Annotated in this window: 62 protein-coding genes (1 of these 62 cut by a window edge); 48 read left to right on the top strand and 14 right to left on the bottom strand. The window is 69.3% G+C overall.

All coding sequences use genetic code 11. The annotated features are described in order from the left end of the window. Window positions 1-16 precede the first annotated feature (16 nt). Complete coding sequence (locus ACIHIX_RS04205) at window positions 17-1030, bottom strand: hypothetical protein (protein ID WP_399949447.1); 1014 nt, start codon at window positions 1028-1030, stop codon at window positions 17-19. A gap of 274 nt (window positions 1031-1304) precedes the next feature. On the opposite strand from ACIHIX_RS04205, the gene ACIHIX_RS04200 reads away from it, so the two are divergent. From ACIHIX_RS04200 to truA, 33 genes are all read left to right on the top strand, one after another. Further along, complete coding sequence (locus ACIHIX_RS04200) at window positions 1305-5867, top strand: DUF6531 domain-containing protein (protein WP_399949445.1); 4563 nt, start codon at window positions 1305-1307, stop codon at window positions 5865-5867. Continuing rightward, on the top strand, window positions 5864-6481 hold the full coding sequence (locus tag ACIHIX_RS04195) for a hypothetical protein (protein WP_399949443.1): 618 nt from the start codon (window positions 5864-5866) through the stop codon (window positions 6479-6481). Before ACIHIX_RS04200 ends, ACIHIX_RS04195 begins: the two co-directional genes overlap by 4 nt. A gap of 416 nt (window positions 6482-6897) precedes the next feature. Further along, on the top strand, window positions 6898-7206 hold the full coding sequence (rpsJ, locus tag ACIHIX_RS04190; protein ID WP_003948644.1) for a 30S ribosomal protein S10: 309 nt from the start codon (window positions 6898-6900) through the stop codon (window positions 7204-7206). Window positions 7207-7223: 17 nt separating this feature from the next. Continuing rightward, entirely contained in the window at window positions 7224-7868 is a 645-nt protein-coding gene (rplC, locus tag ACIHIX_RS04185; protein WP_020135811.1) for a 50S ribosomal protein L3, read from the top strand. 7 nt (window positions 7869-7875) lie between these two features. After that, the gene (gene rplD, locus ACIHIX_RS04180) at window positions 7876-8532 is read left to right on the top strand and encodes a 50S ribosomal protein L4 (RefSeq protein ID WP_399949441.1); all 657 of its coding nucleotides are present in this window, start codon (window positions 7876-7878) and stop codon (window positions 8530-8532) included. After that, window positions 8532-8951 carry a 50S ribosomal protein L23 gene (rplW, locus tag ACIHIX_RS04175; protein ID WP_059192906.1) on the top strand — a complete coding sequence of 140 codons (420 nt, stop codon included), beginning with the start codon at window positions 8532-8534 and terminating at the stop codon, window positions 8949-8951. Before rplD ends, rplW begins: the two co-directional genes overlap by 1 nt. Window positions 8952-8989: 38 nt before the next feature. Next, on the top strand, window positions 8990-9826 hold the full coding sequence (rplB, locus tag ACIHIX_RS04170) for a 50S ribosomal protein L2 (RefSeq protein WP_007384068.1): 837 nt from the start codon (window positions 8990-8992) through the stop codon (window positions 9824-9826). A gap of 12 nt (window positions 9827-9838) precedes the next feature. Then, on the top strand, window positions 9839-10120 hold the full coding sequence (gene rpsS, locus ACIHIX_RS04165) for a 30S ribosomal protein S19 (RefSeq protein WP_003992359.1): 282 nt from the start codon (window positions 9839-9841) through the stop codon (window positions 10118-10120). A 44-nt stretch (window positions 10121-10164) separates the two neighbouring features. After that, on the top strand, window positions 10165-10512 hold the full coding sequence (gene rplV, locus ACIHIX_RS04160; RefSeq protein WP_003974262.1) for a 50S ribosomal protein L22: 348 nt from the start codon (window positions 10165-10167) through the stop codon (window positions 10510-10512). Continuing rightward, window positions 10512-11342, top strand: coding sequence for a 30S ribosomal protein S3 (rpsC, locus tag ACIHIX_RS04155; RefSeq protein WP_329335800.1), 831 nt, complete (start codon window positions 10512-10514; stop codon window positions 11340-11342). Before rplV ends, rpsC begins: the two co-directional genes overlap by 1 nt. A 5-nt stretch (window positions 11343-11347) precedes the next feature. Beyond that, the gene (gene rplP, locus ACIHIX_RS04150; protein WP_004927269.1) at window positions 11348-11767 is read left to right on the top strand and encodes a 50S ribosomal protein L16; all 420 of its coding nucleotides are present in this window, start codon (window positions 11348-11350) and stop codon (window positions 11765-11767) included. Further along, window positions 11767-11991: a 50S ribosomal protein L29 gene (gene rpmC / locus ACIHIX_RS04145; protein WP_005481220.1), complete on the top strand. Its 225-nt coding sequence runs from the start codon at window positions 11767-11769 to the stop codon at window positions 11989-11991. Before rplP ends, rpmC begins: the two co-directional genes overlap by 1 nt. Next, window positions 11991-12278, top strand: coding sequence for a 30S ribosomal protein S17 (gene rpsQ, locus ACIHIX_RS04140; protein ID WP_007384073.1), 288 nt, complete (start codon window positions 11991-11993; stop codon window positions 12276-12278). Before rpmC ends, rpsQ begins: the two co-directional genes overlap by 1 nt. 98 nt (window positions 12279-12376) lie before the next feature. Next, complete coding sequence (gene rplN / locus ACIHIX_RS04135) at window positions 12377-12745, top strand: 50S ribosomal protein L14 (protein ID WP_003992364.1); 369 nt, start codon at window positions 12377-12379, stop codon at window positions 12743-12745. A 2-nt stretch (window positions 12746-12747) separates the two neighbouring features. After that, on the top strand, window positions 12748-13071 hold the full coding sequence (rplX, locus tag ACIHIX_RS04130) for a 50S ribosomal protein L24 (RefSeq protein WP_107904101.1): 324 nt from the start codon (window positions 12748-12750) through the stop codon (window positions 13069-13071). Beyond that, window positions 13071-13628 (top strand): 50S ribosomal protein L5, encoded by a 558-nt coding sequence (gene rplE, locus ACIHIX_RS04125; protein ID WP_399949438.1) that lies wholly within the window; start codon window positions 13071-13073, stop codon window positions 13626-13628. Before rplX ends, rplE begins: the two co-directional genes overlap by 1 nt. A gap of 5 nt (window positions 13629-13633) precedes the next feature. Beyond that, complete coding sequence (locus tag ACIHIX_RS04120) at window positions 13634-13819, top strand: type Z 30S ribosomal protein S14 (protein ID WP_003948630.1); 186 nt, start codon at window positions 13634-13636, stop codon at window positions 13817-13819. A 214-nt stretch (window positions 13820-14033) separates the two neighbouring features. Next, window positions 14034-14432 carry a 30S ribosomal protein S8 gene (gene rpsH, locus ACIHIX_RS04115; protein WP_399949436.1) on the top strand — a complete coding sequence of 133 codons (399 nt, stop codon included), beginning with the start codon at window positions 14034-14036 and terminating at the stop codon, window positions 14430-14432. Window positions 14433-14457: 25 nt separating this feature from the next. Continuing rightward, a complete protein-coding gene (rplF, locus tag ACIHIX_RS04110; protein ID WP_399949434.1) occupies window positions 14458-14997 on the top strand; it encodes a 50S ribosomal protein L6 in 540 nt (179 codons plus the stop codon). Between the two features lie 3 nt (window positions 14998-15000). Beyond that, window positions 15001-15384 (top strand): 50S ribosomal protein L18, encoded by a 384-nt coding sequence (gene rplR, locus ACIHIX_RS04105; RefSeq protein WP_057607911.1) that lies wholly within the window; start codon window positions 15001-15003, stop codon window positions 15382-15384. Between the two features lie 36 nt (window positions 15385-15420). Then, window positions 15421-16026: a 30S ribosomal protein S5 gene (gene rpsE, locus ACIHIX_RS04100; protein ID WP_019753099.1), complete on the top strand. Its 606-nt coding sequence runs from the start codon at window positions 15421-15423 to the stop codon at window positions 16024-16026. 2 nt (window positions 16027-16028) lie between these two features. After that, window positions 16029-16208, top strand: a complete 180-nt coding sequence (gene rpmD / locus ACIHIX_RS04095; RefSeq protein ID WP_052580766.1) for a 50S ribosomal protein L30 — start codon at window positions 16029-16031, stop codon at window positions 16206-16208. Between the two features lie 2 nt (window positions 16209-16210). Then, entirely contained in the window at window positions 16211-16666 is a 456-nt protein-coding gene (gene rplO / locus ACIHIX_RS04090; RefSeq protein ID WP_266519687.1) for a 50S ribosomal protein L15, read from the top strand. A gap of 243 nt (window positions 16667-16909) precedes the next feature. Further along, window positions 16910-18223, top strand: coding sequence for a preprotein translocase subunit SecY (gene secY / locus ACIHIX_RS04085; RefSeq protein ID WP_399949430.1), 1314 nt, complete (start codon window positions 16910-16912; stop codon window positions 18221-18223). Beyond that, window positions 18223-18885, top strand: a complete 663-nt coding sequence (locus ACIHIX_RS04080; protein WP_329335791.1) for an adenylate kinase — start codon at window positions 18223-18225, stop codon at window positions 18883-18885. The genes secY and ACIHIX_RS04080 overlap by 1 nt, the downstream gene beginning before the upstream one ends. Window positions 18886-18988: 103 nt before the next feature. Beyond that, window positions 18989-19825: a type I methionyl aminopeptidase gene (gene map / locus ACIHIX_RS04075; protein WP_399949428.1), complete on the top strand. Its 837-nt coding sequence runs from the start codon at window positions 18989-18991 to the stop codon at window positions 19823-19825. A gap of 165 nt (window positions 19826-19990) precedes the next feature. Beyond that, a complete protein-coding gene (gene infA / locus ACIHIX_RS04070; RefSeq protein WP_003948620.1) occupies window positions 19991-20212 on the top strand; it encodes a translation initiation factor IF-1 in 222 nt (73 codons plus the stop codon). Window positions 20213-20241: 29 nt separating this feature from the next. Then, window positions 20242-20355, top strand: coding sequence for a 50S ribosomal protein L36 (rpmJ, locus tag ACIHIX_RS04065; protein WP_003998809.1), 114 nt, complete (start codon window positions 20242-20244; stop codon window positions 20353-20355). A 199-nt stretch (window positions 20356-20554) separates the two neighbouring features. Beyond that, a complete protein-coding gene (gene rpsM / locus ACIHIX_RS04060; RefSeq protein ID WP_093477045.1) occupies window positions 20555-20935 on the top strand; it encodes a 30S ribosomal protein S13 in 381 nt (126 codons plus the stop codon). A 70-nt stretch (window positions 20936-21005) separates the two neighbouring features. Then, a complete protein-coding gene (gene rpsK / locus ACIHIX_RS04055) occupies window positions 21006-21410 on the top strand; it encodes a 30S ribosomal protein S11 (RefSeq protein WP_003956432.1) in 405 nt (134 codons plus the stop codon). 113 nt (window positions 21411-21523) lie between these two features. Further along, window positions 21524-22546 (top strand): DNA-directed RNA polymerase subunit alpha, encoded by a 1023-nt coding sequence (locus ACIHIX_RS04050; protein ID WP_003966937.1) that lies wholly within the window; start codon window positions 21524-21526, stop codon window positions 22544-22546. Between the two features lie 104 nt (window positions 22547-22650). After that, complete coding sequence (rplQ, locus tag ACIHIX_RS04045; RefSeq protein WP_399949426.1) at window positions 22651-23163, top strand: 50S ribosomal protein L17; 513 nt, start codon at window positions 22651-22653, stop codon at window positions 23161-23163. Window positions 23164-23233: 70 nt separating this feature from the next. Beyond that, window positions 23234-24079: a tRNA pseudouridine(38-40) synthase TruA gene (gene truA, locus ACIHIX_RS04040; protein WP_399949424.1), complete on the top strand. Its 846-nt coding sequence runs from the start codon at window positions 23234-23236 to the stop codon at window positions 24077-24079. Window positions 24080-24158: 79 nt separating this feature from the next. Here the strand turns inward: truA and ACIHIX_RS04035 are convergent, their stop codons facing one another. The 6 genes from ACIHIX_RS04035 to ACIHIX_RS04010 all read right to left on the bottom strand — a co-directional run bounded on the left by ACIHIX_RS04035 (window position 24159) and on the right by ACIHIX_RS04010 (window position 32695). Further along, on the bottom strand, window positions 24159-26186 hold the full coding sequence (locus tag ACIHIX_RS04035; protein ID WP_399949422.1) for an acyltransferase family protein: 2028 nt from the start codon (window positions 26184-26186) through the stop codon (window positions 24159-24161). A gap of 35 nt (window positions 26187-26221) precedes the next feature. After that, a complete protein-coding gene (locus ACIHIX_RS04030; RefSeq protein WP_399949420.1) occupies window positions 26222-27322 on the bottom strand; it encodes a sugar phosphate nucleotidyltransferase in 1101 nt (366 codons plus the stop codon). A 15-nt stretch (window positions 27323-27337) separates the two neighbouring features. Then, on the bottom strand, window positions 27338-28522 hold the full coding sequence (locus tag ACIHIX_RS04025; protein WP_399949418.1) for a glycoside hydrolase family 113: 1185 nt from the start codon (window positions 28520-28522) through the stop codon (window positions 27338-27340). Between the two features lie 54 nt (window positions 28523-28576). Beyond that, on the bottom strand, window positions 28577-30031 hold the full coding sequence (locus ACIHIX_RS04020) for a glycosyltransferase family 2 protein (protein WP_399949416.1): 1455 nt from the start codon (window positions 30029-30031) through the stop codon (window positions 28577-28579). Between the two features lie 290 nt (window positions 30032-30321). Beyond that, complete coding sequence (locus ACIHIX_RS04015; RefSeq protein ID WP_399949414.1) at window positions 30322-31692, bottom strand: glycoside hydrolase family 26 protein; 1371 nt, start codon at window positions 31690-31692, stop codon at window positions 30322-30324. Between the two features lie 118 nt (window positions 31693-31810). Next, the gene (locus tag ACIHIX_RS04010) at window positions 31811-32695 is read right to left on the bottom strand and encodes a hypothetical protein (protein WP_399949412.1); all 885 of its coding nucleotides are present in this window, start codon (window positions 32693-32695) and stop codon (window positions 31811-31813) included. A 261-nt stretch (window positions 32696-32956) separates the two neighbouring features. Between ACIHIX_RS04010 and rplM the strand changes: the two genes are divergently transcribed. The 3 genes from rplM to glmM all read left to right on the top strand — a co-directional run bounded on the left by rplM (window position 32957) and on the right by glmM (window position 35528). Beyond that, window positions 32957-33400, top strand: a complete 444-nt coding sequence (rplM, locus tag ACIHIX_RS04005; RefSeq protein WP_109497901.1) for a 50S ribosomal protein L13 — start codon at window positions 32957-32959, stop codon at window positions 33398-33400. A gap of 41 nt (window positions 33401-33441) precedes the next feature. Continuing rightward, entirely contained in the window at window positions 33442-33969 is a 528-nt protein-coding gene (gene rpsI / locus ACIHIX_RS04000; protein WP_399949410.1) for a 30S ribosomal protein S9, read from the top strand. Between the two features lie 200 nt (window positions 33970-34169). Continuing rightward, a complete protein-coding gene (gene glmM, locus ACIHIX_RS03995; RefSeq protein WP_399949408.1) occupies window positions 34170-35528 on the top strand; it encodes a phosphoglucosamine mutase in 1359 nt (452 codons plus the stop codon). Between the two features lie 106 nt (window positions 35529-35634). Here glmM and ACIHIX_RS03990 read toward each other — a convergent pair whose 3' ends face one another. After that, complete coding sequence (locus ACIHIX_RS03990; protein WP_399949406.1) at window positions 35635-36552, bottom strand: DUF389 domain-containing protein; 918 nt, start codon at window positions 36550-36552, stop codon at window positions 35635-35637. A 32-nt stretch (window positions 36553-36584) separates the two neighbouring features. Next, window positions 36585-37574 (bottom strand): type I pantothenate kinase, encoded by a 990-nt coding sequence (coaA, locus tag ACIHIX_RS03985; RefSeq protein WP_399949404.1) that lies wholly within the window; start codon window positions 37572-37574, stop codon window positions 36585-36587. 169 nt (window positions 37575-37743) lie between these two features. Between coaA and glmS the strand changes: the two genes are divergently transcribed. Beyond that, window positions 37744-39591, top strand: coding sequence for a glutamine--fructose-6-phosphate transaminase (isomerizing) (glmS, locus tag ACIHIX_RS03980; protein ID WP_399949402.1), 1848 nt, complete (start codon window positions 37744-37746; stop codon window positions 39589-39591). A 19-nt stretch (window positions 39592-39610) separates the two neighbouring features. On the opposite strand, the gene ACIHIX_RS03975 is transcribed toward glmS, so the two are convergent. Then, window positions 39611-40402, bottom strand: coding sequence for a DUF4239 domain-containing protein (locus ACIHIX_RS03975; RefSeq protein ID WP_399949400.1), 792 nt, complete (start codon window positions 40400-40402; stop codon window positions 39611-39613). A gap of 168 nt (window positions 40403-40570) precedes the next feature. On the opposite strand from ACIHIX_RS03975, the gene ACIHIX_RS03970 reads away from it, so the two are divergent. From ACIHIX_RS03970 to ACIHIX_RS03945, 6 genes are all read left to right on the top strand, one after another. Then, window positions 40571-40942: a holo-ACP synthase gene (locus tag ACIHIX_RS03970; RefSeq protein WP_399949398.1), complete on the top strand. Its 372-nt coding sequence runs from the start codon at window positions 40571-40573 to the stop codon at window positions 40940-40942. Between the two features lie 20 nt (window positions 40943-40962). Further along, the gene (locus ACIHIX_RS03965) at window positions 40963-42396 is read left to right on the top strand and encodes an NAD(P)H-hydrate dehydratase (protein WP_399949396.1); all 1434 of its coding nucleotides are present in this window, start codon (window positions 40963-40965) and stop codon (window positions 42394-42396) included. A 96-nt stretch (window positions 42397-42492) separates the two neighbouring features. Then, window positions 42493-43653: an alanine racemase gene (alr, locus tag ACIHIX_RS03960; protein ID WP_399949394.1), complete on the top strand. Its 1161-nt coding sequence runs from the start codon at window positions 42493-42495 to the stop codon at window positions 43651-43653. 84 nt (window positions 43654-43737) lie between these two features. Further along, on the top strand, window positions 43738-44970 hold the full coding sequence (locus ACIHIX_RS03955; RefSeq protein WP_399949392.1) for an alpha/beta fold hydrolase: 1233 nt from the start codon (window positions 43738-43740) through the stop codon (window positions 44968-44970). Further along, complete coding sequence (gene tsaE / locus ACIHIX_RS03950; RefSeq protein ID WP_329335759.1) at window positions 44942-45448, top strand: tRNA (adenosine(37)-N6)-threonylcarbamoyltransferase complex ATPase subunit type 1 TsaE; 507 nt, start codon at window positions 44942-44944, stop codon at window positions 45446-45448. The genes ACIHIX_RS03955 and tsaE overlap by 29 nt, the downstream gene beginning before the upstream one ends. 147 nt (window positions 45449-45595) lie before the next feature. After that, on the top strand, window positions 45596-45757 hold the full coding sequence (locus tag ACIHIX_RS03945) for a hypothetical protein (RefSeq protein WP_399949390.1): 162 nt from the start codon (window positions 45596-45598) through the stop codon (window positions 45755-45757). A 183-nt stretch (window positions 45758-45940) separates the two neighbouring features. On the opposite strand, the gene ACIHIX_RS03940 is transcribed toward ACIHIX_RS03945, so the two are convergent. After that, a complete protein-coding gene (locus ACIHIX_RS03940) occupies window positions 45941-46495 on the bottom strand; it encodes a hypothetical protein (RefSeq protein ID WP_399949389.1) in 555 nt (184 codons plus the stop codon). A 108-nt stretch (window positions 46496-46603) separates the two neighbouring features. Between ACIHIX_RS03940 and tsaB the strand changes: the two genes are divergently transcribed. The 4 genes from tsaB to ACIHIX_RS03920 are packed head-to-tail and all read left to right on the top strand — an operon-like array spanning window position 46604 to window position 49071. Beyond that, entirely contained in the window at window positions 46604-47257 is a 654-nt protein-coding gene (tsaB, locus tag ACIHIX_RS03935) for a tRNA (adenosine(37)-N6)-threonylcarbamoyltransferase complex dimerization subunit type 1 TsaB (protein WP_399949387.1), read from the top strand. 17 nt (window positions 47258-47274) lie between these two features. Further along, entirely contained in the window at window positions 47275-47742 is a 468-nt protein-coding gene (rimI, locus tag ACIHIX_RS03930) for a ribosomal protein S18-alanine N-acetyltransferase (protein ID WP_399950064.1), read from the top strand. Continuing rightward, on the top strand, window positions 47735-48820 hold the full coding sequence (tsaD, locus tag ACIHIX_RS03925; RefSeq protein ID WP_399949385.1) for a tRNA (adenosine(37)-N6)-threonylcarbamoyltransferase complex transferase subunit TsaD: 1086 nt from the start codon (window positions 47735-47737) through the stop codon (window positions 48818-48820). Before rimI ends, tsaD begins: the two co-directional genes overlap by 8 nt. Further along, window positions 48817-49071, top strand: coding sequence for a hypothetical protein (locus ACIHIX_RS03920; protein WP_399949383.1), 255 nt, complete (start codon window positions 48817-48819; stop codon window positions 49069-49071). Before tsaD ends, ACIHIX_RS03920 begins: the two co-directional genes overlap by 4 nt. Here ACIHIX_RS03920 and ACIHIX_RS03915 read toward each other — a convergent pair. The 3 genes from ACIHIX_RS03915 to ACIHIX_RS03905 all read right to left on the bottom strand — a co-directional run bounded on the left by ACIHIX_RS03915 (window position 49068) and on the right by ACIHIX_RS03905 (window position 53879). After that, a complete protein-coding gene (locus ACIHIX_RS03915) occupies window positions 49068-50048 on the bottom strand; it encodes a hypothetical protein (protein WP_399949381.1) in 981 nt (326 codons plus the stop codon). The genes ACIHIX_RS03920 and ACIHIX_RS03915 overlap by 4 nt on opposite strands. Next, the gene (locus tag ACIHIX_RS03910; RefSeq protein ID WP_399949379.1) at window positions 50045-51487 is read right to left on the bottom strand and encodes a hypothetical protein; all 1443 of its coding nucleotides are present in this window, start codon (window positions 51485-51487) and stop codon (window positions 50045-50047) included. The genes ACIHIX_RS03915 and ACIHIX_RS03910 overlap by 4 nt, the downstream gene beginning before the upstream one ends. 76 nt (window positions 51488-51563) lie before the next feature. After that, window positions 51564-53879: a glycoside hydrolase family 3 N-terminal domain-containing protein gene (locus ACIHIX_RS03905; protein ID WP_399949377.1), complete on the bottom strand. Its 2316-nt coding sequence runs from the start codon at window positions 53877-53879 to the stop codon at window positions 51564-51566. A gap of 147 nt (window positions 53880-54026) precedes the next feature. Between ACIHIX_RS03905 and ACIHIX_RS03900 the strand changes: the two genes are divergently transcribed. Beyond that, a protein-coding gene (locus tag ACIHIX_RS03900) for a LacI family DNA-binding transcriptional regulator (protein WP_194081552.1) crosses the window boundary here: on the top strand, window positions 54027-54448 show its 5' portion. 631 nt of this gene lie beyond the right edge of the window; only the first 422 of its 1053 coding nucleotides appear in the window; the start codon lies at window positions 54027-54029; its stop codon lies beyond the right edge, outside the window.

The following is a 54448-nucleotide window of genomic DNA, read 5'->3' as shown; positions in this document are numbered from 1 at the left end:
GGTGACCCGTATCGGGTCACTGGATGTTCCGCTGGTGCGGGTGGTCGTACGACGTCGTACAGACGTAGAGCTGGAGAGCGTGGTCGCGGCCGATGTTGAGGTGGGTGGGGCGGGCCGACTCGGTGGCCTCGCCCGGCCACCAGCTTCTGGTGCCGCCGTCGCACTCGTAGCCGTCGATGGTGAGCAGGGGGCGCACGGGCGCGCCGCACTCCGTGCAGGCCATGGGGAACGGGTCGGTGTAGCTCCAGGGGGCGTGGCCGCCGAGCTTGCAGCCGGGGGCGACGGCGAGGTCGTACTGGTAGCCGACGCCGTGGCTCTCGGCCCAGTCCTCGACGCGGTCGGCGAGGGGCTCCGGGAGTTCGTGCGGGGCGGGGTATTCGGTGACGGGTTCCGGGTGGAGGACGCAGGGCTCGGGGAGGTAGCGGTCTTTGCCGATCGCTGAGGGGTGGGGGGCGGGGGCGAGGGGCTCGGAGATGTCGGCGGTGGTGCGCCAGCGGAGTTCGGTGCGGGGTGTGGGACCCGCGCGACCTGCGTGATCGAAGGGGCACCAGAGGAGTTGGAGGAGGTCGGCGCCGGGTGGGGCGGGGAAGGCGACGGCCTCAGGGATGTCGCGGGCGTAGAGCTGGGCGATGGGGAGCAGGGGGATCGGGCCGGGCCGGGGGATGAGCCTGGGTTCCGAGGCGCGGTCTACGGCGGCTCGTTCGTCGGGAGTGAGGAAGTCGGTGCCCTCGGCGCGGGGGCGGCGGTGGGCCGCGGCGAGGATGCGGCGGCGGAGGCGGACTTCGTCCGGTACGAGGACGGGGGGCCGTGGAGTGCTCCGGGCAGGTGGGCCAGGGTTCGTCCGCCGGCCATAGGAGGGGGCCGCCGATCGAGCTGTCCGTTGTGGTGGGGGCGCCGGGGCGGGGGTGGAGGCGGATGGTGGTGCGGGCCAGCGGGGCCAGCTCGGGGAAGTGGGCGGGGATGTCGAGTGGGCGGGGTGGGGTGGTGGGGCGCGGTGGCATGAGGGGAGGCTATGTGGGGAACGGGGCATCGGGCCGGGACAGTTGTGCGGGAGCCACGGGGTGCCGGTCACTACCGCGCCTCGGTGGGCGGGGCGGGCAGGGGCGGAAGTGGCGGGCGTGAGCGCGGAACTGGGGCGGCTGGTCGAACTCGGCGCGCTCACCGGCCCGGCGGTGGCTGCTGTTCTCGGACGCCGCCTCCGTCGAACTCCAGCGCCTCGCCGACCTTTTCGCCGAACTGCTGTTCCAGGTAAGTTCGCGTGTGCATACGGTTGTTGACGATGCGTGCGTGACGGGGGTTGCGGTATGGCGGGGCATCGGCCCACGGACTGGCATGTCCTGGATCTGGAGAAGGATCCGACGCCGGGTGATCCGGACCGGATCAAGCTGCTGGCCAAGACACTTCACGACTTCGCCGACGACGTGTCGGATGCCTTGCGTCTGGTGAACGGCATGGCGGGTGAGGACACGCTTCTGGAGTGGGCGGGTAAGTCGGCGGAGGTCTTCAAGGACGAGTTCGGGGATGTCCCGAAGAATCTGAAGAAGCTGAAGAAGTCCTACGAGTTGTGCGGGGACGCGCTGACCGACTTCTGGCCGAAGCTGGAGCGCGCGCAGGCGTTGGCCGACCGGGCGCTGGCCAAGGGCCGTGAGGCGCAGAGCGATCTGTCCTCCGCCAACTCCCGTCTGACGTCGGCTGATTCGTGGGTGACGCGGGCGAACAAGGAAGCCGACAAGTACAAGGACGACCCCACCGGCAGCAAGTCGGGCGGTGACAAGCCGGACGAGGGCAAGGTCCGTGCCGCCACCCGGGACGCCCAGCACGCCAAGTCGGCCCGGACCAGCGCCCAGTCGGACGTCGACAGCGCGCAGGATGCGCTCGCCGCGGCAAAGAAGATGGCCGCCGACGCCCGCAAGATGCGCGAGGAGGCCGCGCACACCGCGAAGACGAAGATCGACGAGGCCTCCGATGCCGGTATTCAGAACCGGTCGTGGTGGGAGGAGGTCGGCGACTGGTTCACGGACAACTGGGACAACATCGTCGCCGTCTGCAAGGTCGTCGTAGCCGTGGTCGGTGTGATCGCGATGATCATCGGCGGGCCGATCCTGGGTGCGATCGTGCTGATCGCGGCCCTCGTCGTCCTCGCCGACACCCTCTACAAATATTCAAAGGGCCAGGCGTCCCTGTGGGATGTGGGCCTGGCCGCGCTCGACTGCATCCCCGGTATGAAGGGCCTCACCACCCTCGGCGGCCTCGCCAAGGGGCTCAAGGCCTTCGGCAAGACCGGGCTCAAGGGGATGGCTCTCGGTGTGAAGGGCCTCGGCAAGGGCAGCCGTGCCTTCGGTCGGCAGATGAAGAAGCTGCTCAAGCGCGGTGACCCGGTCGACATGGCCACCGGTGAGATGGTCATGTCCGCCACCGATGTCTCGCTGGACGGGATGCTGCCGCTCGTCTTCGAGCGGCACTACCGCACAGGCTCGCAAGGCGGCAGCCTTCTCGGGCGCAGATGGACCTGCACGCTCGACCAGCGGCTCATGCTGGACGCGACCGGCGTGAGGTACATGGTCGAGGACGGGATGATCCTGGTGTACCCGGTGCCGGAACCGGATATGGCGGTGCTTCCGGTGGACGGGCCTCACTGGCCCATGAGCTGGGACGGCACACCAGACGGCGAGGTCACCGTGCACCGGCCCGAGACCGGTGAGGCGTTCTCCTTCCGCCCGGTGGAGGGCCGCACGCCCACCGACCTTCCCCTGGTCTCCGTCAAGGACCGCAACGACAACGCCATCACGGTCTCCTACGCCCCCGACGGCACCCCGGCGCGGATGCTGCACCACGGCGGCTATGACCTCGCCGTGACCTGCGAGAACGGCAGAATCAGCGCGCTGGCCCTGCACAGCGTGCCCGAGCGGCCCGTCCTGGTGCGCTACGGCTACGACACGAGCGGCGAGCTGGACGAGGTCGTCAACTCCTCCGGCCTACCGCTCCGCTACTTCTACGATGATCATCGGCGGATGACCGGCTGGGAGGACCGCAACGGCGTCTGGTACCGGTTCGAGTACGACGAGGCCGGGCGCTGCAAGGCCGGACGCGGCCGCGGCGGGCTCCTGGACTACACCTTCGAGTACGACGACGAGACGCTCCGCACCACCGCCGTCGACTCGCTCGGCAACACCACGGTCTACCAGTTCAACAACGCGTTCCAAGTGATCGCCGAGACCGACCCGCTGGGGCACGTCGTCCGGCAGGAGTGGAACGATCGGGACCAACTCATCTCGCGTGCCGACCCGTTGGGCCGCGTCACCCGCCTGGAGTGGGACCCGGCCGGCAACCTCACCGCCGTACATCTCCCGGACGGGTCCAGGTCGTCGGCGCGCTTCAACGAGCGCAACCTTCCCGTCGAGCTCACGGCCTACGACGGGAAGGTGATCCGGCAGGAGTGGGACGAGCGGGGCAATTGCACGGCCGTCACGACTCCTGACGGCGGCACCGCGCGGTTCACCCGGGACGCGACCGGCGCGCTCACCTCGCTCACCGATCCATTGGGCGCCGTGCAGTACTTCGCCAACAACGCTGCCGGGCAGCCGCTCACCGAGACGGACGCGCTCGGTGCCGTGTGGCATTACACCTATGACGCGTTCGGCCGGCCCGCCACCGTCACCGACCCCATCGGCGCGAAGACGGAGACGACCTGGACCATCGAGGGGCACCAGGCGACCCGGCGCGACCCGGACGGCACCGGTGAGGCGTGGACGTACGACCCGGAGGGCAACTGCGTCTCCCACACCGACGCGCTCGGCGGTATCAGCCGATTCACCTACGGCGGCTTCGATCTGCTCACCTCACGGACGACCCCCGACGGCGTGCGGTACGTCTTCACGCACGACACCGAACTACGCCTCACCCAGGTCACCGACCCGCGCGGCCTGACGTGGGACTACACCTACGACGCGGTGGGTCGTCCGGTGGCGGAGACGGACTTCGAGGGCCGGACCGTGACCTGCACCTACGACGCCGCAGGACAGCTCACCGGCCGTACCAACCCGCTGGGACAGTCCACGGCCTTCCGCTACGACAGCGTCGGCAACCAGGTGGAGAAGACCGTCGACGGCGGTGCCACCACGGTGTTCTCCCATGACGCGGCCGGCCGCCTGCTGACCGCCACCGGCCATGACGCCACCCTCGCCTTCACCTACGACGCGGCGGGCCGTATCACGGGCGAGGCGATCAACGGACGTGTGGTGACGACGGCGTACGACCTGCTCAACCGTCCCACCCGCCGCACGACATCGAGCGGCGTCGTCACGGAGTACGCCTACGACGCAGTAGGTAACCGCACCGCGCTCACCGCCGCCGGACGAACCCTTGCCTCCACCCACGACGCCGTGGGACGGGAGACCGCACGCCGGCTCGGCGCCACCGGGCTCGTCCTCACGCAGAGCTGGGACAGCGAGGACCGGCTCACCGCCCAGGCGCTCTCCGGCCCGCACTCCGCCCGCCCGCTGAAGCGGCAGACGTACTCCTACCGGGCCGACGGCTGTGTGACGGCGCTGGACGACCAGGGCACCGGACGCCGCACCTTCGACGTCGACCCGGCGGGCCGGATCACCGCGGTGCGCGCGGCGGACTGGAGCGAGTCCTACGCGTACGACGAGACCGGCAACCAGACCTGGGCCTCCTGGCCGGAGCGGCACGCTCTTCCGGAGGGGCGTGGAGAGCGGTCGTACGAAGGCAACCGGGTCTCGCGCGCCGGTTCCGTGCACTACGAGTACGACGCCGCCGGGCGGGTGACCGTGCGCCGCAGGACCCGGCTCTCCCGCAAGCCGGACGTCTGGCGCTACACCTGGGACGGCGAGGACCGCCTCACCTCGGTGACCACGCCCGACGGGTCGGCCTGGCGGTACCGCTACGACCCCCTTGGCCGCCGGGTCGCCAAGCAACGGTTGGCGGCGGACGGCAGGACGGTCGTCGAGGAGACTCGATTCAGCTGGGACGGCCCGCACCTCGTCGAGCAGACCACGCGCACGGCCGAAGACCCGCGGGAACGTACCCTCACCTGGGACCGCGAAGGGACGACTCCGGTAGCCCAGACGGAACGCACCACCCTGGCCGACGCGCCCCAGGACGTGGTCGACGAGCGCTTCTACGCCATCGTCACGGATCTGGTCGGCACCCCGACCGAACTCGTCGCCGAGGACGGCTCCCTCGCCTGGCGTGCGGACGCCACGCTCTGGGGCCTGCCCGGACCCGACCCGGACGCAACCGCGCACACCCCGCTCCGCTTTCCCGGCCAGTACCACGACGCGGAGACCGGCCTCCACTACAACTACTTCCGGCACTACGATCCGGTCACCGCGGCCTACCTCAGCCCCGATCCGCTGGGCTTGGACGCGGGCCCCAACCCTCGCCGCTACAGCCTCAACCCGCTTCTGTGGATCGACTACCTGGGCCTTCTCACCTGCCGACAGAACGCACGGCGGCTGAAGCGGAACATGAAGCGTGAGGGGCGGAAGGTGCCACGCGGCCACGCGGCCGCTCATCTCGTCCCGTCCGGCGGGAACATGGGCCACTGGGCCCCCGGAGCCCGCAGTCGTGCTCTCCTGGAGAGGTATGGAGTCGATGTCAACGACGCAGCCAACGGAATCCCGCTGGGCCACCCGAGCCCGCACAACTTCACCCACCGCGAGCCCTTCCTGCGCCGCGTCAACGAACACCTGGAGCAGGTGGTGCGGGACGGCGCCGACCAGGGCATGGGCGCCCGCGCCATCCGCTCCCAGATCCGTCAGGAACTGCGCGGCATCGGCCGCCAGGTCGAGGGTGAGCTCGCCACCGGTCAGCCGGGGCCCGGTGCGTACTGGACGGCGCCATGACGTCTGACGCCGCCCGCGAGCCGCTTGCCGTGTACCGGCTGATGCCGAGCATGAAGGAGTTCCGGACCCTCTCCCTGGAGGAGTACGCCCACCGCAGGCTGATCCGCTGGCTGCGCACCGGAGCCGCCGAGGACCTGCCGGAGTCGCTGCGCGCCGAGTGGGTCGGCAACCCTCGGCTGCGCCTGGCCGAGTTCCCCTGCGGTTATCCGGGGGCGCCGGTGTTCAGCCGCCGGGTCGCCGGTCTGCTGGCGGACGACCTCAAGGCGGCGGGCCGGCAGCTCCCGGTGTTCCACGAGGACACGGACATCGCGGACCCTGACGCCGAGCCCCCCTATCTCCTCCAACTCGCCGAGCAGGTCGTCGACTGCGTCGACACCCGCAGGTCCTCGAAGCCCAAGAAGGGCACGGGCCAGATGAAGATCACCGTCTTTCGCCCCGACGCCCTCCCGGCCCACCTCCCCGCCTTCCGCGTGCCGGAGTTCCCCGGCGGGGTCCACTGGAACGGCTGGGCGGTACGACGGCTCACCGATCTCCTCGGCGACGACCTGGAGGCGCGCCTGATCTGGTCGGAGGACCGGACACGGACGCCGCATCCGGCGCCTTGGGGGTTCTGAGCCCGCTTGACCGAGGTGGACCGGATCGCCGCCTGGGTTTGACCTACGTCACTCCCGGGGTATTGTCTCCGGCTCGATTGGCGGACCCCCCGCCCCATATGGCAGACTGTCGGAGTTGCTCGGTCGAGTGTTGATGCTGCGCGCCTCCCGCCGGGAGGACCGGAAGCGAGTCCCACAGTACTCGTCGCCCTAACTGCCACATGGCAGCGCTGGGGCGGACGTACGGGAATCTTTCGGGAAGCAAGGTACGGCACAGGCCAGGCACCCGGTGATTCTCTTTCTCAGGCAAGGGATGTTCGAACAAGGGACATCTGTGTCAGCGAAAGCGCGACACGCCCGACCGCGTGGGTCGGAGCGAGGGGTCAGGAACACCGGGTTCCAGAGCGTTAAACGAGACAAAGGACTACTGAGTAGCCATGGCGGGACAGAAGATCCGCATCCGGCTCAAGGCCTACGACCACGAGGTCATCGACTCCTCGGCGAAGAAGATCGTCGAGACGGTGACTCGCACTGGTGCGTCGGTCGCGGGCCCGGTGCCGCTGCCCACTGAGAAGAACGTGTACTGCGTCATCAAGTCGCCGCACAAGTACAAGGACTCGCGCGAGCACTTCGAGATGCGCACGCACAAGCGCCTGATCGACATTCTCGACCCGACGCCCAAGACCGTTGACTCTCTGATGCGACTCGACCTTCCGGCCGGTGTCGACATCGAGATCAAGCTCTAGGGATCGGTGATCTGAGAATGGCTAAGCAGATCAAGGGCATCCTGGGCGAGAAGCTCGGCATGACGCAGGTGTGGGACGAGAACAACCGCGTTGTTCCGGTCACCGTCGTCAAGGCCGGCCCCAACGTCGTCACCCAGGTCCGCACGAACGACGTCGACGGCTACGAGTCCGTCCAGATCGCGTTCGGCGAGATCGACCCGCGCAAGGTGAACAAGCCCCTCAAGGGCCACTTCGCCAAGGCCGATGTCACGCCGCGTCGCCACCTCGTCGAGATCCGCACCGCGGACGCCTCCGAGTACACCCTCGGCCAGGAGATCACCGCTGAGGTGTTCGAGGCCGGGATCAAGGTCGACGTGACCGGCAAGAGCAAGGGCAAGGGCTTCGCCGGTGTCATGAAGCGTCACAACTTCAAGGGCCTCGGCGCCGGTCACGGCACCCAGCGCAAGCACCGCTCGCCCGGTTCCATCGGTGGCTGCGCCACCCCGGGCCGCGTGTTCAAGGGCCTCCGCATGGCGGGTCGCATGGGCAACGAGCGGGTCACCACCCAGAACCTGACCGTCCACGCCGTTGACGCGGAGAAGGGTCTGCTGCTCATCAAGGGCGCTGTCCCCGGTCCGAACGGCGGCCTCGTCCTGGTCCGCACCGCGGCCAAGGGGGCCTGAGGTACCGATGAGCACTGTTGACATCCTTTCGCCTGCCGGCGAGAAGACCGGAAGCGTCGAACTCCCCGCGGAGATCTTCGGCGTGGAGAAGGTCAGCATCCCGCTGATCCACCAGGTCGTCGTCGCGCAGAACGCGGCTGCCCGTCAGGGCACGCACAAGACCAAGACCCGTGGCGAAGTCCGTGGTGGTGGCAAGAAGCCGTACCGCCAGAAGGGCACCGGCCGCGCCCGTCAGGGCTCGACCCGCGCGCCGCAGTTCGCCGGTGGTGGCGTCGTGCACGGTCCCGTGCCGCGTGACTACTCGCAGCGGACCCCGAAGAAGATGAAGGCTGCCGCGCTGCGTCACGCCCTCACCGACCGGGCCCGCAACAACCGCATCCACGTCGTCACCGGCGTGATCGAGGGCGAGGCTCCTTCCACGAAGGCCGCCAAGACGCTGTTCGGCAAGATCTCGGAGCGCAAGAACCTGCTCCTGGTCGTCGAGCGCGCCGACGAGGCCGCGTGGCTGTCCGCCCGCAACCTGCCCCAGGTCCACATCCTGGAGCCGGGCCAGCTGAACACGTACGACGTGATCGTCTCGGACGACGTGGTCTTCACCCAGGCCGCTCTCGAGTCCTTCGTCGCCGGCCCGAAGGCCAACGACACCGAAGGGACTGAGGTCTGATGGCCATCCGTCACCCCTCTATCGCCTCCAAGGCGGCCAAGGCCGCCAAGGCCGCGCGCGTCGCCAAGGCGCGTCGTCACGCCGCCGAGGGCAAGAACACCGTCGAGACGCCGCTCAGCAAGTCGTTCACGGACCCCCGTGACGTGCTGCTGAAGCCGGTCGTGTCGGAGAAGAGCTACGCGCTCCTCGACGAGGGCAAGTACACGTTCATCGTCGCCCCCGACGCCAACAAGACCCAGATCAAGCAGGCCGTCCAGGCGGTCTTCTCGGTCAAGGTCACCGGGGTCAACACGCTCAACCGCCAGGGCAAGCGCAAGCGGACCCGCACCGGCTTCGGCCAGCGTGCCGGCTCCAAGCGCGCGATCGTGACCCTTGCTGAGGGCGACCGTATCGACATCTTCGGCGGTCCGACCGCGTAAGCGGGTCGGATCGTCCGATATCGGACGAGGACTGAGAAATGGGAATCCGCAAGTACAAGCCGACTACGCCGGGCCGTCGTGGCTCCAGCGTCGCCGACTTCGTCGAGGTCACGCGGTCCACGCCGGAGAAGTCGCTGGTCCGCCCCCTGCACAGCAAGGGCGGCCGTAACAACGCCGGTCGTGTGACCGTTCGCCACCAGGGTGGCGGACACAAGCGCGCCTACCGCGTGATCGACTTCCGTCGTCACGACAAGGACGGCGTGCCGGCGAAGGTCGCGCACATCGAGTACGACCCCAACCGCACCGCGCGCATCGCGCTGCTGCACTACGCGGACGGCGAGAAGCGCTACATCCTCGCCCCGCGCAACCTGCAGCAGGGTGACCGCGTCGAGAACGGTCCCGGGGCCGACATCAAGCCGGGCAACAACCTGGCGCTCCGCAACATCCCGGTCGGTACCACGATCCACGCGATCGAGCTCCGTCCCGGTGGCGGCGCCAAGTTCGCCCGCTCCGCCGGTGCCTCCGTGCAGCTGCTCGCGAAGGAGGGCACGATGGCCCACCTCCGCATGCCTTCCGGTGAGATCCGCCTGGTCGACCAGCGCTGCCGCGCCACGGTCGGCGAGGTCGGCAACGCCGAGCAGAGCAACATCAACTGGGGCAAGGCCGGCCGTAAGCGCTGGCTGGGCGTTCGCCCGACCGTCCGTGGTGTCGCGATGAACCCGGTCGACCACCCGCACGGTGGTGGTGAGGGCAAGACCTCCGGTGGTCGCCACCCGGTCTCCCCGTGGGGTCAGAAGGAGGGTCGTACTCGTTCGCCGAAGAAGGCTTCGAACAAGTACATCGTCCGCCGCCGCAAGACGAACAAGAAGCGCTAGGAGCGGGTTTAGATGCCGCGCAGTCTCAAGAAGGGGCCCTTCGTCGACGACCACCTGATCAAGAAGGTGGACGCCCAGAACGAAGCCGGCACCAAGAACGTCATCAAGACCTGGTCCCGTCGCTCCATGATCGTGCCGGCCATGCTCGGCCACACGCTCGCGGTGCACAACGGCAAGACCCACATCCCGGTGTTCGTCACCGAGTCGATGGTCGGTCACAAGCTCGGCGAGTTCTCGCCGACTCGTACCTTCCGGGGTCACGTCAAGGACGACCGGAAGTCGAAGCGCCGCTAGTAGCGGATCGCATTCAGACACGTAAGTAACTGAGAGGGACAACCATGGAAGCCAGGGCCCAGGCGCGGTACATCCGCGTTACGCCCATGAAGGCCCGCCGCGTGGTGGACCTTATCCGTGGCATGGATGCCACGGAGGCTCAGGCTGTTCTGCGATTCGCTCCGCAGGCAGCCTCCGTGCCGGTCGGCAAGGTGCTCGACAGCGCCATTGCCAACGCCGCGCACAACTACGACCACACCGACGCCGACAGCCTCTTCATCTCCGAGGCGTACGTCGACGAGGGTCCGACCCTGAAGCGGTTCCGGCCGCGCGCCCAGGGCCGTGCCTACCGGATCCGCAAGCGGACCAGCCACATCACCGTGGTCGTCAGCAGCAAGGAAGGAACCCGGTAATGGGCCAGAAGGTTAACCCGCATGGGTTCCGGCTCGGCATCACCACCGACTTCAAGTCGCGTTGGTACGCCGACAAGCTGTACAAGGACTACGTCAAGGAAGACGTCGCCATCCGTCGGATGATGACGTCCGGCATGGAGCGCGCCGGTATCTCGAAGGTGGAGATCGAGCGCACCCGTGACCGTGTCCGTGTGGACATCCACACCGCGCGTCCGGGCATCGTCATCGGCCGCCGTGGCGCCGAGGCCGACCGCATCCGCGGTGACCTCGAGAAGCTCACGGGCAAGCAGGTCCAGCTGAACATCCTCGAGGTCAAGAACCCCGAGACGGACGCTCAGCTGGTTGCTCAGGCCGTTGCCGAGCAGCTCTCCTCCCGCGTCTCCTTCCGTCGCGCCATGCGTAAGAGCATGCAGTCGGCGATGAAGGCCGGCGCCAAGGGCATCAAAATCCAGTGCGGCGGCCGCCTCGGTGGCGCCGAGATGTCCCGCTCGGAGTTCTACCGCGAGGGCCGCGTGCCCCTGCACACGCTCCGCGCGAACGTGGACTACGGCTTCTTCGAGGCCAAGACGACCTTCGGCCGCATCGGTGTGAAGGTCTGGATCTACAAGGGCGACGTCAAGAACATCGCCGAGGTCCGCGCCGAGAACGCTGCGGCCCGTGCGGGTAACCGCCCGGCCCGTGGTGGCGCCGACCGCCCGGCCCGTGGTGGCCGTGGTGGCGAGCGCGGCGGGCGCGGTCGTAAGCCGCAGCAGGCTGCCGGCGCCGAGGCCCCCAAGGCCGAGGCTCCCGCCGCCGCCGCTCCGGCTGAGAGCACCGGAACGGAGGCCTGACCGACATGCTGATCCCCCGTAGGGTCAAGCACCGCAAGCAGCACCACCCGAAGCGCCGTGGTCAGGCCAAGGGCGGTACGACGGTCGCGTTCGGCGAGTACGGCATTCAGGCCCTCACGCCGGCGTACGTGACCAACCGCCAGATCGAGGCGGCCCGTATCGCGATGACCCGCCACATCAAGCGTGGCGGCAAGGTCTGGATCAACATCTACCCGGACCGCCCGCTCACGAAGAAGCCTGCCGAGACCCGCATGGGTTCCGGTAAGGGTTCGCCGGAGTGGTGGATCGCGAACGTGCACCCGGGCCGGGTCATGTTCGAGCTGTCCTACCCCAACGAGAAGATCGCCCGTGAGGCCCTGACTCGCGCAGCCCACAAGCTGCCGATGAAGTGCCGGATCGTCAAGCGCGAGGCAGGTGAAGCGTGATGTCGGCCGGTACCAAGGCGTCCGAGCTGCGCGAACTGGGTGACGAGGAGCTGCTGAACAAGCTCCGCGAAGCCAAGGAAGAGCTGTTCAACCTCCGCTTCCAGGCGGCGACCGGTCAGCTCGAGAACCACGGTCGGCTCAAGGCCGTCCGTAAGGACATCGCGCGGATCTACACCCTGATGCGTGAGCGCGAGCTGGGCATCGAGACGGTGGAGAGCGCCTGATGAGTGAGAGCAACGTGACTGAGCAGACTGCAGAGGCCCGCGGCTTCCGCAAGACCCGTGAGGGTCTCGTCGTCAGCGACAAGATGGACAAGACCGTCGTCGTCGCTGTCGAGGACCGCGTCAAGCACGCGCTGTACGGCAAGGTCATCCGCCGTACGAACAAGCTCAAGGCGCACGACGAGCAGAACGCTGCCGGCGTCGGCGACCGGGTCCTCCTCGCGGAGACCCGCCCGCTGTCCGCCACCAAGCGCTGGCGCGTCGTCGAGATCCTCGAGAAGGCCAAGTAATTCCTGCGGCCAACCCCGCAGGTCAGTTCCGCCAGGCTCGGCAGGGGCGCTCGTACTGAGGCCCCTGCCGGGAACCGGCAGACAAACAGGAGATAGACGTGATCCAGCAGGAGTCGCGACTGCGTGTCGCCGACAACACTGGTGCGAAGGAGATCCTTTGCATCCGTGTGCTCGGTGGCTCCGGTCGCCGCTACGCGGGCATCGGTGACGTCATCGTCGCCACCGTCAAGGACGCGATCCCCGGCGGCAACGTGAAGAAGGGTGACGTCATCAAGGCGGTCATCGTTCGCACCGTCAAGGAGCGCCGCCGTCCGGACGGCTCGTACATCCGCTTCGACGAGAACGCCGCTGTCATTCTCAAGAACGACGGCGACCCTCGTGGCACCCGTATCTTCGGCCCGGTGGGCCGGGAGCTGCGCGAGAAGAAGTTCATGAAGATCATCTCGCTCGCGCCGGAGGTGCTGTAAGCATGAAGATCAAGAAGGGCGACCTGGTTCAGGTCATCACCGGTAAGGACAAGGGCAAGCAGGGCAAGGTCATCGCGGCCTACCCCCGCGAGGACCGCGTCCTGGTCGAGGGTGTCAACCGGGTCAAGAAGCACACCAAGGCCGGCCCGACCGCCAAGGGTTCGCAGGCCGGCGGCATCGTCACCACCGAGGCGCCCGTCCACGTCTCCAACGTCCAGCTGGTCGTGGAGAAGGACGGCAACAAGGTCGTCACGCGTGTCGGTTACCGCTTCGACGACGAGGGCAACAAGATCCGCGTTGCCAAGCGGACGGGTGAGGACATCTGATGGCTACCACCACCACTCCGCGTCTCAAGACGAAGTACCGCGAGGAGATCGCGGGCAAGCTGCGTGAGGAGTTCTCCTACGAGAACGTCATGCAGATCCCCGGCCTCGTCAAGATCGTGGTCAACATGGGTGTGGGCGACGCCGCCCGCGACTCCAAGCTGATCGAGGGCGCCATCCGCGACCTCTCCACGATCACCGGCCAGAAGCCGCAGGTCACCAAGGCCCGCAAGTCCATCGCGCAGTTCAAGCTGCGTGAGGGTCAGCCGATCGGTGCCCACGTCACGCTCCGTGGCGACCGCATGTGGGAGTTCCTGGACCGCACCCTGTCGCTCGCGCTGCCGCGCATCCGCGACTTCCGTGGTCTGTCCCCCAAGCAGTTCGACGGCCGTGGCAACTACACCTTCGGTCTCACGGAGCAGGTCATGTTCCACGAGATCGACCAGGACAAGATCGACCGTACCCGGGGTATGGACATCACCGTGGTGACCACGGCGACCAACGACGCTGAGGGCCGCGCCCTCCTTCGTCACCTCGGCTTCCCCTTCAAGGAGGCGTGAGCGAGATGGCGAAGAAGGCTCTGATCGCGAAGGCTGCTCGCAAGCCCAAGTTCGGCGTGCGTGGCTACACGCGCTGCCAGCGCTGCGGCCGTCCCCACTCCGTGTACCGCAAGTTCGGCCTGTGCCGCGTGTGCCTTCGTGAGATGGCTCACCGTGGCGAGCTGCCGGGCGTGACCAAGAGCTCCTGGTAGTCCCTGCTTTTCAGGGATTCCAAGGGCTCTCGGTAAGCACTGGGCGTGTCAGGCGCCCTCCTCTCCATGGCTTAGGCTTGGAGGGTTGGGCGCCTGACGTCGCCCGATACGACTTACTACGCCGTAGGTCCACCGCACCGCACCCGCCTCGTCTCGGATCGAGGAGAGGGATGGGCACCTGGAAACCCCGGCGAGAGAGGCCGAAGGCCAATTCATGACCATGACTGATCCGATCGCAGACATGCTTACGCGTCTGCGGAACGCGAACTCGGCGTACCACGACTCCGTGACGATGCCGACGTCCAAGATCAAGTCTCACATCGCGGAGATCCTCCAGCAGGAGGGCTTCATCACGGGCTGGAAGATCGAGGACGCCGAGGTCGGCAAGAACCTCGTCCTCGAGCTGAAGTTCGGCCCGAACCGTGAGCGCTCCATCGCGGGCATCAAGCGGATCTCCAAGCCCGGTCTCCGGGTTTACGCGAAGTCCACCTCCCTGCCCAAGGTGCTGGGCGGCCTCGGCGTGGCGATCATCTCCACGTCGCACGGGCTCCTCACCGACAAGCAGGCCGGCAAGAAGGGCGTAGGCGGAGAAGTTCTCGCCTACGTCTGGTAGCGGAAAGGAATCGGAGGAAAAAGCTATGTCGCGTATTGGCAAGCTCCCCATCACGGTTCCCGCCGGCGTGGACGTCACCATCGACGGCCGTACGGTCTCGGTCAAGGGCCCCAAGGGCACCCTGACCCACACCGTTGCCGCGCCGATCGACATCGCCAAGGGTGAGGACGGCGTTCTCAACGTCACCCGCCCCAACGACGAGCGTCAGAACAAGGCCCTGCACGGCCTGTCCCGCACGCTGGTGGCGAACATGATCACCGGCGTGACCGAGGGTTACGTGAAGAAGCTCGAGATCAGCGGTGTCGGTTACCGCGTGGCGGCCAAGGGATCGAACCTCGAGTTCGCACTCGGCTACAGCCACTCGATCACGGTCGAGGCGCCCGAGGGCATCTCGTTCAAGGTCGAGAACCCGACGCACTTCTCGGTCGAGGGCATCGACAAGCAGAAGGTCGGCGAGGTTGCGGCCAACATCCGCAAGCTGCGCAAGCCCGACCCGTACAAGGCCAAGGGCGTCAAGTACGAAGGCGAAGTCATCCGCCGCAAGGTCGGAAAGGCGGGTAAGTAAGCCATGGCATACGGACAGAAGATCCTCAAGGGCGACGCTTACAAGCGCGCCGCGATCAAGCGCCGTCACATCCGTATCCGTAAGCACATCTCGGGTACGGCTGAGCGTCCGCGTCTCGTCGTGACGCGCTCGAACCGCCACATCGTGGCCCAGGTCATCGACGACATCAAGGGTCACACCCTGGCGTCGGCGTCGACCCTGGACACCACGATCCGCGGCAACGAGGGCGACAAGTCCGCGCAGGCCAAGTCGGTCGGCGCCCTGGTCGCCGAGCGCGCCAAGGCCGCCGGCGTCGAGGCTGTCGTATTCGACCGTGGTGGCAACCAGTACGCCGGGCGCATCGCCGCCCTGGCGGACGCCGCCCGCGAAGCCGGGCTCAAGTTCTGAGCCGCTCGTAGCTAGCGGAAAGAGAGAGGTAATCCAATGGCTGGACCCCAGCGCCGCGGAAGCGGTGCCGGTGGCGGCGAGCGGCGGGACCGTAAGGGTCGTGACGGTGGCGCTGCTGCCGCCGAGAAGACCGCTTACGTTGAGCGTGTCGTCGCGATCAACCGTGTCGCCAAGGTTGTGAAGGGTGGTCGTCGCTTCAGCTTCACCGCGCTCGTCGTGGTGGGCGATGGCGATGGCACCGTCGGTGTCGGTTACGGCAAGGCCAAGGAGGTGCCGGCCGCCATCGCCAAGGGTGTTGAGGAGGCCAAGAAGCACTTCTTCAAGGTCCCCCGTATCCAGGGCACCATCCCGCACCCCATCCAGGGTGAGAAGGCTGCCGGCGTCGTTCTGCTCAAGCCCGCGTCCCCCGGTACCGGCGTTATCGCCGGTGGCCCGGTGCGTGCCGTGCTCGAGTGCGCCGGTATCCACGACGTGCTGTCGAAGTCGCTCGGCTCCGACAACGCCATCAACATCGTGCACGCGACCGTGGAGGCCCTGAAGGGTCTGCAGCGTCCCGAGGAGATCGCGGCCCGCCGTGGTCTGCCCCTCGAGGACGTCGCTCCCGCGGCTCTTCTTCGTGCGCGTGCCGGGGCGGGTGCGTAATCATGGCGCAGCTCAAGATTACGCAGGTCAAGTCCTACATCGGCAGCAAGCAGAACCACCGTGACACCCTGCGTTCCCTTGGTCTCAAGGGCATCAACACGCAGGTCGTCAAGGAGGACCGCCCCGAGTTCCGCGGCATGGTGCACACCGTCCGCCACCTCGTGACGGTTGAGGAGGTCTGATCATGGCGGAGAACAACCCGCTGAAGATCCACAACCTCCGTCCGGCCCCCGGCGCCAAGACCGCCAAGACCCGTGTCGGTCGTGGTGAGGCGTCGAAGGGTAAGACGGCCGGTCGTGGTACCAAGGGTACGAAGGCCCGTTACCAGGTTCCGGAGCGCTTCGAGGGTGGCCAGATGCCCCTCCACATGCGTCTTCCGAAGCTGAAGGGCTTCAAGAACCCCTTCAAGGTCGAGTTCCAGGTCGTGAACCTGGACAAGCTCGCCTCGCTGTACCCCGAGGGTGGCGAAGTCACCGTCGAGGGTCTGGTGGCCAAGGGTGCCGTTCGTAAGAACAGCCTCGTCAAGGTCCTCGGCCAGGGCGAGATCTCCGTGGCGCTGCAGGTGACGGTCGACGCCGTCTCCGGCTCCGCCAAGGAGAAGATCACCGCCGCCGGCGGTACCGTCACCGAGCTCGTCTGAACACCTCAGGCGTCTCGATGACTTGAGCGATCCCGACCGGGGATACCCCACAAAAGGGGTATCCCCGGTTGGTCGTTCCTAGGGTGGCAGTCTCGCCGGTAAGGTGGCCTGCACTGCCAACTTCACAGGGTGCTTCAGCTGGGGCACCCTGAGCGGCAGTTGACCGTTATGCATTCGTCTTCATCCGTCGAACCTCAAGACCGTCACCCTTGACGCAGTAGCGCGGGGGTCGCAGGAGGCACCGTGCTCACCGCGTTCGCCCGGGCGTTCAGGACGCCCGACCTGCGCAAGAAGCTGCTCTTCACGCTCGCCATCATCGTGGTGTACCGGATCGGTACGCATATCCCGATCCCGGGCGTCGACTACAAGTCCGTCCAGCAGTGCGTCGACGAGGCGTCCGCGAACCAGGGCCTCTTCGGTCTGGTCAACATGTTCAGTGGCGGCGCGCTGCTCCAGATCACGATCTTCGCGCTGGGGATCATGCCGTACATCACGGCGAGCATCATCCTGCAGCTGCTGACCGTCGTGATCCCGCGTCTGGAAGCCCTGAAGAAGGAGGGCCAGGCCGGTACGGCGAAGATCACGCAGTACACCCGTTACCTGACCGTGGCGCTCGCCATCCTCCAGGGCACCGGCCTCGTCGCCACCGCCCGCAGCGGCGCCCTCTTCTCGGGCTGCTCGGCCGCGTCGACCATCGTCCCGGACCGCTCGATCTTCACCACGATCGTCATGGTCATCACGATGACCGCCGGTACGGCCGTCGTCATGTGGCTCGGTGAGCTCATCACCGACCGCGGCATCGGCAACGGCATGTCGATCCTGATGTTCATCTCGATCGCCGCCACCTTCCCGTCCGCGCTGTGGGCCATCAAGAAGTCCGGCACCCTGGCCGACGGCTGGATCGAGTTCGGCACCGTCATCCTCGTCGGCCTGGTCATGGTCGGCCTGGTGGTCTTCGTCGAGCAGGCCCAGCGCCGCATCCCGGTGCAGTACGCGAAGCGGATGATCGGTCGCCGCGCCTACGGTGGTACGTCGACGTACATCCCGCTGAAGGTGAACCAGGCGGGTGTGATTCCCGTCATCTTCGCGTCGTCGCTGCTCTACATCCCGGCCCTGATCGCGCAGTTCTCGAACGACCAGTCGGGCTGGAAGACGTGGATCGAGCGGAACCTCACCAAGGGGGACCACCCGATTTACATCACGATGTACTTCTTGCTCATCGTTTTCTTCGCCTTCTTCTACGTGGCTATCTCGTTCAACCCCGAGGAAGTCGCCGACAACATGAAGAAGTATGGTGGCTTCATCCCGGGCATCCGGGCTGGCCGACCGACCGCTGAGTACCTGTCGTACGTGCTCAACCGGATCACCTGGCCGGGTTCGCTGTACTTGGGCCTGATTGCTCTCGTCCCGACGATGGCGTTGGTTGGTTTCGGGGCAAACCAGAACTTCCCCTTCGGCGGTACCAGCATCCTGATCATCGTGGGTGTCGGTCTCGAGACGGTGAAGCAGATCGAGAGCCAGCTCCAGCAGCGCAATTACGAAGGGTTCCTCCGCTGATGCGAATCGTCCTCGTCGGGCCGCCTGGTGCCGGAAAGGGAACGCAGGCCACGCGCCTCGCCGAGAAGCTGCGTGTCCCGCACATCTCCACGGGCGACCTGTTCCGCGCCAACATCAGCCAGCAGACGGAGCTCGGCAAACTCGCGAAGTCCTACATGGACGCCGGCAACCTCGTCCCCGACGAGGTGACCATCGCGATGGCCAAGGACCGTATGGAGCAGGCGGACGCCGTGAACGGCTTCCTCCTGGACGGCTTCCCGCGGAACGTCTCGCAGGCCGAGGCGCTGGACGAGCTGCTGAACACCGAGGGCATCAAGCTGGACGCCGTGCTCGACCTGGAGGCCCCGGAGGAGGAGGTCGTCAAGCGGATCGCCGGCCGGCGCATCTGCCGCAACGACTCCGCCCACGTCTTCCACGTGACGTACAAGAAGCCCGCCAAGGAAGGCGTCTGCGACGTCTGCGGCGGCGAGCTGTACCAGCGTGACGACGACTCCGAGGCCACCGTCCGGACGCGGCTGGAGGTCTACCACACGCAGACCGAGCCGATCATCGACTACTACAAGGCCCAGGGCCTCGTGGTGACGATCGAGGCCATGGGTCCGGTGGACGAGGTCACCACCCGCGCGCTGGCCGCGCTGAAGCGTGAGGGCGACGACCAGTAGTCGTCGCCCTGGTACGGCCGTGAAGTCCTGAGGGACTCCACGGCCGTACTGTTGTTGTGCAGGTAACCCGAACCGGTCGAGTGACGGAGAGCGCAGGACCCCCATGGTGCAGATCAAGAGCCCCGAGCAGATCGCCAAGATGCGAGAGGCGGGGCTGGTCGTCGCCGCGATCCACGCGGCCACGCGTGAGGCCGCGGTCCCCGGCGCCAGCACCAAGGACCTCGACGAGGTCGCGCGCAAGGTGATCGCGGAGCACGGCGCGAAGTCGAACTTCCTCGGGTACGGCGGTTTCCCCGCGACCATCTGCACCTCCGTCAACGAGGTCGTCGTCCACGGCATCCCCTCCGACGAGGTCGTCCTCAAGGACGGCGACATCATCTCCATCGACGCCGGCGCGATCGTCGACGGCTGGCACGGTGACGCGGCCTTCACCGCCTTCGTGGGCTCCGGTCACGCTCCGGAGCTGATCGAGCTCTCCCGGGTGACGGAGGAGTCGATGTGGGCCGGTATCGCGGCCATGAAGCAGGGCAACCGGCTGCTGGACGTCTCCAAGGCCATCGAGACGTACATCCGCCGTCAGCCGAAGCCGGGCGGTGGCAAGTACGGGATCATCGAGGACTACGGCGGCCATGGCATCGGCACCGAGATGCACATGGACCCGCATCTGCTGAACTACGTCGACCGGCGCCGGGGCAAGGGCCCGAAGCTGGTGCCGGGCTTCTGCCTCGCGATCGAGCCGATGGTGTCGCTGGGCACGCCTCGGACCGAGGTGCTGTCGGACGACTGGACGGTCATCACGACGGACGGCACATGGTCCTCGCACTGGGAGCACTCGGTGGCGCTGACCGTGGACGGTCCGCTGGTGCTGACCGCTCCCGACGGGGGCAGGGCGAAGCTCGCGGAGTACGGCGTGGTCGCCGCTCCGGATCCGCTGGCCTAGGTTCACGCTTAATGATCTACGCTGCCGGGCATCCTTCCTCGATTCGTCTTTCCGGGTGCGCTGACGTAGACTGACTCGTCGGCTCTCGTGCACCCGCATGTCCGCATGCACTCGTAAGAGACAAGTGCGGGAGTCGATCAAGGTAGTCGATTCGAAGGGCGAAGCGTGGCCAAGAAGCAAGGTGCCATCGAGATCGAGGGCACTGTCGTCGAGTCTCTTCCGAACGCCATGTTCAAGGTCGAGCTCCAGAACGGCCACCAGGTCCTGGCACACATCAGCGGCAAGATGCGTATGCACTACATCCGCATCCTCCCTGACGACCGGGTCGTGGTGGAGCTGTCTCCGTACGACCTGACGCGTGGCCGGATCGTCTACCGCTACAAGTAGATCCCTCTGACTCGGAGAACCTCAATCCCATGAAGGTCAAGCCGAGCGTCAAGAAGATCTGCGACAAGTGCAGGGTGATCCGCCGTCACGGTCGGGTCATGGTCATCTGCGAGAACCCGCGCCACAAGCAGCGCCAGGGCTGACGCACGATCGACCGAACCCTCTGCATCTGAATCGCAGAGATTCGCGCGACGCGAGCTGAATTTGTTCATACGCAGAACCCAGGACGAGCAATCGTGCCTGACACCCCCGGTTCGGAGGCCGGGGACCCAGTTCGTACCTGGTACGGCGGCTGGGAACCGGTTCTGTGGAAGACCTCCGAAGATCACCAGGAGCCATTGAATGGCACGCGTTTCCGGTGTTGACATCCCGCGCGAAAAGCGCGTGGAGGTCGCCCTGACCTACGTGTTCGGCATCGGCCGGACCCTCTCCCAGCAGACGCTGGCGGAGACCGGTATCGACCCGAACACCCGCGTTCGCGACCTCTCCGAGGAGCAGCTCGTCGCGATTCGTGAGTACGTCGACAGCAACATCAAGACCGAGGGTGACCTCCGTCGCGAGATCCAGGCCGACATCCGCCGCAAGGTCGAGATCGGCTGCTACCAGGGTCTCCGTCACCGTCGTGGTCTGCCCGTCCGCGGTCAGCGTACGAGCACGAACGCCCGCACCCGCAAGGGCCCGCGTCGCGCCATCGCCGGCAAGAAGAAGCCCGGCAAGAAGTAGTCCTCAGCGGACAACGCTTCACCAGCGGTCTTCGCTGTAGGACCGACCACCTCCCCGTAGGAGTAACTAGATGCCCCCCAAGGGTCGTCAGGGCGCTGCCAAGAAGGTGCGCCGCAAGGAAAAGAAGAACGTCGCTCACGGCCACGCGCACATCAAGAGCACGTTCAACAACACGATCGTCTCGATCACGGACCCCTCGGGCAACGTGATCTCCTGGGCCTCCGCCGGCCACGTCGGCTTCAAGGGCTCGCGCAAGTCGACCCCCTTCGCCGCGCAGATGGCCGCCGAGTCGGCCGCCCGTCGCGCGCAGGAGCACGGCATGCGCAAGGTCGACGTCTTCGTCAAGGGCCCGGGTTCCGGTCGCGAGACCGCCATCCGTTCGCTCCAGGCGACGGGCCTCGAGGTCGGCTCCATCCAGGACGTCACCCCGACCCCGCACAACGGCTGCCGTCCGCCGAAGCGTCGTCGCGTCTGACCTCGCTTCTCTGGGCTTCTCGGGCGGTACGGCTCTTCTGAGTCGTATCGCCCGTACCCTTGTTACACATCAGGGCGTCAAATAGCGGGCGCCCCTGACAGAAGGAACGCAACATGCTGATCGCTCAGCGTCCCTCGTTGACCGAAGAGGTCGTTGACGAGTTCCGCTCCCGGTTCGTGATCGAGCCGCTGGAGCCGGGCTTCGGCTACACCCTCGGCAACTCCCTCCGCCGTACCCTCCTGTCGTCGATCCCCGGCGCTGCTGTCACCAGCATCCGCATCGACGGTGTCCTGCACGAGTTCACCACCGTGCCGGGCGTCAAGGAGGACGTGACCGACCTGATCCTCAACATCAAGCAGCTGGTCGTCTCCTCGGAGCACGACGAGCCGGTCGTGATGTACCTGCGCAAGCAGGGCCCGGGTCTGGTCACCGCCGCCGACATCGCGCCCCCGGCCGGTGTCGAGGTGCACAACCCCGACCTCGTCCTCGCCACGCTCAACGGCAAGGGCAAGCTGGAGATGGAGCTCACGGTCGAGCGTGGCCGCGGTTACGTCTCCGCCGTGCAGAACAAGCAGGTGGGCCAGGAGATCGGCCGTATCCCGGTCGACTCCATCTACTCGCCGGTGCTGAAGGTCACGTACAAGGTCGAGGCGACCCGTGTCGAGCAGCGCACCGACTTCGACAAGCTGATCGTCGACGTCGAGACGAAGCAGGCCATGCGTCCCCGTGACGCCATGGCGTCGGCCGGTAAGACCCTGGTGGAGCTCTTCGGTCTCGCCCGCGAGCTGAACATCGACGCCGAGGGCATCGACATGGGCCCGTCCCCCACGGACGCCGCCCTCGCCGCTGATCTGGCGCTGCCGATCGAGGAGCTCGAGCTCACCGTTCGGTCGTACAACTGCCTCAAGCGTGAGGGCATCCACTCCGTGGGTGAGCTCGTCGCCCGCTCCGAGGCCGACCTCCTCGACATCCGCAACTTCGGTGCGAAGTCGATCGACGAGGTCAAGGCGAAGCTGGCCGGCATGGGCCTGGCCCTCAAGGACAGCCCGCCCGGATTCGACCCCACGGCCGCTGCCGACGCCTTCGGCGCCGACGACGACGCGGACGCGGGTTTCGTGGAGACCGAGCAGTACTGAGCGCTCCAGCGCAGTACTGACCGGTCGTTGCCGGTGAGCATCCGCTCATCGGGTTCCTGACCCCGGTACCTGATACGGCCGGGGCAGACACACAGGAGAAAGAAATGCCGAAGCCCACCAAGGGTGCCCGTCTGGGCGGCAGCGCCGCGCACGAGAAGCTCCTCCTCGCGAACCTCGCGAAGCAGCTCTTCGAGCACGGCCGTATCACCACCACCGAGGCGAAGGCCCGCCGTCTGCGGCCGTACGCCGAGCGTCTGGTCACCAAGGCGAAGAAGGGCGACCTTCACAACCGCCGCCAGGTGCTCCAGGTCATCACGGACAAGAGCATCGTGCACACGCTCTTCACCGAGATCGGCCCGCGGTACGAGAACCGTCCGGGTGGCTACACCCGTATCACCAAGATCGGTAACCGCCGTGGCGACAACGCGCCCATGGCTGTCATCGAGCTGGTCGAGGCGCTGACGGTCGCGCAGCAGGCGACGGGTGAGGCCGAGGCCGCCACCAAGCGCGCCGCGAAGGACGCCGAGGCTGCTCCGGCCGCCGAGGAGACCAAGGTCGACGTGACCAAGACCGACGAGGTCGAGGACGCGGCGGCTGAGGAGTCCAAGGACGCGTAAGCGTTCCGCACAGTGGGCCCGTTCCTTTCGAGGAGCGGGCCCACTGTCGTGTTCTTGAGAGGATCTCCGTGTGAGTGAAGAAGCAGCGCCCGGTTCCGTACGTGTCCGTCTCGACCTGTCCTACGACGGGAGCGATTTCCGTGGCTGGGCCAAGCAGGCCGGTGGTCAGCGGACCGTGCAGGGGGAGGTCGAGGACGCTCTGCGGACCGTGACGCGGTCGGGGGAGACGACGTACGAGCTGACCGTGGCCGGGCGGACGGACGCGGGGGTGCATGCCCGGGGGCAGGTGGCTCATGTGGATCTGCCCGAGGACGTGTGGGCGGAGCATCGGGAGAAGCTGCTCAAGCGGCTGGCCGGGCGCCTTCCCAAGGATGTGCGGGTGTGGGCGGTAGGGGAGGCCGCCGAGGGGTTCAACGCCCGGTTCGCCGCGTTGTGGCGGCGGTATGTGTACCGGGTCGGGGACCGGCCCGGGGGTGTGGATCCGCTGCTCCGCAACCATGTGCTGTGGCACGACTGGGAGTTGGACGTCGAGGTGATGGACGCCGCCGCCAAGTCGCTGGTCGGGGAGCATGACTTCGCCGCCTACGCGAAGAAGCGCGAGGGGGCGTCGACGGTTCGGGAGATCTTCGACTTCGGGGTGCGGAGGAACGCGGACGGGGTCGTCGAGATCGAGGTCCGCGCCGACGCGTTCTGCCACAACCAGGTGCGGTCCATGGTGGGGGCGCTGTTGTTCGTGGGGGACGGGCACCGGGGCGTGGAGTGGCCGCGGAAGGTGCTGGACGCGGGGGAGCGGGACAGTGCCGTGCATGTGGTGCGGCCGCATGGGCTGACGCTGGAGGAGGTCGCCTATCCGGCGGACGAGCTGCTGGCGGAGCGGCAGCGGCAGGCTCGGCGGGTGCGGGGGCAGGTGCACTGAAGAGGGGCCCCGGTGTCGGGGCCCCTCTCTTCTGTGTTCTCGGCCGGCTCCGTGTTGTGGGCCGACCCTGTGTCGTGGGTCAGTCGGCCAGGACCTTCTTGAAGGTCGGCTCCAGGAACGACTCCAGGGACTTGGCGTAGCCGCCGGTCATATGGCTGTTGTCCCAATAGACCACGTGTCCGCCGATGACCGCCGGGCAGTAGCCGTCCGCGCAGAACGCGGGGAGCGTGTTGATGACCGTGGCTCCGTGCTCCTCCGCGACCTCGCGCTCCAGCTTCCGGAACTCGGGCAGGTCGACGGCGGTCTCCGCCTTCAGGGTGCATGAGGAGAGGGCGTCGGACTCCTCGGCCAGGCAGTCCGGGACGCTGAAGGTCGGCTTCGGCGTGTCGGTCAGATAGATCAGGTCCGACCCAGTGGCCTCAAGCTTCTTGAACGTGTCCTCGGCGCCCTCGCGCACGGTGTTGAACTGGACCCGGTTGGCCACCGCGATGACGTCCGGCTTGAGCTTCTTGATGTACGCGAGAGCCGACTTCCGCCAGCTCGTGCACTCGGTGTACTCGCGCCCCAGATCCTCACGCGTGATCTGGTAGACCTCGGGCGAGCAGCCGCTCTTGATGACCGTGATGACCTTGACGTGCAGCTTGCGGCCGAGCGCGTCGAAGGCGTTGCCCCACTGGTAGGCGTGCGAGTCGCCGAGCAGCACCAGCGTCCTGTCGGACTCCTTGTCGCCGATGACGCAGTCGTCGTGCAGGGTCCAGCTGCTGACCAGCAGCTGGTCGATGCAGCCGTAGTCCCCCCGGTCCTCGGGGGACTTCAGCAGGATGCTCCGGCTGACCTTGGGGTCGGACCGCTCGCTCACCGCCTTCTCCACGGACTCGGTGCCGTCGAACCCGGTCAGGGCGGCGGCGGTTCCGGCGGTGCCGATGGAGAGGTTGAGCGGCACCTGGAGGGCGACCACCATGGCGACGGCCGCGGTACCCGTCAGGGCGCCGCCGGTGAGTATGCCCAGCCAGGGACGCACGACCAGCTTCACGTTCTCCCTGAACCGCTTCTCGACGATGAAGTGCATGACGATGGCGAGCAGGAAGGAGAGGACCGCCACCCGGAAGCGGTCCGAGTAGCCGAACTCCCAGCCGATGATGTGCGGCCAGAGGATCAGCAGCGGCCAGTGCCACAGGTACCACCCGTAGCTGACCTTGCCGATGAAGTCGAAGACGGGGTTGTCCAGGAGCTTCTCCGCGCCGAAACCGGGGTTGGCGCAGCCGCCGGCGATGATGAGCCACGCGCCGAGCACGGGACCGGCGACGGCGTATCCCGGCAGCGGCGTGTTCTCGGTGATGAGCATCCCGGTGACCAGGATGGTGCCCAGGCCCAGCCAGGAGACGACGGCGGCGAGACCCCGCGGCATACGGGACAGGAACGGCGCCCAGAGCGCGAGCAGGACGCCGAAGGTGAGTTCCCAGATGCGGGTGTGGGTGCCGAAGTAGGCCAGCGGCTGGTTCGGCGTGGTCAGGCTGTAGCCCAGGTAGAAGGAACCGCCCACCGCGCCCATGAGGACCAGTCCCACCAGGACGCGGTTGCGGAAGACGAGCCGGCTGATCCAGGCCACGACGACGAGGACGATCGGGGCGGCGAGGTAGAACTGCTCCTCGATGCCCAGGGACCAGAAGTGCTGGTACGGCGACTGGCTGCCGTCGTTGGCGAAGTAGTCGGTGCCGTTCTCGGCCAGCCGCCAGTTGATGAGGCTCACGGACGCGGCGAGTCCGTCGTCCATGTACTCGCGGAACCTGAAGGGGCTCGCGTAGATCCAGGACAGGACGCCCACGGCCACGATGGTGACGGCGGCGCCCGGCGCCAGACGCCGGAAGCGGCGGGCCCAGAACTTGCTCAGGGAGACCTTGCCGGTCTTGTCGATCTCGGCGAGGAGCTGGCTGCCGATGAGGAAGCCGCTGAGCACGAAGCTGACGTCCACGCCGCCGTGGATGTCGAGGATGCCGCAGTGCATGGCGACGACCATCATGATGGCGACGGCACGCAGGCCCTGAATGTCAGGCCGGTACTTGCGGAGGCGCTCCGCGTTCGCGGCCTTGGAACGATGGCTGGTCACGGTTCTCCAGTAACTGTCCGGTCAGGCCGGCGACTTCAGTGGACTGTCGGGCAGGCGACGGCCGTACCGCTGACCCGCACACCCTGGGCGGGGATGCGGATGCCGCACGACAGCCGCAACTGGGCGGGCAGCTCGTTCTGGGCGCCGACGTGCGAGTGGCAGCCCACGACGACCTCGCGCAGGAGCGACTCCTCGCCGATCGTGGAGTCGTGGTCCACGACGGACTCGTGGACCTGGGCGCCCTCGGAGACCGTGACGTGCGCGCCGATGATCGAGCGGTCGACGACCACGTGCGCGCCGATGACGGCGTGCGCGCCGATCGTCGAACCGCCCGTGACGCGGGCGGTCGGGTCGATGACGGCCGTGGGGTGGATCAGCGCCTCGGACGGGCCGTCCACCAGGGGCGAGGTCGCCTTGCCGCTGACCAGGTCGGCGGAGCCGTGCACGAAGGCCAGCGGGGTGCCGAGGTCGCGCCAGTACTCCTGGGTGGTGTGGCCGAAGACCCGGCCGCCGCCGGCGACCAGCTGCGGGAAGGTCTCCTGCTCGACCGAGACCTCGCGGTCGGCGGGGATGGCGTCCAGGACGGAGCGGCGGAAGACGTAGCAGCCGGCGTTGATCTGGTCGGTGACGATCTCCGCGGCCGTCTTGGGCTTCTCCAGGAAGGAGAGCACCCGCCCGTCCTCGTCGGTGGGGACCAGACCGAAGGCGCGCGGGTCGAGGACCCGGGTGAGGTGCAGGGTCACCTCCGCGTCCTGGGTCTCGTGCCGCTCCAGGAGGGCGCGCAGGTCGACGCCGGACAGGATGTCGCCGTTGAGGATGAGGACCGGGGCGTCCGGGTCGTCGCCGCGCAGCAGACGGCTGGCGTTGCGGATCGCGCCGCCGGTGCCGAGGGGCACCTCCTCGACGGCGTAGGAGATCGCCAGGTCCTGGGAGAAGTCCTTGAACTCCTCCTCGAAGAGGCTGGCGAGGTAGGAGGTGGCGAACACGACGTGCTCGACGCCGGCGTCCATCAGCTTGGCTATCTGGTGCCGGATGAAGGAGGAACCCGCGACGCTGAGCAGCGGCTTGGGGGTGTGGTTGGTGAGCGGGCGCAAGCGCGTTCCCTTGCCGCCCACGAGGATGATGGCTTCCTGCATGATTGCCTCGCTCGGTCAGCTGGTGGAGTCGTCGGTCCCGGGACCTGCGTAGTCAGAGCTGAAGCAGGTCTTGATGGCCTTCTCGGTCAGGGGGCGTCCGGCGAAGTCGAGTCGGGAGGCGGTCTTGTCGTCCGGTGCGGTGTTGGGGTCGTCGTCGAAGTGGATCGACCACCAGTAGACGCCCTGCATCTGCCGCTCCTGGACCACCTGACAGACCGCCGTGTACCAGTTGGCCTGCACCTTCTCGTTGACCGTGCGCCTGGCGTAGAAGTCGCCGGGGGCGTGGTAGGCGCCCTTCATGGCACCGATGCCGGATTCGGCGATGAGGATGTTGGGCAGCGTGCCGGTGGCCTTCCGGTCCAGCCAGTCGTTCCAGCCCTTGACGAGCGTGCCGACGGACGCGGTGTCCGCGACCTTGACCGGGAAGTAGGCATCGACCCCGAGGTGGTTGACCGGCATGCTGATGCGGCCGCGGACGTAGTTGTCCCAGTTGGCGTCGTACGAGACCTCGCCGGAGAAGCTCTTCTCGGCGGAGGACACCAGGGCTCCCCAGCCGACGTCGCCCTCCAGCGAGTTGAGCTCGGTACCGATCACGAACGTGTTCGTCTTCGCCTCGTCGGCGACCTTGAGGTACGGAGTGACGAGCTTCTTGTACGAGGCGAACCAGGCGGAACGGGAGTCGGGCTCGATGTTGCCGCGCCAGCCGTTCGCCTGCTTCAGGCTCCCCTCGTCCATGATCGGGCGGAGGGTGGTGCGGAAACCGGCGTCCTTGAACACCTTCAGCACGCGCTCGACGCGCTCCGGGGACGGTGTCTTGGCACCCTCCGAGAGCACGTTGGACGTGCGGCTCTCGATGTAGAAGGGGAAGGAGACGGACACCGAGTTGGCGCCCAGGCCGATGAGATACCTGGCGTGCTTCTCGGCCTGCTTCTCGATGAACGCGTCGGAGCGCTTGGTCTTCTCCTCTTCCCAGTAGAGCTGTACGCCCCACTGGGGCATGCCCTTCTTCCAGGGCTCGGCGACCTTGAGCGGGTCGGCGGTGGGCGAGGGAGAGGCCTTCACGTCGGTGGTGTCGGCCGGGGTAGTGGATTCCGGGGCGTCGTCCAGGACGAGGGTGGGCAGCTTCGAGCCCGCCTCCCAGCGCACCGGATGGTCGCCGAAGAGGAAGGGGGTGCCCAGCACGACGGTGAGGACGGTCACCGGGAAAATGGCAAGCAGAGGCAGTCGTGAACGCATGTCTGTGGTCTTCCGGGGTCAGGCGGGCTTGGCGATCACGACGAACTTGTTCTCCTCGCGCCGGACGAACTTCAGGAAGCCCTTGAAGCCACCGAGTCCCTCCATGATCGAGAAGACCGGGATGAGAGCGACCACGACGATCGGCTCCCACCACTTGCGTCGACCGCTGACCGAGGCGAGGGCGTTCAGCCGCAGCCCCTCCCAGTAGGTCCAGATCACGTAGGCGAAATTGAGGGCCCAGAGGATCGTGACGGACTGGGTCACCGGCGAGGTGTTCATGTCGTTGAAGAGCCAGCCGATGAGGAGCACGGCACCGATGTGCTGGAGCGGGCCGAGGATCCAGGTGGCCACGCAGATCGAGAGGAACCACCGGTAGCGCAGGGGCACCGCCCGGTTGAAGCAGAGGGCCACCAGACCCCAGGCCCAGCGGTCGCGCTGCTTGACGAAGTCGGCCGCGGTGGCGGGCGAGGCGCCGTAGCAGCGGCCGTTGAACCAGTCGCTCCGGCCCGGGTACTTGCGGCAGAAGGTCAGCGCGAGCCGGGCGTCCTCCACGATCTCCTTGGGGCCGAAGTCCCAGCCGATCTCCGCCTCGATGGACGCGCGTAGCACCAGCAGCTCGCCGTGCACTCCGGCGGCCGGGGTGCCCATGCCGGTCAGCGCCCGGAAGCGGGCGATGTCGTCGGCGGGGCGCACCGCGTCGGCGAGCCAGGTGAACATGTTGACCGCGTTCTCGCGGGGGTACGTGAGGATGCCCTGGGCCATGTGCTTGGCCTCGTCGGGGTGGGCACGTCGCTGCCGGTTGATGAACTGGGCGAGCGAGGAGGCGGTGTCGGGGCCGACACCGGTGTCGTCGTCCATGTGCAGCACCCAGACGTAGTCCAGGGCCTCGCCCTCGGCGATGCGCAGCTCGTGGGCGTAGTGGTTGGCGCGGGCCTTGAAGCGGGTGCCGTTGGCCGGGACGTAGTCCTTGGGGACGGTGATCACCCGGATCAGCGGGTGGGACGCGGCGAGCCGGTCGATGGCCTCCGTGGCCTCGCAGCCCTCCTCGGTGAGGATGTCGACCCGCATGTACGGGAAGTACTCCGGCAGGTGCTCGACGTAGGAGAGGATCGAGCGCTCCAGCGCCGGATAGGTGTCATGCCGCCCGATGGTCGGGCAGAGCGCGATCAGGAAGTCCTGCTCGGCGGGTGCCGGCGGGGTCATCTGGTCGCTCTTGCGGACCCGTCGGCGGATCAGCAGAGCACCTTGGATGCCGACCATCACACCGGCCACCGGCAGTGACCAGACGACGGTCAGGATCCAGCTCATCAGGGACGAACTGGGTCTGTAGCTCCACAGTCCGAAGGCGGTCAGAAGCACGAAGGGCAACAGGAACGGGAGAATGCCCGGCTTCCAGGACGCAGTTCGCTTGGCGAGTTTCTGATTGTGCCGCGAATACTGCGGCACCCCCCCGTCGACCAGTGTCGATGTCATGACGGCTGCGGAACTCCTGTGAGATCGGTGGTGCGTTGAGGCAACGACGGATCTCGGCCACGGCGCGCGTCAGCGCACCACGACGTCCTTGTTGTTCCGGGCCCAATCCCCCTCAACGCCTTCTCTGGCGCCTCGGTCAGCTGCCGCTCAGATGCCCCCCCGGGCGCCCGGACCACCGACCGAATATGCCACCGATACTCGCATACGTGTCCGATACAGGGAACATTTGTGAGGAGGATGTGCTCGAAAGTTAATCAAGTTACGTCTTGTGTGGTGACCTTCACGAGGCGTCACTGGTTGTCACTGGCCGGAAAGTGATCACCGCTGGTGATCGTCCGCGGTGATCCATAGGTGCGTCGCACATCGGCCGCGGTGTTCTTGTGCCGGGGAGCGGAGAGGTTCTCGTAGGACAACGCCTGGCCCCACACCGTCCACAGCACCCACGGGGTCCGGCTCAGGGTCTCCGGCTGGGCCGCGTTGAGCGGTACGTGGAAGGACTCGGCCATGATCCGCGGCCTGCGGTACCGCTCCAGGCCGCGATACCAGACCTCGGTCCAGGCGCCCCCGCCGTAGGGCTCGGCCGGGGTGTCGCTGTAGTCGTCGACGCCCACCACGTCGACGTAGCGACCGCCCGGGTAGTACGCGTGCGGGTCGCGCACGGAGCCGCCGTGCCAGGAGTTCGGCGCCCAGACGAAGAGCAGGTTGTGCAGGCCGCGCCGGTGCACGAGGTGGTCGTACGTCAGCCGCCACAGCCGGTGGAAGGCGGCCGGGTCCTGGCCCGCCCACCAGAATCCGTGGCCAGGGGCCGTGTTCATCTCGTGGTACGGGCGCAGCAGTACCGGCACTCCCCGGTCCGCGAGGTAGCCGAGGTGGTCCGCCAGGAAGTCGAGGTCGTGCAGCAGGGCCCGGTGTTCCGGGCTGTCCGCGGTGACCACCCGGCGGAACCAGCCGGGGTCGTCGGCGCCGGGGGAGTTGCGGAACTTGGTCTGTTCGAAGCCCTTGACGGGGCTGCCGGGGTAGGGCTGGTGGAAGGAGAATCCGACCAGCCCCGCCGGAGCGCCCCCGTTGCGGGGGAGCGAGACCCGGGCGCCCGAGAAGCACTCGGTGTGGGTGCCGGAGGACCGGTAGGAGCCGTCGGCCGCCCGTGGCAGGCCCGCCCACACGCCGACGGCGAGATCCACGGCGTCCTCGACGTACCCCCAGTCTCGGCGGCAGCTCGGCCAGGAGCCGTTGTAGGAGCGGGCCTGGCCCACCGCCCAGCCGGGTTGGCCGTAGCCCGGGCCCAGGTCCAGCTCCAGGAAGCCCGGCAGCCGCCCCGTGATGTCCTGGGCCTTCTTGTAGTAGTAGCCCGGCTGCTTGGTCCCCCGGTAATCGCCGTACTTCGGGTTGTACCGCTCGTTGTGCAGCTCCACGTGCTGGCCGATGAGCGTGCGGGAGGGACGGCCGCGACGGGCGTCGTTCTCCAGGCCGGCCAGGAACGTGTGGACCCGGCGGGCGGCCGGGGTGGCGTCCGGGTCGCGGTCGCGCAGGTCGGTGGGGACGAGCCGGGGACCCTCGTCCTCGTCCTCGTTCTCGTCCCGGACCGACCACAGGGCGAGCGGTCCCAGGACCGCTGCCGCCGCGCCCGCCCCTATCAGCCGTACCCGGCCTCGCATGTGCATGCCGTGGCCCCCTTCCCGGGGGCGTTGGCCGGACGAAGCCAAGAGACCCCCCACGGTCGCGCTGATCAACGGCTGATGATCGACGACTGTGGAGGGTCTCACACGGTTTCAGCGGGTGTCACCCGGCCGCGGCCGCCGACGCCTGGGCCTGACCGCGGCGGCGGATCTGGCGGAAGGCGAACTCGGCCAGGTCGTTGCCGATCGACTCGACCTTGGTGCTCTTCTCCGTGACGTTCTTGCCGTTGAGGAAACCAGCGGTGGTGAAATAGGCGTAGCGGCCGTAGGAATTGGTCGTCGTACGGCACACCGCGGCGTTGCAGAAGGCCTTCACGCCGTCGCCGGACAGCGAGGCGATGACGCTCTTGTTGTCGGCCTCGCCCTTGGCCTTCTTCGCCTGGGCCTCGGTGTCGAAGACGGCCACGCCGACCGTCACCGCGACGCCGTCCTTCATGTACGAGACTCGCATCACGCGGGTGCAGCCGTTGGCGGTGAGGATCTTGCCGAGGGTGCCGTTGGCGTTGGCGGCCGAGGCGCACTTCTTGGTGTCGGCCGTGGCGCCCTTCTTGTAGACCGTCTCGCCCATGGTCAGCTGGGTGCCGGGGAAGAGGATCTCCGCGCTCAGCGGCGCCGTGTCCTTGTTCTTGCTGGAGACGAAGTCCTTCGGGTCCAGCGGCGGCGGGGCGCTGGTCGGCGCGAAGGACGGGTCGGTCGCGGACTGGCTCGGTATGTCGGCCGTCGCGGGCAGCGAGGACGTGGTGGACGCCTCGTCGCCGCCGTCGGCCGAGACCACGGCCATGGCGACGGCGGTGCCTATCGCCGCGGTGGCGAGGGCGCCACCGACGATGAACAGCAGCTTGCGCCGCTTGTTACGGGTCTCCGACGCCTCCGCGAGCGCCGCCCAGTCCGGGGTCCGACCGTCGTCGGCGCCGTTCCACGGCTGCTGGGAATTCGGTTTCCAGGGATCCCACTGGGACTGGGGTCCCCCCTGCTGCCCAAAGCTCATGGGGCGCATCATAGAGGGGGGACGCACGGGGCTGTCGGGCCCGCTCGTTTTGACCCGTCCGGGGTAGCGCTAGTACCCTTGCGGTTTGTTATGCGTATTGGCTTGGTCGTTCTGACGCCAGAAGCCAGTGCGTAGGTTCCCTGGAGCAGTTACCAGTGGGCGGCATACGGGCAGTGTTCCCGGCTTCTGTCGTCCCCAGCTGCACGATCGCTTCAAGGATGCCTTGTGTCAGCACCCATCCCTGAAGAAGAAGGCTGAGAAGTGCGTACGTACAGCCCTAAGCCCGGCGATGTGACTCGCCAGTGGCACGTCATTGACGCTCAGGACGTCGTCCTGGGCCGTCTGGCCACCACCGCCGCGAACCTCCTCCGCGGCAAGCACAAGCCGACCTATGCCCCGCACATGGACATGGGCGACTTCGTCATCATCATCAACGCCGACAAGGTGCACCTGTCCGGCAACAAGCGGACCCAGAAGCTGGCGTACCGCCACTCCGGCTACCCGGGTGGTCTGCGCTCCGTCCGCTACGACGACCTGCTCCGTGACAACCCGGAGAAGGCCGTCGAGAAGGCCATCAAGGGCATGATCCCCAAGAACTCCCTGGGCCGTCAGATGCTCTCGAAGCTGAAGGTCTACTCGGGCGACCAGCACCCGCACGCTGCCCAGCAGCCGGTGCCGTTCGAGATCACCCAGGTCGCGCAGTAGTTCCGGCCACCCCCTAAACAGAAAAGAATCTGAGGAGCATCGTGGCCGAGACCACCGCTGAGCAGCCGGTCGAAGAGACCGAGACCGAGCTCGTCGACATCGACAGCTACACCACCGAGTCCGAGGTCCCCGTCGAGGGTGAGTACACCTCGGAGTCGATGGCGTCCCGCTTCGGCGACCCCCAGCCGGCCGCCGGCCTGGGCCGTCGCAAGAACGCCATCGCCCGCGTCCGGATCGTCCCGGGCACCGGCAAGTGGAAGATCAACGGTCGCACCCTTGAGGACTACTTCCCGAACAAGGTGCACCAGCAGGAAGTCAACGAGCCCTTCAAGGTGCTCGAGCTCGAGGGCCGCTACGACATCATCGCCCGCATCGCGGGTGGCGGTGTCTCCGGTCAGGCCGGTGCGCTCCGTCTCGGTGTCGCCCGTGCGCTGAACGAGGCCGACGTCGACAACAACCGTGGCGCCCTCAAGAAGGCCGGCTTCCTCCGCCGCGACGACCGTGCGGTCGAGCGCAAGAAGGCCGGTCTGAAGAAGGCCCGTAAGGCTCCGCAGTACAGCAAGCGTTAAGCTTCGCTGCCTGCAGCCCGTACTCGCACTTCAGCAGTACGTCTGAACGCCCCGGCGGCACGCCACAGTGCCGCCGGGGCGTTCGTTTATCACAGCCTTGGGCGTATAACGGCACAAGACGCTCAAAGGCTTGTGTGATCGGGTGATCCTGGGTGATCTCCGAAGGTGACCTCGAAAGTGACGCTTCATCAGGAGGACAAGTGGGACGACTCTTCGGCACGGACGGCGTGCGCGGCGTCGCCAACGCGGACCTGACCGCCGAGATGGCGCTCGGTCTGTCCGTCGCGGCGGCCCACGTGCTGGCCGAGGCGGGTACGTTCGAGGGCCACCGGCCGACGGCGGTGGTCGGACGGGACCCGCGTGCGTCCGGGGAGTTCCTGGAGGCCGCCGTGGTGGCGGGCCTGGCGAGCGCCGGCGTCGACGTCCTGAAGGTCGGTGTGCTGCCGACCCCGGCCGTGGCGTACCTCACCGGCGTTCTCGGCGCCGACCTCGGTGTCATGCTCTCCGCCAGCCACAACGCGATGCCCGACAACGGCGTCAAGTTCCTCGCCCGCGGCGGTCACAAGCTCGACGACGAGCTGGAGGACCGGATCGAGTCCGTCTACGAGTCCCACCGGCACGGCGAGCCGTGGGAGCGGCCGACCGGCTCGGGTGTCGGGCGGGTGCGGGAGTACCTGGAGGGCTTCGACCAGTACGTCGCCCATCTGATCGGTGTGCTGCCGAACCGGCTCGACGGGCTGAAGATCGTCCTCGACGAGGCGCACGGCGCTGCCGCGCGGGTGTCGCCGGAGGCGTTCTCCCGGGCCGGCGCCGAGATCATCACGATCGGGGCCGACCCGGACGGGCTCAACATCAACGACGGGTGCGGGTCCACGCACCTGGGGCTGCTGAAGGCCGCGGTCGTGGAGCACGGTGCGGACTTCGGTATCGCGCACGACGGGGACGCGGACCGGTGCCTCGCCGTCGACCACACCGGGGACGAGGTCGACGGCGACCAGATCATGGCCGTGCTGGCGCTGGCCATGCGGGAGCGGTCCGTGCTGCGGGCCGACACCGTTGTCGCGACGGTCATGTCCAACCTGGGGTTCAAGCTGGCGCTTGAGCGGGAGGGGCTGACGCTGGTGCAGACGGCTGTGGGAGACCGGTATGTGCTGGAGTCGATGAAGGAGCACGGGTACGCGCTCGGGGGTGAGCAGTCCGGGCACGTGATCATTCTGGATCACGCCACCACGGGGGACGGGACGCTCACCGGGCTGCTGCTGGCGGCGCGCGTCGCGGAGACCGGGCGGTCGCTCCGGGAACTGGCCGCTGTGATGGAGCGGTTGCCTCAGGTGCTGATCAATGTGCCGGACGTGGATCGGACTCGGGTGGGGAGTTCCGCGGAGCTTGCTGCCGCCGTTTCCGAGGCTGAGCGGGAACTCGGGGAGACCGGGCGGGTGTTGCTGCGGCCTTCCGGGACCGAGCCGTTGGTTCGGGTGATGGTCGAGGCCGCGGATATTGATCAGGCGCGGTCTGTGGCGGGGCGGTTGGCTGATGCCGTTAAGTCGGCGCTGGGTTAGAACGCCGGGTTCGGGGTGGGGGTGCTGTGCTCTGCGGGCTGCGGGTTCGTTGTGGCTTGTCGCGCCCGCGCGGCGGTAGCCGCAAATTCAGCACAGCCCCGCGCCCCTAGGGGCGTCTCCAGAGCCACTTCTGGAGGAGCAGCGTTAGTGTTCCCGCCAGCACGATTCCCAGCAGGTTCAGCAGGAGTTGGTTCGCGGAGCCGATGGTCTGCTCCATGTCGCCGTAGGCCAGAGCCACCGCCGCGTTCGCCGCTGCGGGCACTGTTGTGACCGAGATGGCCACGCCCACCAGCGCGCCCGACTTCGCCGACGTCAGGGACAAGGTGCCCGCGATGCCCGCCAGGACCGCCACCACGAAGGAGAAGGCGTCCGGGGCATAGACGAAGGCCGTGTTGGGGCGGTCGCCCTCCAGGTCGGACCTGTGGAACAGGGTCGCGGCGTCCATGAACCAGGTGAAGCCCACCGTCACCGCCATCGCCACCGCGAAGCCCACCAGCAGGGCGATCAGGGAGCGCAGCGCCAGTCGGGGGTGGCGTTGGACGACGGATGTGCTGAAGGCGGCCAGGGGGCCGAACTCCGGGCCGACGGCCATGGCGCCGACGATGAGGATCGCGTTGTCGAGGACCACACCGCAGGCCGCGATCATGGTGGCCAGGGTGATGAAGGCGACGTAGGTGACGGAGAGCGTCGACTCCTCGTGGGTCGCGTCCGTCAGGTGCTCCCACAGGACCGCGTCGGCGCCCTCGCCCGGTGCTTCGTCCTCGGCCTTGTCCGCCCGCTTGGACAGCGACAGGTCGATGTTCTCGACGGCGATCGAGCCGGTCTTGTCCAGGTTCAACTCGCGCAGGGCCCCGATGAGTTCGTCGCCGGCCTCGCGGGCCACGTCGCACATCACGACATCGCCCACCGGGTTGCGGGCCGCGTTCGGCACGACGACCAGGTGGGTGGTGCCGACGGTCTTCTCGATCAGGCGGACCACGTCGTCCGTCGTGTCGGACGGTGTGATCAGACGCAGATGCAGCATGACGCCTTTTCTAACAGGCCCCGGTCATTTGTTCACAGCTTGCGCAGGCTCAGCCGCCGCACCTTGTGGTCGGGGCCCTTGCGGATGACGAGGGTGGCCCGGCCCCGGGTGGGGGCGATGTTCTCCACGAGGTTCGGCTTGTTGATGGTGCGCCACTGTGTGCGGGCGTAGTCGAGGGCCTCCTCCTCGGACACCTGGGTGTACTTGCGGAAGTACGAGTTGGGGTCCTGGAATGCCGTCTGGCGCAGCTTCTTGAAGCGGTTGAGGTACCAGCGCTCGACGTCGTCGGGGTTGGCGTCGATGTACACGCTGAAGTCGAAGTAGTCGGCGAGGCCGACGCGGGTGCGGCCGTCCTTGCCGGGGAGCGCCGGCTGGAGGACGTTGAGGCCCTCGACGATCAGGATGTCCGGGCGGCGCACCACGAGCTTCTCGTCGGGGACGATGTCGTAGATGAGGTGGGAGTAGACGGGTGCCGTGACCTCGTCCTTGCCCGCCTTGATGTCGGCGACGAACTTGGTCAGGGCCCGGCGGTCGTACGACTCGGGGAAGCCCTTCCTGGACATCAGGCCGCGTGCCTGGAGCTCCCTGGTGGGGAGCAGGAAGCCGTCCGTCGTCACCCGCTCGACGCGGGGGTGCTCGGGCCAGCGGGAGAGCAGGGCCTGGAGGAGCCGGGCGACGGTGGACTTGCCGCCGGCGACCGAGCCCGCGACCCCTATGACGAACGGGGTGCCGGTCTGGGTGCCCGTCTCGCCGAGGAAGGTGTTCAGGGCGCCCCTGAGGCCGTCCGTGGCGCCGACGTAGAGGTTGAGGAGACGGGAGAGCGGGAGGTAGATGTCCCGCACCTCGTCGAGGTCGATGACGTCGCCGAGGCCGCGCAGTCGCTCGACCTCCTCCGCCGTCAGGGGCAGGGGCGTCTTGTGGCGCAGCGCGCTCCACTCGGCACGGGTGAGGTCGACGTAGGGAGTCGCCTCCGGCTTGTTCCGGTGGGCGCTCCGGGGGGTCGAGGAGACCGGAGAGATCACAGTCCATTGTTAACGGAGTTTGAACGAGTTGGCGGGTGGGGTCCGTCACGCCTCCACCGAGGCTCGTACGCCCGGGCCCTTACCACCGCGTTCGTATGGCCGTGGGAATTTCCGATATCGGGCACGCGGAAGGCCTTTTGGTCGGCGGATCGTGCGTAGGCTGCCGCGCATGTGCGGAATCGTGGGATACGTGGGGTCGCAGTCTGCGCTCGAGGTCGTGACGGCCGGACTGAAGCGGCTGGAGTACCGGGGGTACGACTCGGCGGGTGTCGCCGTCCTCGCCGACGGCGGGCTCGCCGCGGCGAAGAAGGCCGGGAAGCTGGTCAACCTGGAGAAGGAACTGGTCGACCGGCCGCTGCCGACCGGGCCGACCGGCATCGGGCACACCCGCTGGGCCACGCACGGCGGGCCCACGGACGCCAACGCGCATCCGCACCTCGACAACGCCGGGCGGGTGGCGGTGGTCCACAACGGGATCATCGAGAACTTCGCCGCGCTCCGGGCCGAACTGGCGGAGCGCGGCCACGATCTGGCGTCCGAGACCGACACCGAGGTCGTCGCGCATCTGCTCGCCGAGGAGTTCTCCTCCTGCGGGGACCTCGCCGAGTCGATGCGGCTGGTGTGCCGGCGTCTGGACGGGGCGTTCACCCTGGTCGCCGTGCACGCGGACGAGCCGGACGTGGTCGTCGGGGCCCGGCGGAACTCGCCGCTCGTGGTGGGTGTGGGGGAGGGGGAGGCGTTCCTCGCGTCCGATGTGGCGGCCTTCATCGCGCACACCCGCTCCGCCATCGAGCTCGGCCAGGACCAGGTCGTCGAGCTGCGCCGCGACGGGGTGACGGTGACCGGCTTCGACGGGCGTCCGGCGGAGGTCAGGTCCTACCACGTGGACTGGGACGCCTCGGCCGCCGAGAAGGGCGGCTACGACTACTTCATGCTCAAGGAGATCGCCGAGCAGCCGAAGGCGGTCGCCGACACGCTCCTCGGGCGCATCGACGCGGCCGGGTCGCTGACCCTGGACGAGGTGCGGATCCCGCCGGGTGTGCTGCGGGAGATCGACAAGGTCGTCGTGGTCGCCTGCGGTACGGCCTTCCACGCGGGGCTGATCGCCAAGTACGCCATCGAGCACTGGACGCGGGTCCCCTGCGAGGTGGAGCTGGCCAGCGAGTTCCGCTACCGCGATCCGATCCTGGACCCGCGGACCCTGGTGATCGCCATCTCCCAGTCCGGCGAGACCATGGACACGCTGATGGCGCTGCGGCACGCGCGCGAGCAGGGCTCCAAGGTGCTGGCCATCTGCAACACCAACGGCTCGACGATCCCGCGCGAGTCGGACGCCGTGCTGTACACGCACGCCGGCCCCGAGGTCGCGGTCGCCTCGACCAAGGCGTTCCTGACCCAGCTGGTCGCGTGTTACCTCGTCGCCCTGTATCTGGGCCAGGTGCGGGGCACCAAATGGGGCGACGAGATCTTCGCCGTCATCCGGGACCTGTCGAAGATCTCCGGCGAGGTGGACCGGGTCCTGGAGACGATGGAGCCGGTACGGGCGCTCGCACGGTCCCTCGCCGACAAGGACACCGTGCTCTTCCTCGGGCGCCACGTCGGCTACCCGGTCGCGCTGGAGGGCGCCCTGAAGCTCAAGGAGCTCGCCTACATGCACGCCGAGGGGTTCGCGGCGGGCGAGCTCAAGCACGGGCCGATCGCGCTGATCGAGGACGATCTGCCGGTGGTGGTGGTCGTGCCGTCGCCGCGCGGGCGGTCGGTGCTGCACGACAAGATCGTGTCCAACATCCAGGAGATCCGCGCGCGCGGGGCCCGGACCATCGTCATCGCGGAGGAGGGGGACGAGGCGGTGGTGCCGTACGCCGACCATCTGATCCGGATCCCGGCGACTCCGACGCTGCTCCAGCCGCTGGTCGCCACGGTCCCGTTGCAGGTGTTCGCGTGCGAGCTGGCGACGGCCCGGGGCAACGAGGTGGACCAGCCGCGGAACCTCGCGAAATCGGTGACGGTGGAGTGAGCGGCTCGCGGTAGGCCCGTCACCGCCAGAACTGGGCCAGCACGCCCTGTCTGAACGGTGCCGGGCTCACCGCCAGGTCCCCCGAGAACGGCCGGTCCAGGGTCAGGCACAGCAGCACGCTCACCCCGATCAGGACCGCGACCGACGTCACGAACATCAGCTGGGCGCGCACGTCCCGGATGCCGTAGAGGAAGGTCAGGGGCAGCATGATGAGCGCGCCGCCGTAGACGAGGACACTGAGCAGGACCGGCAGCTGCTGCTGGGAGTCCGAGAGGCGGGTGCGGCGGGCCGAGGCGAGTGAGCCGAGCGTGGAGACGGCCTCGGAGTAGTACGCCTGCTCGGACTCGGTGCGCGGCTCGTAGTCCTGGAACGCCTTGTACAGGCCCTTGATCTGGGGCTCGGTCAGGCTGGGGTCGGGCCTGCCCTCGCGCATCAGGGGCCACTGCTGCTCGACGACGGAGTGGACGTAGGCGTGCATCGCCGCGGTGATCCGCTCGCGCTCGGCGGCGGGGAAGGCGTCGGCGGTGCGCAGCACCTCGGCGGTCTGGGAGGCCTCGGCGGCGACGTTGGTGGTCGCGTCGTCGAGGCTCTCCCACTCGGCGACGACGACGAAGGCGAGGATGATGCCGTAGATCGCGGCGTACATCCCGAGCACGACGCCGATCATGTCGTTGTGCTCGCCGGTGTCCACCAGGTGCCGGAACCGCCAGCGCATCAGCGCGACACCGCCCACGCCGATGAGCAGGGCGCTGCCCACGAGCAGGGTGGCCAGGGCGGTGGTGCTGAAGTTGTTGAGCAGCCAGACTTCCACAGGTGCCGATCTTCTCTCGATGGGGGGGGGAGACCATCGCAGTCTGTGGTGAGCGTGATCCCAACTCGGCGCGGACACACGGGAATCGGACCTGGTGCATCACTTCGTGTGTAACGCGGCCGGGGTGGTGGGGCCCACCTCGGACGGGGCGTTCCGTAGAGTGCGCGGGTGAGCATCATCGGGGTCGGTATCGACGTGGCGGAGATTGACCGGTTCGCGGTGTCGCTGGAGCGCACGCCCGGGATGGCCCAGCGGCTGTTCCTGGAGAGCGAGTTGTTCCTGCCGAGCGGGGAACGGCGGGGTGTGGCCTCCCTCGCCGCCCGGTTCGCCGCGAAGGAGGCGCTGGCCAAGGCGCTGGGGGCGCCCGCCGGGCTGCTGTGGACCGATGCCGAGGTGTACGTCGAGGACAGTGGGCAGCCCCGGCTGCGCGTCTCCGGGAGTGTCGCCGCCCGGGCCGCCGAACTCGGCGTGCAGTCCTGGCATGTGTCGCTCAGTCACGATGCGGGTGTCGCCTCGGCGGTTGTGGTGGCGGAGGGGTAGCAGCGGGGAGACTCCTCTCCATGCGTACTGCTTACAGCGTGGAGACGGTCAGGGCCGCCGAGCGGGAACTCATGGCACGGCTGCCGGAGGGCACGCTCATGCAGCGGGCCGCCGCCGGGCTGGCCGCCGCCTGCGCCGACCTGCTGGGCCGGGTGTACGGGCGGCGGGTCGTGCTGCTCGTCGGCAGCGGCGACAACGGGGGCGACGCGCTCCACGCCGGCGCCCGGCTCGCCCGCCGGGGGGCCGGGGTCGCCGCCGTGCTGCTCACGCCGGAGCGCGCCCATGCCGCAGGGCTGGCCGCGCTGCGGCGGGCCGGAGGAACGGTCGTCGCAGCAGGGTCCGCCGAAGACGCGCTCCTGCGGGCCGACCTCGTCCTCGACGGCATCGTCGGTATCGGCGGGAAGGGCGGACTGCGGCCCGACGCGGCCGCGCTGACCGCCGTACTGGAGCGGGCCCGGGCCGCCGTGGTGGCCGTGGACCTGCCGAGCGGGGTCGACGCGGACACCGGCGAGGTGCACGGCGGTGCGGTGCGGGCCGACCTCACCGTCACCTTCGGGGCGCACAAGCCGGGGCTGCTGATCGATCCCGCGCGGGAGTACGCCGGGTCGGTACGGCTGGTCGACATCGGGCTTGAGCTGCCGCCCGGCGCCGAGCTGGAGGCCCTGCACCACGCCGACGTCGCGGCGCTGCTGCCCACGCCCACCGGCGAGAGCGACAAGTACCGGCGCGGTGTCGTCGGGATCGCCGCCGGGTCGGCCCGTTACCCCGGGGCGGCGGTGCTGGCCGTCGCCGGGGCGCTGCGCGGCGGTGCCGGAGCCGTGCGGTACGTCGGGCCCGCCGGGGACGCGGTGATCGCCCGCTTCCCCGAGACGCTCGTCTCCGCGGGGGGACCGCGGCGGGCGGGGCGGGTGCAGGCCTGGGTCGTGGGGCCGGGGGCCGGGGACGACGCCTTGGCCGTGGAGGAGGTGCTCTCGGCCGACGTGCCGGTACTGATCGACGCGGACGGACTGCGGCTGGCCGCGCGGGACGCCGTACGTCGGCGGAGCGCGCCCACCCTCATGACGCCGCACGCGGGAGAGGCCGCCGCGCTGCTCGGGGTGGAGCGCGGGCAGGTCGAGGGGGCCCGGCTGGCCTCGGCGCGGGAGCTCGCGGCGCGGTACTCCGCGACCGTGCTGCTCAAGGGGTCGACGACGCTCGTCGCCGATGCCGTCGGCGGTGCCGTGCGCGTGAACCCGACCGGGACGGCCTGGCTGGCCACCGCGGGCAGCGGGGACGTGCTGTCAGGGCTCGCCGGGTCGCTGCTGGCGGCCGGGCTCGGGGCGCTGGACGCCGGGAGCGTGGCGGCGTATCTGCACGGGCTGGCCGGGCGGTACGCGGCGGACGGCGCCCCGGCCGGGGCGCATGACGTGGCCGAGACGATTCCGGAGGCGTGGCGCGATGTCCGCGCCGGGTGACCGTCGACCGGACGGGCCGGGTCGACGGGCGGGACGGCGACCCGGAGCGCGGGCGTACGACGGGGGCGCGCGGCCCTCTGAGAGACTGGGGGCGTCATGAGTGAGACTGTTGCCCGGTCGGGCGTGGCCCTGCGTGCGCGGGCCGAGATTGATCTGGCCGCCCTGCGGGCGAACGTGCGGACCCTGCGCGCCCTCGCGCCCGGCGCGGCCCTGATGGCCGTGGTCAAGTCCGACGCGTACGGCCACGGCGCGGTGCCCTGTGCCCGCGCGGCCGTGGAGGCGGGCGCCGACTGGCTGGGGACGGCCACGCCCGAAGAGGCCCTCGCCCTGCGTGCCGCCGGGATCGACGGGGTGCGGATCATGTGCTGGCTGTGGACCCCGGGCGGGCCCTGGCGGGAAGCCGTCGAGGCCGATCTCGACGTGTCCGTGAGCGGGATGTGGGCACTGCGGGAGGTCGTCGACGCCGCTCGTGCGGCGGGAAGGACCGCGCGCGTGCAGCTCAAGGGCGACACCGGCCTCGGACGCAACGGATGCCAGCCCGGCGCCGACTGGGCCGAGCTGGTGGGCCACGCTGTGCGAGCCGAGGCCGAGGGCGTCGTCCGGATCACCGGGCTCTGGTCCCACTTCGCCTGCGCCGACGAACCCGGGCACCCCTCCATCGCCGCCCAGCTCACCGTGTTCCGCGAGATGCTCGCGTACGCCGAACAGGCCGGCGTGCGCCCCGAGGTCCGGCACATCGCCAACTCGCCCGCCACCCTGACCCTCCCCGAGGCCCACTTCGACCTGGTGCGCACCGGTGTCGCCGTCTACGGCATCTCGCCCAGCCCCGAGCTCGGCAGCTCGGCCGACCTGGGGCTGCGGCCGGTGATGACGCTGAGCGCGGCCGTCGCGCTGGTGAAGCGGGTGCCGGGTGGGCACGGGGTCAGTTACGGGCATCACTACGTCACCCCGGGCGAGACCACCCTCGGACTGATCCCGGTCGGGTACGCGGACGGCGTTCCGCGGCACGCCTCCGGCACCGGGCCCGTGCTGGTCGGCGGCAAGTGGCGGACCGTGGCCGGTCGGGTGGCCATGGACCAGTTCGTCGTCGATCTGGGGGGCGACGAGCCCGCCGTCGGAAGCGAGGCCGTACTCTTCGGGCCCGGCGACCGCGGCGAGCCCACCGCCGAGGACTGGGCGCAGGCGGCGGGGACCATCGCGTACGAGATCGTCACCCGGATCGGAACGCGCGTTCCCCGCGTCTATGTGAATGCGTGAGTTCTTTACGTGAACGAGGGATCAGCTGGGTAACCGGCCCAGCAGCGACCAGCAGTCCAGCAGCCCGGCGAAGAGGAGCGGTACGTGAGCGAGAGCAGTGCGGAGGCCGCCCTTGCCGTCGCCTCCGCCACGGGGGCGGCCGTCGGCAACTGGCGCCGGGCGACCGGGATCGCCGGTGCCGCGATAGGGGTGGTCGCCGCGGGTGCCGCGGCCGGTGTCGCCCTGGAGCGGATGACCGTCGGACGCGGGATGCGCAAGAAGGCGCGGCTCGCACTGGACTCGGCCGGGCCGTACGGCTCGCTGCGCGGAATGCCGGGGAAGGCGTACGCCGACGACGGCACGGAGCTGTACTACGAGGTCGACGAGGTGGAGCCGGAGGGCGGGTCCGCGCCGCGTCGGCGCCGCCTCTTCGGGCGGAAGGCGCCGCTGCCCGTCACCGTCGTCTTCAGCCACGGGTACTGCCTGAGCCAGGACTCCTGGCACTTCCAGCGGGCCGCGCTGCGCGGGGTCGTCCGGACCGTGCACTGGGACCAGCGCAGCCATGGGCGGTCCGGGCGCGGGGTGCGGCAGGTGCAGGACGGCGTGCCGGTCGACATCGACCAGCTCGGGCGTGATCTGAAGGCCGTCGTCGACGCCGCCGCGCCCGAGGGGCCGCTCGTGTTCGTCGGGCACTCGATGGGCGGGATGACGGTCATGGCGCTCGCCGACCAGTATCCGGAGCTCATCCGGGAGCGGGTCGTCGCCGTGGCTCTGGTGGGTACGTCGTCGGGGCGGCTCGGCGAGGTCAACTTCGGGTTGCCCGTCGCGGGTGTGAATGCCGTACGACGCGTGCTGCCGGGGCTGCTGAAGGCGCTGGGGCAGCGGGCCGAGCTGGTGGAGAAGGGGCGGCAGGCCACCGCCGACCTCTTCGCCGGGATCATCAAGCGGTACTCGTTCGCGTCGCGGGACGTCGATCCCGCGGTCGCCCGGTTCGCCGAGCGGATGATCGAGGCGACGCCGATCGACGTGGTCGCGGAGTTCTACCCGGCGTTCACCGACCACGACAAGACCGAGGCGCTCGCCCACTTCAGGGACCTCCCGGTGCTCGTGCTGGCCGGGATCGGGGACCTCGTCACGCCCAGCGAGCACAGTGAGGCCATCGCCGGGCTGCTGCCGGACGCCGAGCTGGTGCTGGTGCCGGACGCGGGGCATCTGGTGATGCTGGAGCACCCGGAAGTGGTCACCGACCGCCTCGCCGACCTCCTCACCCGGGCGGGGGCGGTGCCGGCAGGGGCTACGGTGGGCGGTTATGGAAGCAGTACCGCACAGCCCGGCTGAGACCGGGCTGACCGTCACCTCCCCCGAGCAGATGCGCGAGCTGGGCCTGAAGCTGGCCAAGCTGCTGCGGGCCGGTGACCTCGTGATGCTCAGCGGGGAACTCGGCGCGGGCAAGACCACGCTGACCCGGGGACTGGGAGAGGGGCTGGGCGTGCGGGGTGCCGTCACCTCCCCGACCTTCGTCATCGCCCGCGTCCACCCGTCCCTCGGCGACGGTCCGCCGCTCGTCCATGTCGACGCCTACCGGCTGGGCGGCGGGCTCGACGAGATGGAGGACCTGGACCTCGACGTCTCGCTGTCCGACTCGGTCATCGTGGTCGAGTGGGGCGAGGGCAAGGTCGAGGAGCTGACCGAGGACCGGCTCCAGGTGCAGATCCACCGTGCGGTCGGGGACACCACCGACGAGGTGCGGCACGTGACGCTGACCGGGCTGGGCGAGCGCTGGGCGACGGCCGACCTGAGCGTGCTCACCGCGTGATCCGCCGGGCAGGCCCCGATTTCGGTGAACGTTCCGACAAGACGTCGGCAAGATATTGCTTTCGACGTCTTGCGCGTGGTCACATGGTATCCAGTTCGTGGTTAGGTCTACCTAACCACGTCCGCCCCCGGTGCTCAGGAGGCGACCATGTCGGCCACGGAACGAGACGAGTCGACGCCGCGCGCGGTGTCCGCGGTACCCATGCGCGACCTGCTGGCGGCCTGCGCCGCGGCGCACGCGATCTCGACGCCACCCCGTCTGCCCGACCCCGGGACGATCGAGAGAGCACAGCACCGCGAAGCCGCCTAGGGCCTGTCCGGCGGATCATGCCGCAGACGCGGGGGCTGGCACGCCGGCCTGCGGCGTTGTCGTCGGTTGCCGACGCTCCGCGTCGCCGCCCTCCTCCGCCTTGCACTCCGACGCGCCAGCCCCCGCTCACCAGCGTCGATGAGGCGCTGCTGCTTTCCCGCGACCTGATCCGCCGGACAGGCCCTAGCGGATCACGATGACCTTCTGGCCGATCGTCGCGAAGGTCCACATCGCGGCGCCGTCCTCGCGGGACTCCCGGATGCCGCCCGTCTTCACCGCGGGGTCGGCCGGTGCCGTGGCGGGTGCGACGGCCGCGCTGAAGCCGATCGTCACGTTGCCGGCGGTGGCGAAGCGGACGACGTGCTCGATGGGGGTGCCGTCGGTGCCGGTGACCGAGTTCGAGCGGGACGTGACCCAGTAGGAACCCGGCGCCGGGTCGACCGCGCCGGGGACGACCTCGAAGGTGCGTTCCACCTTGTCGCCCGCGCCGACGAGCCAGACCCGGTCGTCGTCCACCGAGTACACGACCCGTTCACCCTTTCCGGAACCGGTCGGCAGGGCGGCGGGGTGACGGGTGTCGCGGGGCGCCTTCGCGGCGGCGATCCCCGGCGAGCTGTCCGTGTGCGGCTGCCCGAGCGTCGCGGGCACGGTCGCCGAGGCCTGGTAGGCGAGGAAGCCGACGGCGCCGAGGGCCGCCACGGTGAGTCCGGTGACGATTCCGGCGGAGTTGCTTGGCACGGACGTCCACCTCTTTGTCGTACGCAGTGATCCTTCGCGACGTTAGCAGTCACGGGGCGGCTCACCGGGGCGGCGATGTGCGCGGCGCGGGAGCCGTAGGCTGTTTGCGTGCTCTTGCTCGCTCTGGATACCGCCACCCCCGCCGTCACCGTCGCCCTGCACGACGGAACGGACGTCGTCGCCTCGTCGAGCCAGGTGGACGCCCGCCGGCACGGCGAGCTGCTGCTGCCGGCCGTCGACCGCGTGCTCGCCGAGGCCGGCCTCGCACTCGACGCCGTCACCGGCATCGTCGTAGGCATCGGACCCGGCCCCTACACCGGACTGCGTGTCGGGCTGATGACCGCCGACACCTTCGGCCTCGCGCTCGACGTCCCCGTGCACGGCGTGTGCACGCTGGACGGGCTCGCGTACGCCACCGAGGTCGAGGGCCCCTTCGTCGTGGCGACCGACGCCCGGCGCAAGGAGGTCTACTGGGCGCGTTACGACGACCGCCGCACCCGGGTCACCGACCCAGCCGTCGACCGGCCCGCCGACATCGCCGAGCAGGTCGCCGGGGTGCCCGCGGTGGGCGCCGGCGCGTTGCTCTACCCCGACACTTTCCCGGACGCGCGGGCGCCCGAGCATGTGTCGGCCGCCGCCCTGGCCGCGCTGGCCGCCGAGCGGCTCGCCGCGGGCGAGGAGCTGCCGGCGCCCCGGCCGCTGTATCTGCGTCGGCCCGACGCCCAGGTCCCCAAGAACTACAAGGTGGTCACCCCCAAGTGACAGCGGCACTGCGTGAGATGCGCTGGTGGGACATCGATCCCGTGCTGGAGCTTGAGAAGGACCTGTTTCCCGAGGACGCCTGGTCGCGGGGCATGTTCTGGTCCGAACTGGCCCATGCGCGGGGTGCCTCGGCGACCCGGCGGTACCTGGTCGCCGAGGCGGACGGGCGGCTCGTCGGGTACGCCGGGCTCGCCTCCGCCGGGGAGCTGGCCGACGTGCAGACCATCGCCGTCGCCCGCGACCACTGGGGCACCGGTCTCGGCGGTCGGCTGCTGACCGAACTGCTCCAGGCGGCCACCGCGTTCGAGTGCGCCGAAGTGATGCTGGAGTGCCGGGTCGACAACGACCGCGCGCAGAAGCTGTACGAGCGCTACGGCTTCGAACCCATCGGCTTCCGCCGCGGCTACTACCAGCCGGGCAACGTCGACGCCCTCGTGATGCGCCTGATCATCGACCCTGCGAGTGAAGAGAAGAACCATGGCTGACGAACCACTCGTCCTCGGCATCGAGACCTCCTGCGACGAGACCGGCGTCGGCATCGTCCGCGGCACCACGCTGCTCGCCGACGCCATCGCCTCCAGCGTCGACGAGCACGCCCGCTTCGGCGGTGTCGTGCCGGAGGTCGCCTCCCGCGCGCACCTGGAGGCGATGGTGCCGACGATCCAGCGCGCCCTGAAGGACGCGGGCGTCACGGCGAACGACCTCGACGGGATCTCCGTCACCGCCGGCCCGGGTCTCGCCGGCGCGCTCCTGGTCGGCGTGTCGGCGGCGAAGGCCTACGCGTACGCCCTCGGCAAGCCCCTCTACGGCGTCAACCACCTCGCCTCCCACATCTGCGTCGACCAGCTGGAGCACGGCAAGCTGCCCGAACCGACGATGGCGCTGCTCGTCTCCGGCGGGCACTCCTCGCTGCTGCTGTCGACCGACATCACCGCCGACGTACGGCCGCTCGGCGCGACCATCGACGACGCGGCCGGCGAGGCCTTCGACAAGATCGCCCGCGTGCTGAACCTCGGCTTCCCGGGCGGCCCGGTCATCGACCGGTACGCCAAGGAGGGCGACCCGGAGGCGATCGCGTTCCCGCGCGGTCTGACCGGCCCCCGCGACCCGGCGTACGACTTCTCCTTCTCCGGGCTGAAGACGGCCGTGGCCCGCTGGATCGAGGCGAAGCGGGCGGCGGGTGAGGAGGTGCCGGTGCGGGACGTGTCGGCTTCCTTCCAGGAGGCCGTGGTGGATGTACTGACCCGCAAGGCCGTACGGGCCTGCAAGGACGAGGGCGTCGACCACCTCATGATCGGCGGCGGTGTCGCGGCCAACTCGCGGCTGCGGGCGCTGGCCCAGGAGCGCTGCGAGGCGGCCGGTATCCGGCTGCGGGTGCCGCGGCCCAAGCTGTGCACGGACAACGGGGCGATGGTGGCCGCGCTCGGCGCCGAGATGGTCGCCCGCAACCGGCCCGCCTCCGACTGGGACCTGTCGGCCGACTCCTCGCTGCCGGTGACCGACCCGCATGTCCCCGGGCACGACCACGTCCACGAGGTCAGCAAGGAGAACCTGTACTCGTGACGGTCGCCTTGATGTGGGAGGCGCGGGCGGTCGAGGGCCGGGGGGAAGCGCTGCTGGCCTGGGCGCGGGGCCAGGAGCTGGCGGTGACGCCCCTGCGCCGGGAGACGTTCCGGGCGCCGCAGGACCGGGTGCTCGTCATCACGTGGTGGGACGCCGCCTACGACGCCGTACTCCCCGAACTGCCCGAGCCGGACGGGGAGTTGGTGACCCGGGCCGTGCATCGGTGGCGGTTCGAGCCCGTGCCGGGTTAGGGCTGCGGGGCGGACAGGGCCCACGCCGAGGTCGACAGGGCCGCGAAGGCCAGGGTGTGGCCGCCCACGGCGAGCAGGGTGCCGTCGGCCGTCAGGAAGCCCGCGGCGAAGCCGAGGACGGCGCCGAAGGCCGTGGCGGGCCAGGCCTGCCACCACCAGGCGTGAGCGGGCCGTACGAGGGTTCCGGCGGGGACGATGAACGAATCCCGCAGGTCGCCGCGGACGGTCCGGAGGTCGGCGAAGGTCGTGCGGGCCGGTTCCCGGTGGCGTAGGCGGCCGACCGGGACCGGACGGGTGCCGTCCGGCAGGACCGCTGCGGCGGTACGGGTGCCGTGGACCGTCACCGGGAATCGGCCGGGGTGGTCCTCCAGCGCGGGGTGCCACATCACGCGCTGCCAGTGGCGGTCGTCCAGGACGAGCCAGAGCGTGGTCGCGCTGCGCCAGGGGAAGGTCTGGACGCGCTCGCCGAGCCGCACCTCGGCCGTCATGGGGTGGCCCGGGCGGCGGGACGCGAGCCGGAAGGCCAGGCCTCGGCGGACCCAGGCGGCGCAGAAGGCGGCGGCGACGATCCCGGCGGCGACGGCGGAGCCTATGAGGTCGTCCTCGTCCAGGGGGTCGGGCCCGTGCTCGCCCACTTGGTAGGGGTGGGCGCGGGGGTTCTTCCCGGTCGGGTCGTACTCCAGGAAGACGCGCGCGTACTTGGGGTAGGGGTAGGTGTCTTCGTCAGGCACGAAGCTCTGGACGTGCGTGTGGCCCGCGTCGTCCGTCCAGCGGGCACGGACCTTGTCGCCGGGGCTGAGGGCGTCCTCCAGAACGTCGCCGACGGCGAACTCGGTGTGCTCGTTGTAGCGGTCGACGGCCCGGTCGTTGGCGTACGCGTTCCCGGCCAGCCATGCGCCGAGCAGGGCGTACCCCGCGAGCGTGACGGTCAGGCCGAAGAGGGCGACGCGCAGGGCCGGGTGTCTCGGGGCGGTCATACGGCGGCCTCCTGGTGGGCCAGGAGGGCGCGTACGGGGGCGGGGTCGCCGCTGTCCAGCGCGGCGGTGACGGTGTCGCCGACATCGAGGGTGGTGCCGTCGGGCGCGGTGAGCACGCTGGTGCGCCAGCGGCTCGCGCGGGTCCAGCCCGCGGCGCGCAGGGCCTCGGTGACGGGCGGGAGCAGGGCGTCGGCCAGTACGTCCCGGGCGAAGGCGCGGCGCACGGAGGCGGGGACCTGGCGTATGCGGGGTTCGACCCGGCGGGCGAGGCGTGGCCAGCTGCCGTCGGCGACCGCGCTCAGGGCGGCCTCCAGGGCTTCGGGTGACCGCAGCGGCGAGGATCCCGCGTCGTCGAGGAGTTCGTGGAGGCGGTCGTCCGTGAGGGCGAGGAGGCTGAGTGGACGCCGCGGTCGCGCGGCCTTTCCGCGTCTGGGGCGGCGGCGCCCGCGTGCCGTGCGGTGGGCGAGGAGCTGTTCCACGCACCAGCGGTCCAGCGCCTCGGCGGTCCGCAGCGGTATCGGCTCCTCGCCGTACGGCGTGGCGCCGGCCGGGTCCGTGTCCGGCAGTGCCGTCAGCCGGACGGCGGCGGGCGGGTGGTCGGCGGTGGAGTAGGGGTCCACGGCCTCCAGTTCGGCGGCGACACGGGTGGCTCGGCGGGCCACGTGCGGGTCGTCGGCCGCCGTGTCGAGGGCGTCGTAGAAGTCCTGTGGGTAGCTGTCGGCCCGGGCGAGGGCGGACCACCAGCGGCGGCCGAGGCCGCTGTACACCGCGTCGAGCAGGACGGTCCGTTCGAGGGCCGTCGTGGTCGCGCGGGTGCCGATGACGCGGGCGGCGTCGGCGTCCGCGTCCGTCTCCGTCCGCCAGGCCCCGGGCTGGGTGGCTCGCAGGAGCGGGGCGGCCAGTGGGGCAAGGGGGCGCAGGCGGGGCGTGAGCCAGACTCCGAGGAGGTGGCGGGAGCGCAGCAGCCAGGCGGTGCGACGGTGACCCACGTGCTGTTCGTGGGCGAGCTCGTGCGCGACCACGGCCGCCAACTGGTCGGCGGTCAGCGCCCGGAGCAGGGGGAGGCCGAGAACGAGGACGTAGGCGTGGATGCCGGAGACCTTCGCGCGCCGCAGGGAGGCGTGCACATCGGGGACGACCCGGACCAGCAGCGGTTCACGGAAGCCGAGTCGTTCGGCGACGTCCTGCACCAGCGCGGCCAGTTCCGGCTCGTCGGGGGGCCGTACCGCCCGCCCGGGGAGGCGACGCGAGGCGGCCACGGCACCGAAGACGGCGATCAGGAGGAACAGCACCGGCATCATCGCGTCCGAGTGCTCGCCCCAGGCCGAGACCGCGACGAACAACCCCACCAGTGCCGCCGCCGGTGGCAGCACGGCGAGCGTCAGCATGGCCGTGATGAGCCACCACTCCCGGGCGGTCCCGGTTCCCTGCGCGTTCATGGCATCCCCCGTCGCCCACCCTCAGAGGCGTCGGCGGATTCTGGCACAGGGAACCGGTGTTCGGCCCCCTCCGTGATCAGGCCGTTTCCTCCGCTTCCGGCTCGACCTCCGTCTCGCAGCGCAGCCGGCGGTCGGTGCCCACCTCGCGTACCGGCCCGGTGAGCGTCAGCCGGGCCGTGTGGCGGACGTCGGTGCTGGAGGCCGCCAGCCGTAGCTCCAGGGCGCCGGGTTCCACCACCCGGCGGCCGGTGCGGTCGGTGAACGCCGAGTGGTCCGCGTGGAAGCGGAAGGTCACCCGGGACGCCTCTCCCGGCGCCAACTCCAGCCGCTGGTAGCCGATCAGCCGGACGTCCGGACGGGTCACCGTCGCCACCGGGTCGTGCAGGTACAGCTGGACGACCTCGGCGCCGGCGCGGTCACCGGTGTTGCGGACGGCGACGCTCACGTCGTACGAACCGTCGGTCGTGATCTCTGCCCCGACCGCCTCCGACTCCCACGCGAACGTCGTGTACGAGCGGCCGTGCCCGAAGGGGTACAGCGGGGTCGGGTCCAGGTTGCTGACCTCGCCCGCGAGGCCCAGCGGGGGCTGGAGGTAGGTCCAGGGCTGGCCGCCCGGCTCCTGCGGGACGCTCACCGGCAGCCGCCCGGACGGGTTGACGCGGCCCGACAGCACTCCCGCGACCGCCGGGCCGCCCTCCTCCCCCGGGAAGAAGGCCTGCACGGACGCGGCCAGCCGGCCGTGCCAGCGGCCCAGCGCGTACGGCCTTCCGGTCAGCAGAACGAGGACGACGGGCACCCCGGTGGCGACCAGGGCGTCCAGCAACTCGCCCTGTACGCCGGGCAGTCGCAGATCCGTCGCGTCGCAGCCCTCGCCCGAGGTGCCCCGGCCGAACAGGCCCGCCCGGTCGCCGAGGACGGCCACGCAGACGTCCGCCTCGGCGGTCCGGGCCACCGCCTCCTCGAAGCCGCCGGTGTCCGGGGTGTCGACCCCGCAGCCCTCCGCGAACGTCACCTTGGCGTCCGGGAGTTCGCCGCGCAGGGCCTCCAGGACGGTCGGGATCTCGATGCCCATCGGGATGTCGGGGTGGTGGGTGAGGACGTGGGACGGGAAGGAGTAGCAGCCGAGCATCGCGAGCGCGTCGGCCGCCCTCGGGCCCACGACCGCGATCCGGGTGTCGGGGGAGAGGGGCAGGACGCCGTCCGGGTTGTCCAGCAGGACCACCGACCGCTCGGCGAGCCGGCGGGCCAGCGCCCGGTTCGCCGTGGAGTCGAGGTCGATACGGCCGGTGGGCTCCGGGTCCCAGTCCTCGTCCAGCAGGCCCAGTTCGCACTTCTGGAGCAGGACGCGGCGGGCCGCCCGGTCGATCAGCTCCTCGGCGATCTCGCCCGCCCGTACCGCCTCCAGGAGGGGCTTGCCGTAGCACTTCAGGGTGGGCAGCTCGACGTCGAGGCCCGCCGCGAGCGCCGCATGGGCGGCCTCCGCCTCGGTGCCGGCCACCCGGTGCTGGGTCTGAAGAAAGCCGACGCCGAAGTAGTCGGCGACGACCGTGCCGGTGAACCCCCATTGCTCCCGCAGGAGTTCGGTGAGCAGGCCCGGGTCGGCGGAGGCCGGGATGCCGTCCGTGTCGGTGTAAGCGGCCATCACCGAGCGCGCCCCGCCCTCGCGCAGCGCCAGTTCGAACGGCGGCAGCGTCACATCGGCGAACTCGCGCACACCCGCCCGGACCGGCGCCAGATTGCGGGCGCCCGCGGAGGAGGCGTACCCGGCGAAGTGCTTGAGCGTGGCGACCACGCCGGCCGACTCCAGGCCGCGGACATAGGCGGCGCCGACCGTGCCGACCAGGTACGGGTCCTCGCCGATGGTCTCCTCGACCCGTCCCCAGCGCGGGTCGCGGACGACGTCCAGGACGGGGGCGAGGCCCTGGTGGACACCGACCGCGCGCAGGTCGCGGCCGATGTGCCGGCCCATCTCCTCGACGAGCGGCGGATCGAAGGCGGCGCCCCAGGCGAGCGGGACCGGATACGCGGTCGCCTGCCAGGCGGTGAAGCCGGCCAGGCACTCCTCGTGCGCGAGCGCGGGAATGCCGAAGCGGCCGGACGCGGCGATACGGCGCTGGGCGCGGGCGAGTGCCTGCGCGCCCAGCGCCGGGTCCACGGGGGCGGTGCCGAAGGGGCGGGTGAGCTGGCCGAGCCCATGGGTGATGAGCTCGTCCCAGTCGTACTCGGCGGTCATCTCGCGTTGCAGCGGGGCGACGCCGTCCCCGTCGGTGCTGGCCCCCACCCACACGCCGTACAGCTGGGCTGTCTTCTCCTCCAGGGTCATCCGGGAGAGGAGGTCGTCGACGCGGGCGGCGGCGGTCAGGGCGGGGTCACGCCAAGGCGCGGTGGTCATGAAACTCCTGTCGGGTCGAACGACCTCTCACGAAGGGCTCTCACGAACGTCTCTCGCGAATGTTTCGATGTGTAATCCGAATGTTTTGGGAACCTAGGCCGGTGCGAAGGGTTCGTCAAGAGGTCGTGCAGGGATACGATCGCCGCCATGACACCCCCGGAGCCCGGTGAAACCAGGACAGCAGGACGCTCGACGCAGACCGCGACGCTCGCCGAGATCGCGCGTGAGGCCGGAGTCTCGGCGCCGACTGTTTCGAAGGTCCTCAACGGACGGGCCGACGTCGCCCCGGCGACCCGTACCCGAGTGGAAGAGCTGCTGCGCGCCCACGGCTATCGCCGACGACGGGCCGAGGCCAGCCGTTCCCCGCTCATCGACCTGGTCTTCCACGAACTGGAGAGCGCCTGGGCGATGGAGGTCATCCGGGGTGTGGAGAACGTGGCGCGGGACGCCGGGCTGAGCGTGGTGCTCAGCGAGAGCGCCGGCCGGCTCACCCCGGGCCGCACCTGGGCCGACCAGGTCGCCGCCCGCCGCCCGCACGGCGTCATCCTGGTCCTCTCGGGGCTCGACGA

Source organism: Streptomyces sp. NPDC051913 (genome assembly GCF_044593635.1).
GTDB lineage: Bacteria > Actinomycetota > Actinomycetes > Streptomycetales > Streptomycetaceae > Streptomyces.
This window is presented reverse-complemented; position numbering and strand designations above follow the sequence as displayed.

Excerpts from the sequence above, each read along its gene's own strand:
- rpmC (WP_005481220.1), top strand. The coding sequence starts at position 11,767 with ATGTCGGCCGGTACCAAGGCGTCCGAGCTGCGCGAACTGGGTGACGAG.
- ACIHIX_RS04020 (WP_399949416.1), bottom strand. The coding sequence starts at position 30,031 with ATGACATCGACACTGGTCGACGGGGGGGTGCCGCAGTATTCGCGGCAC.
- ACIHIX_RS03905 (WP_399949377.1), bottom strand. The coding sequence starts at position 53,879 with ATGACCACCGCGCCTTGGCGTGACCCCGCCCTGACCGCCGCCGCCCGC.
- rpsK (WP_003956432.1), top strand. The coding sequence starts at position 21,006 with ATGCCCCCCAAGGGTCGTCAGGGCGCTGCCAAGAAGGTGCGCCGCAAG.
- rplD (WP_399949441.1), top strand. The coding sequence starts at position 7,876 with ATGAGCACTGTTGACATCCTTTCGCCTGCCGGCGAGAAGACCGGAAGC.
- rplB (WP_007384068.1), top strand. The coding sequence starts at position 8,990 with ATGGGAATCCGCAAGTACAAGCCGACTACGCCGGGCCGTCGTGGCTCC.
- rpsS (WP_003992359.1), top strand. The coding sequence starts at position 9,839 with ATGCCGCGCAGTCTCAAGAAGGGGCCCTTCGTCGACGACCACCTGATC.
- ACIHIX_RS03990 (WP_399949406.1), bottom strand. The coding sequence starts at position 36,552 with ATGCTGCATCTGCGTCTGATCACACCGTCCGACACGACGGACGACGTG.
- rplE (WP_399949438.1), top strand. The coding sequence starts at position 13,071 with ATGGCTACCACCACCACTCCGCGTCTCAAGACGAAGTACCGCGAGGAG.
- tsaD (WP_399949385.1), top strand. The coding sequence starts at position 47,735 with ATGGCTGACGAACCACTCGTCCTCGGCATCGAGACCTCCTGCGACGAG.
- tsaE (WP_329335759.1), top strand. The coding sequence starts at position 44,942 with ATGGAAGCAGTACCGCACAGCCCGGCTGAGACCGGGCTGACCGTCACC.
- ACIHIX_RS04080 (WP_329335791.1), top strand. The coding sequence starts at position 18,223 with ATGCGAATCGTCCTCGTCGGGCCGCCTGGTGCCGGAAAGGGAACGCAG.
- ACIHIX_RS04015 (WP_399949414.1), bottom strand. The coding sequence starts at position 31,692 with ATGCACATGCGAGGCCGGGTACGGCTGATAGGGGCGGGCGCGGCGGCA.
- map (WP_399949428.1), top strand. The coding sequence starts at position 18,989 with ATGGTGCAGATCAAGAGCCCCGAGCAGATCGCCAAGATGCGAGAGGCG.
- rpmJ (WP_003998809.1), top strand. The coding sequence starts at position 20,242 with ATGAAGGTCAAGCCGAGCGTCAAGAAGATCTGCGACAAGTGCAGGGTG.
- ACIHIX_RS03945 (WP_399949390.1), top strand. The coding sequence starts at position 45,596 with ATGTCGGCCACGGAACGAGACGAGTCGACGCCGCGCGCGGTGTCCGCG.
- ACIHIX_RS04010 (WP_399949412.1), bottom strand. The coding sequence starts at position 32,695 with ATGAGCTTTGGGCAGCAGGGGGGACCCCAGTCCCAGTGGGATCCCTGG.
- rplF (WP_399949434.1), top strand. The coding sequence starts at position 14,458 with ATGTCGCGTATTGGCAAGCTCCCCATCACGGTTCCCGCCGGCGTGGAC.
- rplX (WP_107904101.1), top strand. The coding sequence starts at position 12,748 with ATGAAGATCAAGAAGGGCGACCTGGTTCAGGTCATCACCGGTAAGGAC.
- ACIHIX_RS04030 (WP_399949420.1), bottom strand. The coding sequence starts at position 27,322 with ATGCAGGAAGCCATCATCCTCGTGGGCGGCAAGGGAACGCGCTTGCGC.
- rpsQ (WP_007384073.1), top strand. The coding sequence starts at position 11,991 with ATGAGTGAGAGCAACGTGACTGAGCAGACTGCAGAGGCCCGCGGCTTC.
- glmS (WP_399949402.1), top strand. The coding sequence starts at position 37,744 with ATGTGCGGAATCGTGGGATACGTGGGGTCGCAGTCTGCGCTCGAGGTC.
- ACIHIX_RS04205 (WP_399949447.1), bottom strand. The coding sequence starts at position 1,030 with ATGCCCCGTTCCCCACATAGCCTCCCCTCATGCCACCGCGCCCCACCA.
- rpsC (WP_329335800.1), top strand. The coding sequence starts at position 10,512 with ATGGGCCAGAAGGTTAACCCGCATGGGTTCCGGCTCGGCATCACCACC.
- ACIHIX_RS04195 (WP_399949443.1), top strand. The coding sequence starts at position 5,864 with ATGACGTCTGACGCCGCCCGCGAGCCGCTTGCCGTGTACCGGCTGATG.
- rplO (WP_266519687.1), top strand. The coding sequence starts at position 16,211 with ATGGCGGAGAACAACCCGCTGAAGATCCACAACCTCCGTCCGGCCCCC.
- alr (WP_399949394.1), top strand. The coding sequence starts at position 42,493 with ATGAGTGAGACTGTTGCCCGGTCGGGCGTGGCCCTGCGTGCGCGGGCC.
- rpsM (WP_093477045.1), top strand. The coding sequence starts at position 20,555 with ATGGCACGCGTTTCCGGTGTTGACATCCCGCGCGAAAAGCGCGTGGAG.
- rpsH (WP_399949436.1), top strand. The coding sequence starts at position 14,034 with ATGACCATGACTGATCCGATCGCAGACATGCTTACGCGTCTGCGGAAC.
- rpmD (WP_052580766.1), top strand. The coding sequence starts at position 16,029 with ATGGCGCAGCTCAAGATTACGCAGGTCAAGTCCTACATCGGCAGCAAG.
- rpsE (WP_019753099.1), top strand. The coding sequence starts at position 15,421 with ATGGCTGGACCCCAGCGCCGCGGAAGCGGTGCCGGTGGCGGCGAGCGG.
- ACIHIX_RS03965 (WP_399949396.1), top strand. The coding sequence starts at position 40,963 with ATGCGTACTGCTTACAGCGTGGAGACGGTCAGGGCCGCCGAGCGGGAA.
- ACIHIX_RS04200 (WP_399949445.1), top strand. The coding sequence starts at position 1,305 with ATGGCGGGGCATCGGCCCACGGACTGGCATGTCCTGGATCTGGAGAAG.
- rplP (WP_004927269.1), top strand. The coding sequence starts at position 11,348 with ATGCTGATCCCCCGTAGGGTCAAGCACCGCAAGCAGCACCACCCGAAG.
- ACIHIX_RS04120 (WP_003948630.1), top strand. The coding sequence starts at position 13,634 with ATGGCGAAGAAGGCTCTGATCGCGAAGGCTGCTCGCAAGCCCAAGTTC.
- ACIHIX_RS03910 (WP_399949379.1), bottom strand. The coding sequence starts at position 51,487 with ATGAACGCGCAGGGAACCGGGACCGCCCGGGAGTGGTGGCTCATCACG.
- rpsJ (WP_003948644.1), top strand. The coding sequence starts at position 6,898 with ATGGCGGGACAGAAGATCCGCATCCGGCTCAAGGCCTACGACCACGAG.
- rimI (WP_399950064.1), top strand. The coding sequence starts at position 47,275 with ATGCGCTGGTGGGACATCGATCCCGTGCTGGAGCTTGAGAAGGACCTG.
- ACIHIX_RS03915 (WP_399949381.1), bottom strand. The coding sequence starts at position 50,048 with ATGACCGCCCCGAGACACCCGGCCCTGCGCGTCGCCCTCTTCGGCCTG.
- rplV (WP_003974262.1), top strand. The coding sequence starts at position 10,165 with ATGGAAGCCAGGGCCCAGGCGCGGTACATCCGCGTTACGCCCATGAAG.
- rplQ (WP_399949426.1), top strand. The coding sequence starts at position 22,651 with ATGCCGAAGCCCACCAAGGGTGCCCGTCTGGGCGGCAGCGCCGCGCAC.
- rplW (WP_059192906.1), top strand. The coding sequence starts at position 8,532 with ATGGCCATCCGTCACCCCTCTATCGCCTCCAAGGCGGCCAAGGCCGCC.
- ACIHIX_RS04050 (WP_003966937.1), top strand. The coding sequence starts at position 21,524 with ATGCTGATCGCTCAGCGTCCCTCGTTGACCGAAGAGGTCGTTGACGAG.
- rplC (WP_020135811.1), top strand. The coding sequence starts at position 7,224 with ATGGCTAAGCAGATCAAGGGCATCCTGGGCGAGAAGCTCGGCATGACG.
- rplR (WP_057607911.1), top strand. The coding sequence starts at position 15,001 with ATGGCATACGGACAGAAGATCCTCAAGGGCGACGCTTACAAGCGCGCC.